Origin of the sequence: Mesorhizobium sp. (assembly GCF_017306585.1) — a bacterium.
Classification (GTDB): Bacteria; Pseudomonadota; Alphaproteobacteria; order Rhizobiales; family Rhizobiaceae; genus Mesorhizobium.
Genome location: NZ_JAFKIC010000121.1, coordinates 1 through 56,622, shown reverse-complemented (window position 1 = coordinate 56,622; position 56,622 = coordinate 1). Strand labels below are relative to the sequence as shown.

Here is a 56,622-nt window from a genome sequence, read left to right as displayed (position 1 = left end):
CCTCGTTCAGCCAGCAGCAGATCGTATCGGACCCCTTGTAAAGGTCGATGAAGGCGAAGGCATCCGGCTGCCATCCGCCTGCCGCCATCAACGCCTTGCGGTCGCCGAACATCCCGTTGATTGCGTCCAGGACGGCCGACATTTTCAGGCCATGGTCGGGCGCTGCGACAGGAAGCGACAGCGCGGTACGCAGCACGATCTCGGCAAGCGCCTTTATCCTGCCGCCCAGCGCATCTGCCCTTATCGCATCGAGCGGTTCGGTCGCTGCCGGGCGCGCAAAAAGCCTGATTGCCGCCCGGCCGCCCGGTCTCAGCACCCTGGCCATTTCCGCGAGGCAGCGAAGCCGCTGTGCCTCGCTCACCACGGCCGAAAGACAACCGTCGCCGACGATGGCGTCGACGCCCTTGTCCGGCAATGGAAGATCGAGCCAGTTTCCGAGAACAGCCTTGCGGGTTGCGCTATCGCCAATCCACAGCGCACCGATCATGTGCGGGTTGGCATCTACCGCCACCAGGGATTTGCCGAGCCGTGCGAATTCCGGCGTGACGCCGAGCAGCGCCATCTCGGCGCTGTTGGTGTCGATCAGCTGTTTCAGCACACCGACCACGTCGGCGGGCGGACGCAGAGGCGGCTTTATGAGATCCCATGTACGGAACAGATTGGCCCACAGGTCGGACATGCCCCTCGCCCCCAACTGTCGTGCTATGCACTTGCCCCGGCGGATTCCAGTATATTATCACTTGCTGAAGCGAAAGATGGCCGGGGGGCCGCATGGCGCACATCGTGGTGATAACGCACGAGTTCGACCGATTGATCGAACGAAAGTTTTTTCGCCGTTCCGAAAGCGGCTATATGATCCACGCAGTTCTCGAAGACCTGCGCATGCGCGGCCACTCCTGGACGATCGCGCGGGGGCCATCGAACAGGATAAGGGGAGATGCCGCTGTCCTTCACGTCGACGCCACGCGCGTCGACCCCGCCTATGTCGACTATGGGCGCGGCTTTCCGCTTTGCCTCAATCTTGCGGTGACCGACATCTCGAAGGGACGGATCAGCCAGGCAAGAGTCGCGCGCGGTGACGGCTGGACTGGACCGGTCATAGTCAAATCTGTCCTGAACAGCGGCGGCTTCCCGGAATGGCGCCTCAATCGCCGGGCCCGGAGCGCCGGTAGGCCGGCGCCCTTTCCCACAGCAAAAGCCATGAAAGACTACCGGCTGTTCGATCGGGCGTCGGACGTGCCCGAGGATTTTTTTGCCGACCCGGACTTCCTCGTCGAACGGTTCTTGCCCGAAGTCGAGAGCGATGGCTTCGCTCTGCGCTTCTGGGTCTTTTGCGGCGACTATGATTTCTGCGGGCGCTTTATTTCACGCGACTCCATGGTCAAGGGTCCCAGCGTGTTTCGCAGCGAGCCTTGTCCGGTCCCCGAAGACCTGCGCCGTCGCCGCGAAGAACTGGGATTTGACTACGGCAAGTTCGATTTCGCGGTTCACGATGGCAAATCCTACCTGATGGACGCCAACAAGACGCCGGGCAGAGTCCCCAGGTCCGCGGGCGAGGTCGCATCGATGACCGGTATGGCCACGGCGTTCGAAAAAATGATCCAGGCTGCGATGGCGGGGCAGTCGGCCATTGTTTGAAACGCCGGGACTGCCCAAGGCCCGGCGTCGACACGATCACGCGACGCGCTTCGACTTTCCGTCGCCCTTATGGAACGAAGCTCTCAGGCCACGCCATCAGTAGCCGCTGCAATAGCATTCGGCCGACGAGATCCGGTCGTTCCAGAAGCCGCCCAACTCGCGGGCCCTGCGCCTGATCTCGATCGATCGCCCTCCCATGTCCGTATCCTCATAGGCGACGAGCGTGCAGCCGCGGCGAACGAACACCGACGACACGCGGTCGTTCCAGAACTGGCCGCCACGAAAACTTACCGAATCGTCGGGCCCCATTTCGAGTGCTCGCCCGCGAAAATTCACGTGCTCGAACATGACGCAGGCGGGCTGGTCGTTGTATTGGGCGACGGCGCCATCGGCAAAAAGCACCGACGCGACAGCTGTCAGTATGGCAAGGCGTTTCATCTGATGTTTCCTCGGTTAAACCGCGGCCCCCGCCGGCTGGATAGCGCGGCTCAGACGATTTGCCAATGCTCCCGGGCCTGAGGTCGAGCCGGAATTTCTCTAACGGCTATCGGGCATCCAGCCGCGACTGCGCCACATTTTCTCGCCGATCCGGCAGTCGGTGGCGGGCTTGTCCTGCGCCAGCAGCACCGGCGGATGATCGGCCTCCTCGGCCGCCCATTGCGGCGAGGCCGGCCCGGCAAGCTCCAGCACCAGCTTGCGGCGGACGGCTTCGGGAAACTGTGTCCAGTCGTTGACCGGGATCATGAAAGCGCCCGGGCCGCCGATGACGCAGTCGCTGTAGTAGCGATCGAGATCGTTGACGTCGTAACCGCCGGAAAAACCGCTTCGGGTCATCAGCGGCAGGCCATTGATGATGATGCCCTGCCTGACCACCTCGTCGCGAATGAGATCGACCGGCGCGCCCTGGTTGTTGGGTCCGTCGCCGGAAATATCGATGACCCGCTTGGTGCCCTGATAGCCGCTTTCAGCGAAGAGATCCGCGCCGAACACGAGCGCACCGGAGATCGAGGTGCGCCTGGCGCTGTTCGGCGGCTGGGCGGACAGTTGCGCGACCACCTGCTCGGCATCATCCCGGCTTGCGATTACCGTCCACGGTACGATGACGCGTTGCCAGGTGGTGCCGGCCCATTCGACATAGGTGACGGCGATCTTGCCATGGGCGCCATCGGCGATCGCCCGCAGCACATTGTCATGCATCAATGCCGCCGCGTAGCCGTGACGCTGGATTTCGAGCTCCTCGTCCGACATCGACAGCGAAACATCCACCGCCAGCACCAGTTCGACGTCGACCGGCTCGTCGGCGCGGGATTCCGGCGCGGGCCACAGCATTAGCGCCAGCGCGGCACAGCCGGAAAGGAGATGTCCAGCATAGGCAGACATGGGGTGAAGCTAGGCCAAAATCGCCAGATACAAAAGCCTTGGTAACGGATGCCGCTGGCAGGCAGTCCAGGTCACTTCTTGATGGGCCATCCGCCCTTGCCTCGCCATTCAACTTCGGGGGCGGGATCGGCCGGCGGAAACTGCGAAAGAGCCTTTTTTCGGCTTGGCCCACGAAACGCGCGCCAATTCGGTTTGAAAGGCGGAGGGATCCACACCATGGTCCCGGCTATTGCCGCTGCCAGCATGACGACAAAACGCACTATTGAGAGGACGACACCGCAGAAGCCGACGATCCGCGCAGCATTACCCGCGCCAAAGCGCGGCGTAAGCAATCGCTTGGCGATCGCCCCGCCATCCAGCGGAAAGGCCGGCAGGAGATTGAGGATGGCCAAAGCCGTATTCACAAGCACTCCAAGCCAAAGCGCCCATTCCAGAATGGTGTCAGACCTTGGAGGCGGCGAATTGAAAAAGGCGTCCGTCTCGACCGGCAAGGGCCGGGCAACAAGATGGTACGCAGCAACGAACACCAGGGCCAGAATGATGTTTGCCAAAGGACCCGCGAATGCGATCCATGCCCAGCCATAGGGCGAAGTCTTGCCGGGTTTGAACCAGGCAATTCCGCCGAGCACGTAAAGGTCTATCCTTTCCGTACCGATGCCTCGCCGCCGCGCTGCCCAAACGTGGGCAAGTTCATGCAGTAGTATCGACAGGAACAGAAGTGCAGCGAGTATGACCGTATGGGTCAGGGCAGTTCCAGGTCGCTTCAACCACTCGGTCAGGAAAGGCAGGACGGCCGGAATGGCAAAAGTCCAGTTCACATAAACGGGAACCTCATCCATTCTGAACACGAACGCGTCGCTCTTTTTATCCCAGCCGAACCGTTGCAAGCTGTCCACTCCGCCCCGCGCGACGCTATGCGAGAATCTCATCATACAAAAGGAAAAAGCCCGGCCTGGGCCGGGCTTTCACACTCAAGAATTATACGTCCGAGCCTTAGCTGCGCGGCTTGAGGTTTTCCGGATCGTAGAGCGGCTTGTAGCCGACGCCCGCGACCTCGACCGGATAGGTCTCGCCGAAATATTCGACGTTGAGCTTGCGGCCTTCCTGCGCATAGGCATGCGGCAGATAGGCGAGCGCGATGTTCTTGCCGATGGTCGGGCCATAGGCGACCGATGTGGTGAAGGAGCGGCGGCCGAGTTCATCGACCAGCGTCTCGCCGGTCACCGGGTCGAGCACCGGCATGATGCCGACCGGGTAGCGCGCGACGCCCTTGGAGTCCGTATTCTCGGTCATCACCAGCGTGCACAGTGTCGCCGGCTGGTTTTTCCGCTCGCGATACTCGACATGCTTGGCCTTGCCGCAGAAATCGTTCTCCTTGACCTTCGGACGCGCGAGATCGGCTTCCAGCAGATTGTATTCGGTCAGAAGGTCCGCGTTCTGTAGCCGCAAGCTCTTTTCCATGCGACGCGTATTGGCATAGGTCTCGACGCCGAACGGCATCACCCCGGTGGAGCGCAGCGCGTCCCAGACGGCAAGCCCGTCCTCGTAGCGCATATGCAGTTCCCAGCCCTGCTCCCCGACATAGGAGATGCGGAAGGCGGTGACGTCCTTGCCGCCGATACGGATCGGCTTGATCGCGGCGAAGGGGAAGTTTTCCAGCGAGAGCCCATCGGGATTCTCGACCACCTTCTGCAGCGTAGTGCGCGCATTCGGGCCCCAGATGCCGACGGTGACGTATTTCTCGGTCACGTCCGTAACGGTGACGTCGAAGCCCTTGTCCTGCGCGGTTCGCTGCATGTAGCGGAAGTCACGCGGGCCAGCATCGGCGCCGTCGATCACCCGGCAGCGGTCGGCCATGCGGATGACGGTGAAGTCGGCGCGCACCATACCTTCCTCGTCGAGGAAGTGGGTGTAGATGCCCTTGCCGATGTTGTTGTCGCCGCCGATCTTGGCCGCGCACAGCCACTCCAGCAGCGCGACATGGTCGGGTCCTTCAACATCGTACATGGAGAAGTGCGAGAGGTTGACGATGCCGCAATCCTCGCTCATCGCCAGGTGCTCGGCATTGGAAACGCGCCAGAAATGGCGGTTGTCCCATTCGTTCTCGCGCACCGGCACGCGGTTGCCGTATTTTTCCAGAAGATGCTCGTTGGCGGCATAGCCATGGGCGCGCTCCCAGCCGCCCAGTTCCATGAAATAGCCGCCCAGTTCCTTCTCGCGCTCCCAGAACGGCGAACGCCTGATATTACGGCCCTTGGAGAAGGGTTCGCGCGGGTGCACGGCCGGATTGTAGACCTTCATCGCCGTTTCGGTGCAGCGGTCCCAGATGAACTGTTCCTTCGTCTGGTGCGGATAGAAACGCGCATAGTCGATGGCGTGGTGGTCGATCGAGGTACGGCCGTCGGTCATCCAGTCGGCGATGAGCTTGCCCATGCCCGGGCCGTCCTTGACCCAGATGGCGACGGCATACCACAGGCCCCTCACCTTCTGGCTTTCGCCCATGGACGGACCGCCATCGGCGGTCACCTGCAGCAGACCGTTGAAGGAATGGCTTTCGTTGTAGCCGAGTTCGCCCAGGATCGGCGTCAGTTCCATGGCGCGTTCCAGCGGGGCCAGGATCTGCTCCATGTCTAGGTCGCGCTGCGACGGCGACAGCCGCGCCTGATCTTTCTCCAGCAAATCGCGCGGGTGGCAGAGGCGCGGATTGGTCTCCTCGTAGTAACCCCATTCGATCTGCCCGCCCTCGGCTGTCTTGGGGTCGCCCGTATCGCGCATATAGGCCGAGTTGCCCTGGTCGCGCAGCAGCGGCCAGCCGATCTCCTTGCCGGTGCCGGCGAATTCCGTATACGGGCCGAAGAAAGTCAGCGGATGGTCGATCGGCATGACAGGCAGGTCCTCGCCGACCATTTCCGCGATCAGCCGGCCCCATATGCCAGCGCAAACGATGACATAGTCGGCCTCGATGGTGCCGCGGTCGGTCACCACGGCGCTGATGCGTCCATCCTTGACCACCAGCGACTTCGCCGGCGTGTTGGCGAAGGACTTCAGCTTGCCTGACGCTTCGGCCTGGTCGACGAGCTTGCCGGCAACTGTCTGCGAGCGCGGAATGACGAGGCCGGCATCCGGATCCCAAAGGCCGCCCTGCACCAGATGCTCCTCGATCAGCGGGAATTTTTCCTTGATCTCTGCCGGCTCGATCAGCCGCGCGCGGGTGCCGAAAGACTTGGCGGAGGCGATCTTGCGCTTGATCTCGTCCATGCGGCTGTCGTCGCCGACGCGAGCCACTTCGAGACCGCCGACGCGGGCGTAGTGGCCCATCTTCTCGTAGAAATCGATGGAATAGAGCGTCGTCCAGCAGGACAGGAAATCATGGCTGGTCGTGTAGCAGAAATCCGAGGCATGCGCCGTCGAGCCGATGTCGGTCGGGATTCCCGACTTGTCGATGCCGACAATGTCGGTCCAGCCGCGTTCGATCAGATGATGGGCGATCGATGCGCCGACAATACCGCCAAGGCCAACGATGACGACCTTCGCCTTTTTCGGAAACTCTGCCATTGCCCGCGACTCCAAAATGATAAAGCGCGCGGACTATAGGGCGGAGCGGTAGGCCAGATGAAGCCTGTTTGCGACATTGGGAAAGAGCCCAGCGACCCAGATAAACGAATGCCGACCGCGCGACGCCGCAGGATGACAATCGTCGGCCGAAGCCTCAATCCAGTCCGGTCTTGCCCGGCGCCCAATAGGCCTTGGTTTTCATCCGCGACGAGCCGACGCCTGCCGCCCTGAGCGCCCGATTGACATGCTGGATCGCCGGCGCCTTGCCGGTCAGCACGAAATGCGCGCCGGTGGAGGCGTGCGCTGCCACCTTGTCGGCGACCGCGCCAAGATGGGCGTCATTGGCCGCTCGCGCGGTCAGGTTGGCATCGCCCAGACCGATCTCCTCCAGCACGGGGCCGGATTCCGCAACGTCGCTCACTTCGAAAATGACGGTCGTACGCGGCGACTGGAGCGTGCGGAGCGCCGCCGCCAGGGCGAAGGAGGTTTCATCGCCAAATAGCACCAGCGGCGCCTCGATACCGGAGAGATCGAGCGAGCGGCGCGGACCGAAGAACTGGCACGTGTCGCCCTCGCGCAGGCCACCGGCCCATCGGCTGCCCGGAGCATCGCCGTGCATGAAGGCGAGCAGCCGCGTCCTGCCTCGCTCGGTGTCCCAAGATATCGGCGTGTATGTCCGCGCCATCAGCCCGGTCCCCATCGATATCTGGATCTTTTCGCCGACCGTCCAGGCAATGTTCTTGAGCGCATCGCCTTCAAGATCGACCAGCCGGAAATGCTCCGAAACAGCCGACACCGCCGCGACGCGAGCGGGGCGCATGAACCATCGCAAGAGGGTCCGCGTGACATAACCCGGTTGCGGTTCCTGGAGACGGTCAGCAGAATCGGTCAAGGCTTAAACTCCGTTGTGAGCAGCCCGGCGCCATTGGCCGGCAGGACATCAAGACACAGCGCTACCGGAGACGGTTGTCCCCGCCCTCCGTTTCCAGGCCCTTCCTCAAAAGTTCGCGGACACCGGGAACCGAGACGGCCGCACGCGCCAACGCGGCTCCTGAACTCCTGTCCTGATTGGACGTGATGTGCCGGGAAAACGTCCTCGCGACGCCGGTCACGCTGGACACCTTGCCGGACCGGCAATCCAGGCGCAGAAGCGCCACGCTCTCGCCGATTTCGGCAACCGCATCGTCAAGAACGGCGGCCAGCATGGACGTCTCGTCCTGGAAGACGAATTGCCCCTCTGCAGTTTGATCCGATATGCGCGCGCTGCCCGACACGCGGATGACCTGCCCCGCCCCCAGGACCAGAACCATCGCGGCGGCTCGCGGCAGCGGCAGGACCTCAAAGAGGCGGGCGGAATGGTTGACCGGCCGGCCGGAGACAACCCCACCGGCCTCGACCCGGGCCAACATGCCGGCCGGATCGTCCCTTGGGCTGAGTTCGACACGCCCCCTTGCATCCACGATCGCCAGCGCCATGAAGCGGCTGGTGGCCATGAAGGCACGGACATCGTCGGGCGCCAGCATCTCGAACATGGCCGCCCAGTATTGCGAGCGGATCAAGGCATTGCCGCTGTGGCCATAGCACTCCTCGACCGCGATGCGGATTTCACCGTCGCGAACTTCCCTCACGGTGCCGTTGACGCGCATCATCTCACCGACGCAAGGCAGCAGGAACAACGAGCCGAACCCCTGGCCGGGCACGGCAAGTGCCGGATCGTCAAGCCGCGCGATCGGCAGCCGCAATTCATAGGTATCGCCATTGGCAAAACCGGCCTCGCCGCCACCAGGGGTGATGCCCAGCCCGGAAGCATCGCCAAACGCGGCGAACATCAGCGGCGAGGCCGCCAGCCAGCGCAGTGCTACGCGATCGAGATGGCCAATCACACTGAAGTTCGCCGGCGGCGCGATCGCGCCCGCGGCGCTCAACAGGGCGGCGCTATCGATCGGCTTGTTCATGGCGGCACTCCGCGCTTTGGCGGAAGCATTGTGAGGCCTTCAGCGCGACCGTCGGTGCTTCTTCGCCATGATTACCTAGTGGGCCCCTTGCCGGCATTTCCCTTGGGTTCCAGCCATCCCTACAGCGCCAGGCGATTGGCGACATCGGGGAAATATGACAAAATGTTTGGAAATCCTGCCAACCTTGCAGACTAGTAGACCCACATGCCTGTCCTGCACACCCATCCGAAGCCCGCCGACTTTCCCAATCCGGACGATGTGCCGAGGCCGGTCATGGTCTATGGCATGACGCTGGAGACGGGCGTCATCGAACTCAGCCATCACGCGCACCGCAAGGCCCAGCTGCTGCTGACGCTGCGCGGCGTCTTCACCTGCGAGGTCGACAGCGGACTGTGGCTGGTACCCCCGCATTGCGCGATCTGGATGCCTGGCGGCGCAGTGCACGCCATCAAGGCGTCCGGGCCGATCGAGGGCTACAATGTGTTCGTCGACGCAGCCATGGCGACGCGCCTGCCGTCGACCTGCTGCACCCTGTCCGTATCGCCACTGCTGCGCGAATTGCTGATCCGCGCCGCCAGCTTCCCGCTCGATTACCCCGAGGGCGGCCGGGAATCGCGCCTGGCAACCTTGCTGCTCGACGAAATCGAAGCCGCTCCGGTCGAGCGGCTGCATTTGCCGATGCCCCGGGACGGTAGGCTGCGCCGCATCGTCGAGGCGATGATGGCCGATCCCTCCGATCGCGGCACCATGGAGACATGGGCGCGGCGGGCCGGACTCAGCGAACGGACCCTTGCGCGCAGCCTGGCTCGCGAGACGGGAATGAGCTTCGGCCGCTGGCGCCAGCAACTGACGATCATGCTCGCTTTGCAATGGATGGCGGCGGGTGCGTCGATCCAGAGCGTGGCGCTCGATCTCGGCTATGAAAGCGCCGGCAGCTTCGTGACGATGTTCAAGAAGGCGTTCGGCACGTCACCGGGCCGCTATATGGCTGAACGGCGCGGAGGCACCACTCCCGGCGGCGATTAGCCAAGGCCTCCTAGCCGTTGGGAAGCCTACGCGAAAGCCCAGATGTCCTCGGCCTGGAAGCCGACCTGGTATCCCGCCGTCTTCAGCTTGACCACGACCTGGCCGATTTCGGTTGCAGGCAGCGCGCCGACCTCGATCTTGATCATGCCGGGGCGGTAGCGCTGGAGGTCGAGCTGTTCGAACACCATCCAGTCGGCGCCCTCGCAGTCGACAAGGAAGGCGTCGATGTGGGTGATGCCGTTGCGGTCGAGCAGCGTCTGTAGGGTCTCCGAGGCAACCTCGATGTCCCTGAGGTGTGGCGCGAACTTGTTGAAATTGGCGTCGGTCTCGCCCCAGGCGTTCTTGCCCGACATCAGATTGGTGTCGGTGACCGACGAACAGCCGATAAACTCGATCGGTAGCGTGCCGGCCTCGAGTGCCGCCGCATCGAAGGTGTGCACGGTGATCGTTCCCTTCGTTTTGGTGACCGCGACCGGCTCGATGATGAAACGGCTTTTGTCGGGATAGTTGGCGCGCAGCCGCTTCTGATTGTACGGGATCGGCTCGACCAGCATGGCCCGGGCTCGTGGAATTTTATGCAGCCAAGGCGTCACATCGTCGAACAGCGCGCCGTCGCAGGCGCCGACATTGACCATCTGGAACGGCCGACTGGTTCCCCCGAAACGGGCCTTCAGCGCCGCCTTTGCCAGGAATTTCGTGCCGCGCAGCGCGGGTCCGCGATCGAGCAGGCCGGCAGGCAGGCCGAGTGACAGGGCGATGCGCGCCACGCTGGATAGCGAACTCATGATTTGTCTCCGGCAATGACATGCAGCGCTGGGCGATGCTGACCACGGGCAACAGCCGCCCATAGCGCCATGAACGGCGGCGCCAGCAGCAGGAAAGACGGCAGCAGATGCGGGAAATAGATGCGGGTATCGTGGATCGGGAAAACGGTGAACTTCGCCAGCGCGCCAAGCACGAGCGCGGCGAACAGGATTCCGCTACGGCGATCAAGGCGGAAGCCTGCGCGGTCAGCGGCGAACCAGCCGGCCAGCGCGAGCACGGAAACGCCGATCCAGCTGTTCATGTTGACGGCGCGCAGCAGCGACGTAGCAAAGGCCTTCAGATAGGCGGTGACCGAGAAAGCCGGCTCGAACCCATCCATGTTGTAATGCTGCTCGATGCTGGAGAACCACAGATGCGGCCACCAGCCAGGGTGATGAGCCCAATGCGAAATGGCGAAGTACGCGACCAGTGACGCGGCAAAGCCGGCCAGGGCGCCCCATGCCTTTTGCCAGAACACGACCAGCAGCACGGCGAAAACCGCAAGGAAAACAATATTGTCCGGCCGCACCATGAAAGCCAGGAAGAGCAGGATCGCCGTTGCCGCCTCACGGCCCCTGACATAGGCGAGAAGCCCGCCCAGCAGCAATGCCGAGGTCAGCAGATCGGGCGTCGAGGCGCGCGCCATATCGCCGAAATCGGCCATGATCAGCACCGCGCCTGCCACCGGGGCCAGTGCCAGTGCCTTTTGCGAACGCAGCCAAAGCAGCGTGAGGGCGCCAAACAGGAGCACGGAGAAAACCTGCACCAGGCGCATCGCCTCGACCGGCGACATCACCGTGCTCAGCGTCGACAGGATCTCCGCGTAGAGAAACTTGATCCGGTACATGCCGAGCAGCGAATGGAAATCGGCGGCATTGTCGGCCATGTGGCTGCGGAAGCCGCCGCCATCGTCGGTCAGCACCTTGTAGTCACCCGCCGACACTCCGGCCTTAACGGTGCTATAGGCGTAATCATGCAGGGCCTGAGGGTCGGGATGGGAGCCCTCTTCGGCAATGGCGAGATAGGGCAGCATGTCCCAGTTGGCGTCGGGCATCACCCAGGCTGTGAACGCCGTCACAAGGATGTACAGCGCGAAAGCGGCGGCCCCGATCGGCGCCGCAAGCCGCGCATAAGTCCCCTCGCCCCACGCCAGGCCGGCTTCGGTGAGCCGGTCGAGCGGGTTTTCCGGAGCGGGTGACTTGGTCAGCATCGCTAGCGAACCTGGCTTTTCACGAAATCCTTCACGATCGCCACGATGCCGCGCGACAGCAGGCTGTCGAAGGCGTCGACGAAGCGGTCGACATGCTCGCGCTGCCAGATCAGCGGCGGCTCGAGCCGGATGACGTTGCGGTTGTATTCGGTGAAAGCGACGAGCACGTCGTAGTCGCGCAAAAGCAGCGCGCCGACGAAGCCGGACAGCGACCCCTTGAGCTTGTCGTCAAGCACGCTGACCACGGGACGCAGCACCATCGGCAAGGTCTGCGAGAAGTCGTGGAACTCCAGCCCGACCATGAGGCCCTTGCCGCGTACATCCTTGATGATCTTCGGATACTTCTCCTTCAGCGCCTGCAGGCGGGTCAGCAAATAATCGCCGGTGACCGCGGCATTGTCGATCAGGCCTTCGTCATAGAGCACGTTGAGCGCCTCGATCGAGGTGACGCAGGCCTCGCCCATGCCGCCGAAGGTCGCCATCGCGTGGATCATCGCCGTCTTCGGCGTGCCGTAGGCTTTCATGTAGACGTCGCGCTTGGCGATCATGGCGCCGACCGCCGCCTTGCCGCCGCCCAGCGACTTGGCGAGCGCTGTCACGTCGGGCACGACGCCATAGTGCTCGAAGGCGTAGAAACGGCCCGAACGGCCATAGCCGCACTGCACCTCATCGGCCACCCACAAGACGCCATAGCGGTCGCAGAGCGCGCGCAGGTTCTGCCAGTATTCCGCCGGCGCCTGGATGATGCCGCCACCGCCCTGGATGGTTTCCAGCACGATGACGCCCACCTCCGGGTCGGTGCGGAACAGGCGCTCGACTGCGCCGATATCGCCGAAGGGAATGCGGACCGTGTTGTCGGCCATCTTGAAGTCGGCGCGGTAGAGCTGGCCATCGGTGATGCCAAGCACGCCCTTGGTTTTGCCGTGGAAGGAATTCTCGGCATAGACGATCTTCGGCCGCTTCGGACCGGCCGCGCGTTCGGCGAGCTTCACCGCCGCTTCCATCGCTTCCGAGCCGGACGAGCCCAGGAAAACCATGTCGAGCTCGCCGGGTGAGCATTTGGCGATGTTGTGCGCGAGCGCCGCCGCATATTGCGACATGAAGGCGATGGCGATTTCCTGGCGCTTTTCCTCCTGGAATTTTCGGCGTGCTTCGAGGATGCGCGGATGATTATGGCCGAACGCCAGCGAACCGAACCCGCCGAAGAAATCGAGGATCTTACGGCCGGCCTGGTCGATGTAGAACATGCCTTCGGCACGCTCGATCTTGATCTTGTGGAAGCCGAGCAGCTTCATGAAATGCAGCTGCCCGGGGTTGAGATGCGCCTTGAACAGGTCGGTCATGCGGGCGACATCCATCGCCTTGGCCTGCTCGACGCTGATCAGGTCGGGCTTGGCTGTTGTGGCGGGCGACAGCGCCGGCGCACTGACCATGGTGCGTGCGGTCGTCTGTTCCGGTTTGGCCATGACGGTCATCTCGAAATCTCCCCTCGTCGCCTTATTCGGCTGGAACGTGTTTGGTGGCGACGGCGTGGCCGTCCTTCTTGGCGCGGTATTCGCTATAGGCGGCGATCAGCATGTCCTCGTCGCGATATTGCGGCACCCAGCCGAGCTGACGCTCGGCCTTGGACACGTCGAGCACGCATTCCTCGTCGGCGATCAGATACTGTTCCGGATCCATGATCGGCATGTTCATGAGGTCGAGCAGGTCGAGCGTGCGCTTGACGGCCCAGCCAGGGGTCGGAATCAGGACCGATTTCGATCCGGCATGCCGAATGAGATCGCCGAGCAGCTTTTTGACCGGCGGTGGATTGAGCGAGCCGAGATTGTAGGCCTCGTTGGGCACGCCGGCCTTGAATGCGGCACGCGCGGCCTCTGCGCAGTCGAACACCGAGATGAACTGGTAGGGGTTCCTGCCCGAACCGATCATCGGCACCGGCAGGTTCCAGTCGATCAGCTTGAACAGTTTCTCCAGGATGCCGAGGCGGCCCGGTCCGATGATCAGGCGCGGCCGGAATAGCGAGATCGACATGCCGCGCTTGCGCCATTCGACGGCCAGTTCCTCGGTCCTCTGCTTCGACCAGCCATATTCGCCAAGCGGCGCCACCGGGTGCTCCTCCGTCATCGGGAAGGTCACCGTGTGGCCATAGATCATGTCGGTCGTGTAGTGGACGAGCCTGGGCGCGCCGGCCTTGTCCATGGCCTGCAGGATGTGTTCGGTGCCGTGGAAATTCACCGGAAAGAAGAAGTCATGCCGCTTGGCGCGCACCTGGATCGGCGACAGCATCTTGGCCGACAGGTTGTAGACCATGTCGTCGCCCTTGAGGCCCACCGACGCGACCGAGGCCGGATCGGTTACATCGCACTGGATGAACCGGACGGCGCGGTAGTGCGCAAGATCGCTCTTGACGATGTCGGCAACAACGACCTCATCACCATCGGCCAGAAGCTTAGGCGCCAGATGGCGGCCAACGAAGCCGTCGCCTCCGAAAATGACGTGTCTCATCGAACAATCTCGTTTGCAGGGATCTTGTCGGGCGCGATGGAAGCGGTCTGGTCCTCATGTCCCTGCCCACCCAGGTCCCGACCACTTTGCGCGATCAGCACCGTGCCGACGCAGATGAAAGCGATGCCGGCGATGCGCCAGCCATTGAGGTCTTCGCGGAAAACGAAATAGGCGAAGACCGCGACGGCCACATAGGCGAGGCTGAGGAAGGGATAGGCGAAGGAAAGCTCGACCTTGGACAGCACATAGAGATGGGAGGCCATCGAAATCACGAAGGTGCACAGGCCAAGGAATACCCAGGGGCTGAAGACGATCTGCATGAGCTTGATGAGCGGATTGACGCCTTCGAACGAAATCGGCCCAAGCGACATCATGCCCTGCTTCAGCATCAGCTGCGCCGCGGCATTGGTCATGACCGTAAAAAGTATGAAGACGATATATTTCATATCTGCTCACCCGCCCCGTGATGTCCAGTAATACAAATCTGAAAAGATTTCGTGAACTCACAACAATGTTTTGAGTAAACCTCAGGATTAATCACTGGTTAATCACGATTCATTCCAATTTTATCTATTCAGCCGCCTCGGCGCCGCGCCGGCGCAGGTCGATGCTCGCGGCTGTCCGCGCCCAGAAGTCGGACATGAAGGCCGGGTCGCGCAACGCTTCCAGCCTCGGCCAGTCCGGGAATGATGAAGCAAAGGTCGCGGCACCCATGCGCGCATCCTTGTAGGGATTGACCGCCCCGCCGGCCGTCACAGTGATGCGGTCGAGTTCCGCCAGCAGCGCAAGCGTCGCGGCTCCCCTGCTGGGGAAGTCCAGCGTCAGCGTGTAGCCGGGCCGTGGGAAGGACAGCAGCCCGGGCGAGCGGACCGTGCCGAAGCGCTTCAGCACGGTGAGAAACGATCCCTGACCGGCCCGCCTGGCCGCTGCCAGAAGTTCAGGCACCACAATGCGCGCAGCGTCTTCAGGTACCACGCTTTGGTGCTGGAGGAGCCCCTTGGGGCCATAGAGCCGGTTCCAGTCGCGCACGCCGTCGAGCGGGAAGAAGAAGCCCTGATAGCCGGTCTGGCGAGGTGTCGTCGAGCGACCTTTCCTCCAGCGGTAGACGCTGTTGAAAGCGGTCAGGAACGACCGGTTGAGGACGTTGAAAGGCGGCTGAAACGGCACCGACAGATTGCCGCCCCCGCGCGATGCCGTATGCGAGCCGTGTTCGGCATGGTTGCCCGTGAACAGCAACCCCCGGCCGCTTTTGCGTCCGCCGGCGAGTTGATCGATCCAGGCCACCGCGTATTCATTGGCCAGATCCGCCGCCTCGGCCAGGTCGAAATAGTCGCCGAGGCCGCCAAACGGCGTCGCCCTTTCAACGATGTCGAGCGAATGCACCCGCATCAGCCTGATCGAAGCGGACAGGATCAGGCCGGTCAGCCCCATGCCGCCGATCGTGGCCCGGAACAGACGCGGATTGTCCGTCGCCGAACAGCGATAGGTCTTTCCATCCGACCGCAGCAGGGTAAACCCCTCGACATGGCAGCCGAACGTGCCGCGACGGTGATGGTTCTTGCCGTGGACATCATTGGCGATGGCGCCGCCCAGCGTGACGAATTGCGTGCCCGGAACGACCGCCGGAAAGAAGCCGTAGGGCGCGGCATGCGCGATGATGTCGGACAGCAGCACGCCGGCATCCGCTTCGAACACACCGGTCTCGGCGTTGAAGGCGCGGATGCCGTTCAAGCCCCGCATGTCGACGATCGCTCCGGCGCTGTTCTGGCAGGAATCGCCATAGGAGCGTCCATTGCCATACGCCAGCAGAGACGATGGTGTCGCCTGGCCATTCCTGAGCAGCGCGATGGCGTCGTTGGCGCGAATTGCCTTCTCTGCGGGAGGCGTGGCCAGGCCAAAGCTGTGGAAGCGCTCGGCCATGCCTACCAGCCTCCGATGATCAGCAACACCGCGCCGATTGCCACCACGATCTGGCTGCGCCAGTCGCGGATGATGAAGACCACCGGATCGTCGTTCATCTCGTCCCGCCGCGCCAGGATCCAGACGCGCATGGTGAGGTAGAGCACGATCGGAGACAGAGGCCAGATCAGCCAGGGATGCGGATAGAGCTCTCGCACTGCAACGCTGTCCATGTAGAGCGCCAGCACCAGCGCCGATGAGAAGGCCGAAGCCATGCCGGCCTGCGCGACGATCTCCTGATCCTCGGTGCGATAGCCACGTCCGGCGATGCGCTCGCCGGGAGGGATGGCGGTGGTGCGCAATTCGACGAAACGCTTCACGAGTGCCAGCGACAGGAAGAAGAAGATCGAGAAGGCGAGCAGCCAGAACGAGACGTTGACACCGGTCGCGGCCGCGCCCGCCAGCACCCGGATCGTGTAGAGGCCGGCGAGCGTCAGCACGTCGACCAGCAGCATGCGCTTGAACGACAGCGAATAGGCTGTCGTGACGACCATGTAGCCGCCAAGCACTGCCAGGAATTCGGGCGACAGGAAGAGGCCCGTGCCGAGACCGACCGCCAGCAGCACGGCGATCGCACCGAGACCGAACGGAATCGATAGCGCGCCGCTGGCGAATGGCCTGTTGCGTTTGGTGACGTGCTTGCGGTCGAGCGCGAGGTCGAAGAAATCGTTGAGAATGTAGATCGCCGACGCCACCGCACTGAACGAGATGAACGCCAGCAGGCATTGCCAGATCATGTTGACGTTGAAGTACTCGTGCGACAGCACCATCGGCACGGCGATCAGCGAGTTCTTCAGCCATTGATGCACGCGCAGCATCTTGACAATGGTGCGCAAGGTCGGCTTTGGCGCCGGCATCGTCTCGGCGCCATGCGCGGCCTGCCAGCGGGCGGCATGACGGTCGGGCGCGACGACGATCGCTTTGCGCGCCGCGTCGAACACCTGGAGGTCATGGCGGCTATTGCCGGCATAGTCGAAACCGCCATCACCATAGGCCGCGACCAACGACGCGCGTTTCTTGCCCGATGTCAGGTTATCGAGCCCATCGGTCGCCAGCACCCGATCGAAAATGCCGAGATGGCAGGCAATGGCGTCGGCGAATTTGCGCGGCGTGCCGGTCGCCAGCACGATCCGGCGGCCATCGGCATGTTCGGCGCGAATACGGCTGAGCAAGGGCTCGCGATAGGGAAGCGATGCCGGATCGATGTCGATGCGCTGGGCAATCGCCTGCTTGAGCCGCGCCGGCCCGCCGGCCACCCAGAAAGGCACGAGGAAAATATAAAGCGGGTTCTTCTTGAGGAGGATGAACAGCTCTTCCCAAAGCAGGTCGGTCGCGATCAGCGTGCCGTCGAGATCGACAGCAAGCGGTATTGCGTTCCTGTCCGACCGCGCGTCCATGTCGTCCTGCCCTGCCTGAACCCGTCGCACCGTATTTCGGCGTCTTGGGCCCGGTATAGCGGGCAACAGCGTAGCGAACGTTAAAACGCATGGTTGCAAGCGCTTGCCGGCGGCGTATTTCCCCTGTCGTTGTTAAGCGAATGCTACCGAAAACGATAAAAGGCCGAGCAAATGCCCGGCCTTTCCAAGTATGCCGCCAGGATTACTTGATACGGGCCACGCCGCCGGAGATTTCGACGGTTTCCGAGCCGGTCAGGGCTTCCAGGTCACCGTTCGGCAAGGTGACGAAGCAGCCGTTCTGGCAGAACTCGACGGTTTCACCTCCAGCCAGCGCAAGGTCGGTCTTGCTGCCGCCCTCCGTCACGACCAGCGTGCGGGTCTCGGCGTCCTTGTTGACCGCGCTGGCGGCATGGGCCGAGCCGCTCACGGCAAGCAAGGCCACGGCAGCGACGAGAGACTTCCACATGGTGCAATATCGGTGTTCCCACCGCCTCTGTTGCATTTCGCAAGGCATTCTCGCCTTTGCATGTCAGCTTATATGAGATGAAAGCTGAACCGCAACTGAATGCCGCATTCATGCCGCAATTGGTTATGGAGCGTATGCGACGAGCGAATTGGCTGGTCAACCCGGATCGGGTTTCTTCGACTTGCGCAACCTCGGCAGCTTTTTCGCTTCGGCTTCCGCCTGCGCCTTGGCCTGCTCCTGCTCTGCGAAATCGGCTTCGATCTTGTCATCGTCGGTCGGCCAAGCCACATGCTTCTTGACCTCGACGACCGCCCGCGGCGTCGACGGAATTTCGATATGCTGGTCGTCGAACCTTTCCATCACCGCGAAGCGGATGTCGTTCTGCACCGAGCTGCCGTTCATGATATCGGCCAGGAAGACGCGGATTTCGAATTCCAGCGCGGCGGCGCCGAAATTGGCGAACAGCACGAAAGGCTCGGGGTTCTTCAGCACCAGCGGATGACTGCGCGCGATCTCCACCAGGATGGCGTGCACCTGCTTGACGTCGCTGCCATAGGCGACGCCGACCTTGACCTCGACACGGCCAAGCTTGTTGCGGTGCGTCCAGTTGCCAACGGCGTTGTTGATCAGGTTCGAATTGGGCAGGATCACCGACTGCCGCTGGAAAGTCTCTATCTCGGTGGCGCGCACGCTGATCTTCTTGACCGTGCCGCTGACGTCGCCGGCCACGATCCAGTCACCGACCTTGAACGGCCGTTCGGCGAGCAGGATCAGGCCCGAGACGAAATTCGACACCACATTCTGCAGGCCAAAACCGATACCGAGGGAAAGCGCGCCGGCGACCAGCGCCAGGCTGGAAAGGTCGATGCCGGCGGCCGAGATGCCGACCAGTGCGGCCAGCGCCACGCCGGCATAGCCGACAGCGAGGCGGATCGAGTTGCGCACTCCGGTGTCGACCTTGCCGCGCGCCATGACCGAGCCGTCGAGCCAGCCCTGGAACCAGCGCGTCAGGAAATAGCCGATGATGAAGACGACGATACCGGAAAGGATGCCGGTGACCGAGATCGTCACCGAACCGATGGTGATCCCGGTGGCGAGCCTGTAGGCCCAGGCCTGGATGTCGCCAGGCTGGAACCCCCACATCAGCAGGATCAGCGGCAGGAACACCAGCACGATCATCAGGTTGATGGCGACGCTGACGACAAGACCGAGCTGGTCCAGCGCCGTGTCCTCATAGCTGGAATTGGCCGACAGCCAGCGCCCGACGGACGTGTTGGCGAAAGCGCCCTCTTCGCCGATCGCCTGCGCCGAGAGGAAGCCGATATAGGCCGTGATCAGCGCCGTGCCGGTGACGACGACCTGAAGCGAGACGAACAGCGCGAGGCCGATATAGCCGAGCAGCGCGGCGATGATGGTGAACAGGCCAAGCGCCAGCGACAGGTAGCGCAGCCATGCCGGCCAAGGCCGCCAGCTCCCGTCGCGCGCCTTGAACGGCCGCAGCATCGCCATCAGGATCAGGATCACGCCGACGATGATGGTCGCGACGAAACTGCGCGCGATGGTCAGCGACAGCGGCGAACCCATCTTGTCGTTGATGACGGACAGGAACGTGTTGAAGGAGATGACCACGGCCATGGCGGTGGCCAGTCGCACCAGCCACCGGGCCGGCCCGGTCTCGACCGGAATAAGGCGCCAGTTCGGCAGTCTTGGCGACAAGGCCGCGTTGGTCAGCCGGTTGACGCAGAAAACCACGCCGATGACGGTCGCCAGCGAATTGAGAAAAAGACCAATGTCGCCGCGCAACACATTGTAATAGTTGAAGAAGAAAATGGTCGAGCCGAGAAAGGCGCCGACCGCCAGCGTCGGCAGCAATGTCGACCAGAAGGCGACGGTCAGGCGGCTGAGATAGGACGGATCCTCATTGGTGGGATCCGCCTCGAACATCCGCCCGAACAGGCGCCGGCCACCGACCAGCAGCACCAGCGCCAGGCCCAGCGCCACGAAGGTCGCGGCCAGCATGGCCTGGAACTTGAACTTGAGGGCGAAGGTCAACCAGGACGACACAGCCTTGTAGAAATTGCCGAATTCGTCGCTGGCGTCGGAAAAGACCTGCGGGCTCAAGGCGTCGGACAAGACATAGCGCTTGGTCAGGAGATTGCGGAAAAGCTCGCTGCGCATGTTGCCGATCTTGTCGATCATCCCGCTTATGCGGATAGACAGCGCCTGCGCCTGCGAGATCACAGCGTTGATCTCCGCCTTCTCGGATGTCAGGGCCTGGCGTTCGCCGGCGACGATATCGGGCTCTTCCGGCTGGCCGGCCGCCGGTGCAGGGCCAAGCTGTTCGAGCCGTGCGTTGATTTCGCCGAGGCGGGACCGGAATGCCAGGGCGCTGTTCAGCGCCTGCCGCGACAGCTCCTCGAGCTGCAGGCGGATATCGACAAGGCTGCCGTCATCCTCACCGTCCTGTTGAATCTTCTTGTCCAGAGCGTCGGTCTTGCCGGTCAGATCCTGCATGATCTTCTGCTGGTCGGCGACCAGTCCGGCGGGCGCCTGGCCGACGCCCTGCGCAGCCGCCTCGAACGAGAGCGGCGCCGAGACGACGAGAAGCAGGACCAGAATGAGGCGAAGCAATCGAAAGAGCATGGATGTAGGCGACTCACGGACGGCAAAGGCGTTCAACAAGCCTGTCCTTGATAAAGACGGCCATATCATGGGGCAAGCCGTCGCATCCGAGCGTCGGCCAGTCGAAAGGCGATGGCGCAATATTGGCTTTGCGGTTGCGGCCTGCTCTATAGTCTGCCGCATCGCCCGAAACGGACAACATGACCATGGCAGAGTACTCGGCCCTTTCGCTGCTCGCGAACGCGCTCAAGGGAAACAAGGACTGGAAGCCGGCCTGGCGCAAGCCCGACCCCAAGGCTTCTTACGACGTCATCATAATCGGCGGCGGCGGTCATGGCCTCTCGACGGCCTATTACCTGGCCAAGGAACACGGCATCACCAACGTGGCGGTGCTGGAAAAGGGCTGGCTCGGCTCCGGCAATGTCGGCCGCAACACCACCGCTGTGCGCTCGAACTACCTGCTGCCGGCCAACACCCGCTTCTACGAACATTCGATGAAGCTGTGGGAGAACCTGTCGCACGAACTGAACTACAACGTCATGTTCTCGCAGCGCGGCTGCCTGAACCTGGCGCACACACCGGCCCAGTTCGACGACTATGCAAGGCGCGGCAACGCCATGCGCCATCTCGGCGTCGATGCGGAATTGATGACGCCGGCTGAGATCAAGCGCCTGATCCCGGCGCTCGATATCTCCGGCGACGCCCGTTTCCCCGTCATTGGCGGCCTGATGCAGCGGCGCGCCGGGACGGCCCGCCACGATGCCGTGGCCTGGGGCTATGCGCGCGGCGCCGACCGGCGCGGCGTCGATATCATCGAGAACTGCGAAGTCACCGGTTTCCTGCGCGATGGCGACCGTATATCAGGCGTCACCACATCGCGCGGCGACATCAGGGCCAGGAAGGTCGCGGTGGCCGTGGCCGGCAGCACCGGACGCGTCATGCAAATGGCCGGCGTCGAGACGATGCCGATCGAAAGCCATGTGCTGCAGGCCTTCGTCACGGAATCGCTGAAGCCCTTCATCGACACCGTCGTCACCTTCGGCATGGGCCATTTCTACATGTCGCAGTCCGACAAGGGCGGCCTTGTCTATGGCGGCGACATCGATGGCTACAACAGCTATGCCCAGCGCGGCAACCTGCCCATCGTCGACGAGGTGATGAGCGAGATGCTGGCGCTGTTTCCCGGCCTCGGGCGCGTGCGCATGCTGCGTTCCTGGGGCGGGGTATGCGACATGTCGATGGATGGCTCGCCCATCATCACCACCGGTCCCCTGCCCGGCATGTATCTCAACTGCGGCTGGTGCTATGGCGGCTTCAAGGCGACGCCGGCCTCCGGCTGGTGCTTCGCCTGGACCATCGCCAAGGACCAGCCGCACGAGTTCAACGCGCCGTTCACGCTGGACCGCTTCCATCGCGGCCTGGTGATCGACGACAAGGGCCAGGGCGCCAACCCCCGACTTCACTAAGCAAGGCTTCATCAGGAATATCCCGTGCTGATCACCTGTCCCTATTGCGGCCCGCGCGACGTCATCGAGTACACCTATCAGGGTGACGGCAACCGCGAGCGCCCCGATCCCGCCTCGCAGAATTTCGAGGCGTGGAATGCCTATGTGTACGACCGGCTGAACCCGGCCGGCGATCACAACGAGATCTGGCAGCATTCGGGAGGTTGCCGCGCGCATCTCAGGGTCGTGCGCAACACGCTGACCCATGAGATTTCGAGCGTCGCCTTCGCGAGCGGCGATCATCATGCCCCGGCCGCTCGCCGCAAGGCGGAGGACAAGCCATGAGCCCGCGCCGCACCGACATCGGCGGCCGCATCGACCGGCTGAAGACGATCCGCTTCACCTTCGACGGCGTCGCCTATACCGGCCATGCCGGCGATACGCTGGCCTCGGCCTTGCTGGCAAAGGGCGTCACGCTCTTTGGCCGCTCTTTCAAATACCACCGCCCGCGCGGCGTGCTGACGGCGGGCGTCGAGGAGCCCAACGCGCTGGTGACGGTGCTGAAGGGCGAGGTCCGCGAGCCCAACCTCCCCGCGACCATGGTCGAGATCCATGACGGGCTGGTCGCCGTCAGCCAGAACCGGTTCCCCTCGCTTGCCTGGGACGTCAATGCGATCAACCAGCTCGGCGGCAAGATCCTGTCGGCCGGCTTCTACTACAAGACCTTCATGGGGCCCGTTTTCGGTCCTTTGAAGGGAACGCGTTTCTGGATGTTCTGCGAGCATTTCATCCGCCGCGCCGCGGGCCTCGGCCGCGCCGGATCGGCGAAGGACCCGGCCCGCTACGAGCGCATGAACGCCTTTTGCGATGTGCTGGTGGTCGGTTCCGGCCCCGCCGGGATGATGGCCGCCAAGGCCGCCGCCGATCAGGGAGCGCGCGTCATCCTGGCCGATCTCGAACCGCGTTTCGGCGGCTCGGCAAACTGGTCAGGCGAAACCATCGACGGCGCTGCGGCCACCGATTGGGTGCGGCGCACCGTCGTCCAGCTCGAAGCCCGCGACAATGTCCGGCTTCTGCCGCGCACCACCGTGTGGGGCTACTACGACAACAACACGCTTGCCGCGCTCGAAAGGGTGAGCGACCACAAGGAACAGCCCGCCAAGGGCGAGCCGCGCCATCGCTATTGGGCGATCCGCGCAAAATCCGTGGTGATCGCGGCCGGCGCCTTCGAGCGCCCACTGGTCTTCCCCGGCAATGACAGGCCGGGCGTCATGCTGGCCCATGCCGCCGAGCGCTACGCCAACGAGTTCGGCGTGCTGCCGGGAGAGCGCATCGCGCTCTTCACCAACAATGACAGCGCCTATCGCGCGGCCCTGGCTTTGAAGAAGGCCGGCGCGGCAATCGTCGCCATCGCCGATGTCCGTCCCGAAATCTCCGGCGAAATGCACAAGCTGGCCATGGAGGCCGAAGCCGAGGTTCTCGCCGGCCATGCCGTCGTCGCCACGGAGGGCGGCAAGGCTCTCTCCGGGCTGAAAGTTCAGCGTTTCGACATGGTCACCGGTGCGCTGAGCGGCGACGCGCGCAGCATCCACGCCGACTGCCTGCTGATGTCGGGCGGCTGGTCGCCGACCATCCATCTGGCCAGCCAGGCCGGCGCCAGGGCGGAATGGAACGCCGCCCGGCAGGCTTTCCTGCCACCCAAGCCAACGCCGAACTCGGCTCTGCAGCGCTGGATTGGCGCAGGCGCTTTCAACGGCAGTTTTTCGACCATTGAGGCGATCGCCGAAGGCCGCGCCGCCGGCCTCGCGGCCGCTGGCGGAACAGCCGCACCGGCAGCGCTGCCCACCGTCGAGCCAGCGCCCGGCAACCCTGACCCCGCGCCGGTGTTCGAGATCAAGGCGAAGGGCAAAGCCTTCGTCGACTTCCAGCACGACGTGACATCAGAGGATGTCCGCCTGGCGCATCGTGAAGGCTTCGTCTCGGTCGAGCACCTGAAGCGCTACACCACGCTCGGCATGGCGACGGACCAGGGCAAGAGCTCCAATGTTCCCGGTCTTTCGATCATGGCCGAGGCGCTGGGCAAACCGATCCCCGAAGTCGGCACGACGCGCTTCCGGCCGCCTTTCGCGCCGGTCTCGATCGGCTCGCTGGCGGCGGAACGCTTCGGTGACCTCAAGCCCGAACGGCTGACGCCGATGCATGACTGGCACACGGCCAACGGCGCCACCATGTATTCCGCCGGCCTGTGGTACCGGCCGATGATCTACGGGCTTTCCGGAGAAACGATCGAGCAGGCCTATGTCCGCGAAGCCAGGGCCACGCGTGAAAGCGCCGGCATCGTCGATGTCTCGACGCTGGGCAAGATCGCCGTGCAGGGCCCGGACGCCGCGCAGTTCCTCGACCGCGTCTACACCAACATGTTCTCCACCCTTGCCGTCGGCAAGGCGCGCTACGGTCTGATGCTGCGCGAGGACGGCTTCGCCTTCGACGACGGCACCACCTGGCGGCTTGGCGAACAGGATTTCCTGATGACCACCACCACGGCCAATGCCGGCAAGGTGATGCAGCATCTGGAATATTTCCTCGACGTGATCTGGCCGGATCTCAGGGTACACGTCACCTCGGTGACGGATGAATGGGCGGGCGCCGCCATCGGCGGTCCGAAGGCCAGGGCAATTCTTGCCTCTTGCGTCACCGGCACCGCCGTCGACAATGCGGCGCTGCCTTTCATGGGCATCGTGCATGGCGAAATAGCGGGCGCGTCAGTGATGATTTGCCGGCTATCTTTCTCCGGCGAAATGGCTTTCGAGGTCTATTCCGGCGCCGGCCACGGCACACATGTCTGGGAAGCGTTGATCGAGGCCGGCAAGCCGTTCGGGCTGGTCACCTACGGGCTGGAGGCGCTGGGCACGATGCGCATCGAAAAGGGCCACGTTACCGGCGCCGAGATCGACGGCCGCACCACCGCGCGCGACTTGCATCTGGACTGGATGCTGTCGAAGAAGAAGCCTTTTATCGGCTCGGCCATGATGGACCGGGAAGGCCTGGTCGCGTCCGACCGGCTGGAACTGGTCGGCCTCATCGCGCTGGACAACCGGCCGCTCAATGGCGGCGCGCACATCGTCGAGGAACTGGACGAGGCCAATCCACACGGCTCGATCGGCCATATCACCGCCTGCTGTTATTCGCCCGCGCTCGGCAAGCACATCGCGCTGGCTTTGGTCAAGGGCGGCAAGGCAAGGCACGGCAGCCGCGCCCATGTCTCCGATCCCCTGCGCAACCGCTTCGGCCCGGTGGAAATCGTCTCCAACCACTTCTACGATCCGGAAGGGACCCGCATGCATGGTTGAGCGCCAATCCCCCCTCGAGCCTGAGTTTCATGTCGGCTCGCACGGCAATTTCGAACATGGCGTCGAGATCCTGCTCACCGAAACCCGGCCGGGCTCGATCGTGCAGCTTGCGGCTTGGCCCGGCGAGGAGAAGAAACTCATCGCCGCCATCCGCACAGTCACCGGGCTGGCGCTGCCTGATGGCGCCGGCGGCGGCCTGAGCAACGGCGTGAAGTCGGTGTTCGGTTTCGCGCCGGGAAAATTCACCGTGGCCGACGAAACCGAAGGGCTTGCCGAGGCGTTCGCCAAGGCGGTGACGCCGGCAATCGGCACGGTCACGGACCTGTCGCATGGCCGCACCGCCATCCGCATCGCCGGGCCGAAAGCCGAGTGGGTGCTGGCGAAGTTCTTCGCCATCGACTTCGCGCTGCCGGCCTTTCCAGTCGGCGCCGGCCGCTCGACCGTGCATCACGACGTCTTCGCCCAGATCCAGCGCACGGGCAGCGACCAGTTCGATCTCTATGTCTTCCGCTCCTTCGCACGCTCGTTCTGGAAGGCGCTCTGCCATGCCAGCGAGGAAGTCGGCTACGAAGTGCAATAGGGCAAGGCCGCGAAAGCTGGCTTCTGGCCTCAATGCCGGCCGCTTCTGCCGCTAGAGAATCACGCCTTGGGCGCCCATGATGGAAAAACATGGCCGCCCAATCGGTCCAAGGGGCATAAAAATCCCGTCTCAGAGTCGGCATAGTTGGTTCGAACATCTCCATGACTGCTGAACTATCCGCCGGCGCCACCGATCGCGCCGATGTGTCGGCCAGAGCCTTGCTCCTGCTGCCGCTGACCGTCGCCTGCGGCGTGTTCATGACCAGCTTGGACCAGAATGTCGTGGTGACGGCGCTTCCGGGCATCAGCCACAGCCTTGGCCGCCCGCCCAGCCAGCTTGGCCTGCTGATTACCGTCTACGTCGCCAGCCTGATCATCTCGATGCCGCTTGGCGGCTGGGCCGCAGATCGCTTCGGCCTGCGCAATGTCTACTGCTTTGCGCTACTGGTGTTCGCCGTCTCATCGGCGCTGTGCGGGCTGTCGAACGATATCTGGATGCTGGTCGGCGCCCGCGCGCTGCAAGGCTTTGGCGGTGCGCTGATGGGCACGCTCGGTCAGGTCGTCATCCTGTCGACCTTTCCGCGCAGCCGCACGCTCAAGATCAACATGTATATTTCGCTGGCCGGACAGTCCGGCCCGCTGGTCGGTCCGCTCGTCGGCGGCGCGCTGACCACCTACATTTCCTGGCGCTGGATCTTCTTCATCAACGTGCCTTTCGCGCTGACCGCCGCCCTGCTGGCCGCGTCGCTGTTTCCCACGGTGACCAAGCCCGTGCGCACGCCGTTCGACTTCCCGGGCTTCCTGCTGGTCGGCAGCGGCATGGTCCTGCTGGTCTTCGGCATGGACTCGCTCGCGGCAAAGGACGCGGCCCCAAGCATGATCGCGGCCGAGCTTGCGCTGGCTCTCGTCATTTTGACCGTCGCCTCATTCTATTGCCTTCGGGTGCGCAATCCCCTGCTCGATCTGAAGCTGCTGCGCATCCGCACCTTCCGCATCTCCTTCCTCACCGGCGGCGGGCTGGACACGATCGGCCTCAGCTCCGTTGTCTTCCTGCTACCGCTCATGTTCCAGCTCGGTTTCGGCATGAGCGCGGTGCAGGCAGGCTCATTGACCTTCGTCGCCGCCGTCGGCTCCGTGGGCATGCGTGTCTTCATGCCGCGCCTGCTCAACCGCTTCGGCTTTCGCCGCGTGCTGGTGTTCAACACGCCCATCGTTGCCGCGATGGTCGCCGGCTTTGCCCTGATGCAGGCGACGACGCCGGTCTGGATCACGCTGAGCTATATCTTCATCTTCGGTGTCTTCCGCTCGGTGCAGTGGGCCTCGACCGGCAACCTCGCCTATTCCGACATCGCGCCCGAGCAGCTCGCCCGCTTCAGCGCGCTCTATTACATATTGTGGCAGCTGGCGGTCGCCATCAGCGTCGGCCTGGCAGCGGCGATGCTGTCCTTCCTGGCCGGTGGAGGCCAGGCGGTTGCCAGCGACTTCCGCATCCTGTTCCTGATCGAGGGCGCCATCACGCTCTGCGCGCTATTGGCCTATCTCAAGCTGACGCCGCAGGACGGCGCCCATGTCAGCGGTCACGGCGCGACGCTGAATACCGAATAGCGGCTCTCGTCCAACCTGCGTCGTAGCCGGCCTATTCGCTGAACGTCACCCATTCCTCAAGCGGAACGCGGTCGGTGCGGAAGGCATTTTCCGGCTTGGATGTATCCTCATAACCGAGCGCCATGCCGCACACGACGATCTCCTCGTCGGGAATGTTGAGCACCGGGCGGATCTGCCGGTGATAGGGCGCGAAGGCCGCCTGCGGACAGGTATGCAGGCCCCGGCCCCGCGCCGCGACCATGATGTTCTGCAGGAACATGCCGTAGTCGATCCACGAGCCCTGGTTGAGGCGGCGGTCGATGGTGAAGATCATCCCGACCGGGGCATCGAAGAAGACGAAGTTGCGATCGTGTTGCGCGCGCATCTTGTCGACCTCGCGGCGGCCAATGCCAAGCGCGCCGTAAAGGCCGAAACCATTGGCGCGGCGACGGGTGAGATAGGGCTCGAAGAACTGGGTGGGATAGTAACGGTACTCGTCCCAGTCGGCCTTTTCGGCGCGGATGCCGGAATTCAGGATGGCATCCGATATTAGTTGCTTGGTCTCGCCCTTGGTGACGTAGACCCGCCATGGCTGCATGTTGGTGCCGGACGGCGCGCGCGCCGCGACCGCCAGAATGGAGCGGATCGTCTCGTCATCGATCATATCGGGCAGAAACGCGCGCACGGAACGACGCGACATGATCGCGTCGTCGACGATCTCGGCATCGTCAGCGATTCGAGCCTTCTTTTCCAGCATGGGCCGTCCCTTAGCCTTTGTGTCGATCGGACGTCCCCACTCGCCGCTCGCGGCGGAGCCTTTGCATGAACCGTCAAAATCCTGCAAGCAAATCTTGAGCATCAGTGAAAATCTACTTGATTTTTTCATGAGCTTGATCTCTCATGAAATTCAGCTAGAAATTTTCATGAGTTAAGCATTTTGCCCTCCCCTACAGCACGAACATTGCAGGGACCTGACGAACGCGTGCTGGCCAGCGATATCAGGGCCTTGCGCCGGGCGCGTGGACTGACCCTGGCCGAGATCGCGCTGAAACTCGGCCGTTCCGTAGGCTGGGTCAGCCAGGTGGAACGCGGCCTGTCGACCCCTTCGCTCAGCGATCTCAGGGCCTTCGCCGAACTGTTCGGCGTGCCGATCAGCTTGTTCTTCAGCCATGACGTGCCCCAGGAAAGCGAACGCGGCGTGGTGGTTCGCGCCGGCAGGCGCCGCACCCTTGGCACAAGTGAATCCGGCCTGGTGGAAGAACTTCTTTCACCCGATCTCGGTGGCAGTTTCGAGATGGTGCGTTCGATCTTCGCGGCCGGCGCGGAAATGAAGGCCGAACAACTGCGACCGACCGAGGAGGCCGGCTATATCGCCTCGGGTATTTTCGAGATCGAGATAGCGGGCGTCTGGCACCGGCTCAGCGAAGGCGACTCGTTCCGCTTCGAAGGCAAGCCTTACCGCTGGCGTAATCCAGGCACGGAGCCGGCAGTCGTCATCTGGGTGGTTTCACCACCGGTCTATTGAGTAAAGCTGGGAGAAAGACATGGCGGGTTTGCCGAGCACGGCGCGCGTGGTGATCATCGGAGGCGGCGTTGTCGGCACCTCCTCGCTCTATCATCTGGCCAAGGCAGGCTGGACCGATTGCGTGCTTCTGGAAAAGAACGAGCTGACATCGGGCTCGACCTGGCATGCCGCCGGCAACGTCCCGACCTTCTCGTCGTCCTGGTCGCTGATGAACATGCAGCGCTATTCGACCGAGCTCTACCGCGGCCTTGCAGACGCGGTCGACTATCCCATGAACTACCATGTCACCGGTTCGCTGCGGCTTGCCCATTCCGACGAGCGCATGCAGGAATTCCAGCGCGCCAAGGGCATGGGCCGCTACCAGGGCATGGACATCGATGTGGTCGGTGTCGATGAGATCAAGCGCCGCTACCCCTTCATCGAGACGCATGACCTGAAAGGCGCGCTCTATGATCCCAATGACGGCGACATCGATCCGGCGCAGCTGACGCAGGCGCTGGCCAAGGGCGCGCGCGATCTTGGCGCGAAAATCATCCGCTTCTGCCCGGTATCAGGTGTGCGCCGGGAGAAGGAGGAATGGGTGGTTACGACGCCGCAAGGCGAGATCCGCTGCGAGATTGTCGTCAACGCCGCCGGCTACCGGGCCGCCGAAGTCGGCAAGATGTTCGGCCGCGACGTGCCGATGATGGTGATGAGCCACCAATACATCCTGTTCGAGGAAATCCCCGAACTGGCGGCCTGGTCGAAGGAACAGGGCAAGAAATTGCCGCTGCTGCGCGACGTCGACACTTCCTACTACCTGCGCCAGGAAAAGTCCGGCATGAACCTCGGCCCCTATGAGCGCAATTGCCGTGCGCATTGGGCCACCCATAATGATCCGATGCCGGAGGATTTTTCCTTCCAGCTGTTCCCCGACGATCTCGACCGGCTTGAACATTACCTGGCTGACGCCGTCGCCCGCGTGCCGATCCTGGGCACCGCCGGCCTGTCGAAGGTCATCAACGGGCCCATCCCCTATGCGCCGGATGGCAATCCGCTGATCGGACCGATGCCCGGCGTTCCCAATGCCTTCGAGGCCTGCGTCTTCACCTTCGGCATCGCCCAAGGCGGCGGCGCCGGCAAGGTGCTGGCCGAATGGATCACGCAAGGCCAGACCGAATGGGACATGTGGTCCTGCGATCCGCGCCGCTTCACCTCCTTTGCCTCGGCGCCGGACTATTGCGTCGCCAAGGGCCTGGAAATCTATGGCAACGAATATGCCATCCAGTTCCCGCGCCACGCCTGGCCGGAGGGGCGCGACCGGAAACTGTCGCCGCTCCACGACCGCACCAAGGCGCTCGGCGGCCGCTTCGATGCCTATAATGGCTGGGAGCGCGCCACCTGGTATGCACAACCCGGCGATGATATTTCGGAAGAAGCGACGCTGACCTTCCGCCGCGACGGGCCATGGCAGCATCGCGTCCGCGAAGAGTGCCTGGCGGTGCGCGACGCCGCCGGCATCCTCGATTTGCCGGGCTTCTCGCGCTTCAACCTCGAAGGCCCGGGTGCCGCCGAATGGCTGAGCCTGCAGGTAACCGGGCTGGTGCCGAAACCGGGCCGCATCGGCCTCGTCTATTTCTCCGACGACAAGGGCCGCATCGTCACCGAAATGTCTGTGGTTCGCCATGGCGAAGACCAGATGACGCTGATCACCGCGGCGGTGGCGCAGTGGCATGACTTCGAGTGGCTGAAGTCCCGCATGCCGAAAGACGCTGCTTTCACGCTGACAGACCGCACCGAGGAGTATTCGACCCAGATCCTCGCTGGTCCCAACTCGCGCCAAATCCTGGCCGAAGTCTGCGACGCCGACCTCGCCTTGCCTTGGTTGACGCATCAGGAAACCAGGATCGCGGGCCGCTGGGCCAAGCTGGTGCGCGTCTCCTTCGCCGGCGAACTCGGCTGGGAGATCCACACGAAGATCGAAGACACCGCCGCTGTTTTCGATGCAGTGTGGGCGGCGGGGCAGAAGCACGGTCTCAGGCCCTTCGGCATGTATGCGCTGGATTCGCTCCGGCTCGAAAAAGGCTATCGTACGTGGAAGGGCGACCTTTCGACCGACTACACGATCCTGCAGGGCGGGCTTGAGCGCTTCGTCAAATGGGAAAAGCCGGACTTCCGTGGCAAGGCGGCACTGCAGAGCGAGAAGCAGCAAGGCGTGAAGAAGCGCTTCGTCACGCTGGTGGTCGAGAACCCCGGCGATTGCGACGCGCCCTACATGTCGACCCTGTGGCATGGCGGCCAGATCGTCGGCGAGACGACATCGGGCGGCTGGGGCCATCGCATCGACAAGTCGATCGCGCTCGGCATGCTGCGTGTGGATTTGACCGAGCCGGGAACCAGCGTCGAGGTCGAAATCTTCGGTGACCGTTTCAAAGCCGTCGTGCAGAAGGACGAACCGCTCTGGGATCCGAAGAACGAGAGGCTGCGCGCGTGAGAAAGGTCGTCCTCACCGACGGCGGCATGGGCCAGGAGCTGGTTCGGCGCAGCAAGTCCGAGCCGACGCCGCTGTGGTCGGCCAGGGTGCTGATCGACGAGCCCGACCTGGTGCGCGGCCTGCACGCCGAGTTCATCCGGGCCGGCGCCCGTGTCATCACGATAAATACCTATTCGGCGACCCCCGAGCGGCTGGCGCGCGAGGGGGCGGAAGACCTGTTCAAGCCGCTGCAGAAACGCGGCATCGACCTGGCCAGGCAGGCACGCGATGAGTCCGGCGATGCGGCAATCGCCGGCTGCCTGTCGCCGCTGTTCGGCAGCTACGCGCCGGCGCTGACCATTTCCTATGAGGACACGCTGGACATCTATCGCCGCATCGTTGCCGAACAGGCCGATGGCGTCGACCTGTTCCTGTGCGAAACCATGGCCTCGGCCGACGAAGCGCGCGCCGCCGTCACCGCGGCTGGAGAGAGCGGCAAGCCCGTCTGGGTGTCGTGGACATTGGCCGATCACGGCGAACCACGCCTGCGCAGCGGCGAGACGATAGCAGACGCCGCGCGTGCGCTGGACAGCTTGCCGGTGGCGGCGCGGCTGCTCAATTGCTGCCGGCCGGAAGCGATCACCGCTGCCTTGCCGGAACTGATAGAGCTCGGCGGCCCGGTCGGCGCCTATGCCAACGGCTTCACCTCGACCGAGGCGCTCAAGCATGGCGGCACGGTGGATGTGCTGCATGCCCGTCACGATCTCGGCCCGGACGCCTATGCCGACCAGGCGATGGGCTGGGTCGGGGCCGGCGCCAAGATTGTGGGCGGCTGCTGCGAGGTCGGGCCGCCGCATATCGCTGCCCTGCGCGACCGGCTCGAACGGGCCGGCTACGAAATTTCGGGAGGGATACATGCCTAGGCCATCATCGCGCATTTCCGGCATCGTGCCATCCGGCAAGGACGGCTGGGAGGTTCATTCGGCCGCGTGGGCCCGCAAGGAGGCCGGCGAGGACATCATCATGCTGTCCGTCGGCGACCATGATTTCGACACGCCTTCCGAAACGATCGAGGCTTGCGTGACGGCGGTTCGCGCCAGCAACCACCATTACACCCCGCTGCCCGGCGTTCCGCGCTTGCGCAAGGCGATGGCGGCCGCGTCCAGCGCCTGCACCGGCGTCGAGACGACACCGGAGCAGGTCATTGCGACCCAAGGCGGCCAGGCAGCGCTTTACGCGGCCGTGCAGGCTGTGCTCGACCAGGGCGACCATGCCATCGTCGTCGCTCCCTACTATGCCACCTACCCCAACACGTTCAGCGCCGCCGGCGCCATTTTCACGGTCGTCGAGACGCCGGCCGAGGGCGGATTTCAGCCCGACGCCGAGATGATCCGGGCCGCGCTCAAGCCCAACACGCGTGCCATCCTGATCAATACGCCCAACAATCCGACCGGCGCTGTCTATTCGCGCGAGCGGCTGGAGCAACTGGCCGACATCTGCAAGGAGCATGACCTCTGGCTGCTGTCGGACGAGGTCTACTGGACCTTGGGCGGCGGGGAGCACATCTCGCCGCGCTCGCTGCCCGGCATGGCCGAGCGGACGCTTGTCATCAATTCCATGTCGAAGAGCCACGGCATGACCGGCTGGCGCATGGGCTGGCTGACCGGTCCCGAAGACATGATCAGCCTGCTGATCAATCTCAACCTCGTGACGACCTATGGCCTGCCGGCCTTCATCTCGATCGCTTGCGCCGAGGCGCTGGAGAACCGTTACGGCGTCAAGGACATCGCCGAACGCTACGCGGCGCGCCGCACCGTGCTGCTCGACGCCGTGCGCGGCATGAACAATGTCAGCGTGCGCGGCTCCGAGGGCGGCATGTATGTCATGCTCGACATATCCGACGTCGAGCCCGACGACGAGAAATTCGCCTTCGCCTTCCTCGACAAGGAGAATGTCGGCGTGATGCCCGGCTCCAGCTTCGGCGAAGCCGCCGCCGGCCACATCCGCATCAGCCTCTGCCAGCCAGAGCCCGTTCTGCGGGAGGCAGCCGCCCGGCTGCGCCGTTTTGTTTCCAGCTATCGTCGCGAGGCCGCATGACCGCCAAAACCATCCCCACAAAAGCGCGCGCGGTCATCATCGGCGGCGGTGTCTCCGGCTGCTCGGTCGCCTATCACCTGGCCAAGCTTGGCTGGACCGACATCGTGCTTCTGGAGCGCAAGCAACTGACATCGGGCACGACGTGGCACGCCGCCGGCCTGATCGGCCAGCTGCGCGGCTCGCAGAACATGACACGGCTGGCGAAATACTCGGCCGACCTCTACGTCAAACTTGAGGCCGAGACCGAGGTCGGCACCGGCATGCGCCAGGTCGGCTCGATCACCGTTGCGCTGACCGAGGAGCGCAAGCACGAGATCTACCGGCAGGCATCGCTGGCGCGCGCCTTCGATGTCGATGTACGCGAGATTTCTCCGAACGAAGTCAAGCAGATGTACCCGCATCTCAATGTCTCCGACGTCGTCGGCGCCGTGCACCTGCCGCTGGACGGCCAGTGTGATCCCGCCAACATCGCGATGGCACTCGCCAAGGGCGCGCGCCAGCGCGGCGCGACCATCGTCGAGAATGTGAAGGTCACCAAGGTCCACGCGAAAGACGGCCGCGTCACCGGCGTATCCTGGGCGCAGGGCGAGGACCAAGGCACGATCGAGGCCGACATCGTCGTCAACTGCGCCGGCATGTGGGCGCGCGAACTCGGCCGCCAGAACGGCGTCACCATCCCGCTGCACGCCTGCGAGCATTTCTATCTCGTCACCGAGCCCATCCCCGGCCTTTCCCGTCTGCCGGTGCTGCGCGTACCGGACGAATGCGCCTACTACAAGGAAGATGCCGGCAAGATGATGCTCGGCGCTTTCGAGCCGGTGGCCAAGCCCTGGGGCATGGACGGCATCCGCGAGGATTTCTGCTTCGACCAGTTGCCCGAGGATATGGATCATTTCGAGCCGATCCTCGAAATGGGCGTCAACCGCATGCCGATGCTGGCGACAGCCGGCATCCACACCTTCTTCAACGGCCCCGAAAGCTTCACGCCCGACGACCGCTACTATCTCGGCGAGGCGCCGGAACTCTCCGGCTACTGGATGGCGACCGGCTACAACTCGATCGGCATCGTCTCCTCGGGCGGCGCCGGCATGGCGCTGGCGCAGTGGATCAATGACGGCGAGGCGCCCTTCGACCTCTGGGAAGTCGATATCCGCCGCGCCCAGCCCTTCCAGAAGAACCGTCGCTACCTCAAGGAGCGTGTCTCCGAGACGCTCGGCCTGCTTTATGCCGACCATTTCCCCTATCGCCAGATGGCCACATCGCGCGGCGTACGCCGCTCGCCATTGCACGAGCACCTGAAGGCGCGCGGCGCCGTCTTCGGCGAGGTCGCCGGCTGGGAGCGCGCCAACTGGTTCGCCCGCGAAGGCCAGGAGCGCGAATACCGCTATTCCTGGAAGCGGCAGAACTGGTTCGACAACCAGCGCGAGGAGCACCTTGCCGTGCGCAACGGCGTCGGCCTTTTCGACATGACCTCGTTCGGCAAGATCCGTGTCGAGGGCCGTGACGCCTGCGCGTTCCTGCAAAGGCTTTGCGCCAACGACATGGACGTGGCGCCCGGGAAGATCGTCTACACACAGATGCTCAACAAACGCGGCGGCATCGAGAGCGACCTCACCGTATCCCGCCTTTCGGAGACGGCCTATTTCCTCGTCGTCCCCGGCGCCACGCTACAGCGCGACCTCGCCTGGCTGCGCCGGCATGTCGGCGAGGCGTTCGTCGTCATCACCGACGTCACGGCAGCCGAAAGCGTGCTCTGCCTGATGGGACCGGACGCGCGTAAGCTGATCCAGAAGGTTAGCCCGAACGATTTCTCCAACGAGAACAATCCGTTCGGCACCTTCCAGGAGATCGAGATCGGCATGGGCCTCGCCCGGGCGCACCGCGTCACCTATGTCGGCGAACTCGGCTGGGAACTCTATGTCTCGACCGAACAGGCTGCCCATGTCTTCGAGGCTATCGATGAGGCCGGCAAGGATGTCGGATTGAAGCTCTGCGGCCTGCACACGCTCGATTCCTGCCGCATCGAAAAGGCCTTCCGCCATTTCGGCCACGACATCACGGATGAGGACAATGTGCTGGAAGCCGGCCTCGGCTTCGCGGTGAAGACGGCCAAGGGCGACTTCATCGGCCGCGACGCGGTGCTGAAGAAGAAGGAAGCCGGGTTGAGCCGCCGCCTAGTGCAGTTCCGGCTCAGGGATCCGCAACCCCTGCTCTTCCACAATGAAGCGATCCTGCGCGACGGCAAGATCGTCGGCCCGGTCACCTCAGGCAATTACGGCCACCATCTCGGCGGCGCGATCGGGCTGGGCTATGTGCCTTGCCAGGGCGAGAGCGAGGCGGATGTCCTGGCCTCGACCTATGAGATCGAAATCGCCGGCGAGCGGTTCGCCGCCGAGGCATCGCTGAAGCCGATGTATGATCCGAAGTCGGAGCGGACGAAGATGTAGCGCTTCTTCCTTCTCCCCTTGCGGGAGAAGGTGGATCGGCGCGTAGCGACGAGACGAATGAGGGATGTTCCAACGGAGTGAGACGCTGGCTTTCCCTGGAACACCCCCTCATCCGTCGCCTGCGGCGACACCTTCTCCCACAAGGGGAGAAGGGAAGTTGGCGCTTAAAACCTTTCCAGTTTCGCCCTCACCTTCACCAGGAACGCCGCACGGCTTTTGGGTGTCGAAGCGTCCATCAGGTAGTGCGCGAGGAAGAACGTCTTGCACCTTGTCGCGCACAGCGCGCGCATGCCGCGCAGCAGCGTCTTGCGTCCGGGCTGTCCGACGACGACGCTCCACCAGGTCGGCGCGCCGCATGTGGTGATGACGCCGACCTTGGTGACATGCGTCATCAGCGATTTGATGCCGCCCTTGCCCACCGGCAGCTTGAAGGCGATGTCGGTCGCCCAGACACGATCGAGCCAGCCCTTCAGCATCGCCGGCAGGCCGTACCACCAGGTCGGATAGACGAACAGGATCGCCTCGGCCCAGTTGAGCAGTTCGAAATGCGGCTTCAGCGCCGGGTCCTGCGGCGCCTGGTCATTGTAGGTGCGCCGCTCTTCGCAGCTCATCACCGGATTGAAATTCTCGGCATAGAGGTCGAGCAGCCGCACCTCCCAGCCCCGGCGCGTCAGCACCTCCACGGCCGTATCGCGAATCCCGGCGCAAAAACTCTCCGGCACCGGATGGCAGTAGACGACCAGCGCGCGCATCAGAAGCCGTCCATGCTGGCAGCGACCTTGTCCGTGAAAGCCTTGCGCGTCTGGTCGGTCGAAAGGTTCATCGAATAGTGGGCAAGGTAGGAGACGCGGGCGCCGGGCCTGATCGTCGCCCTCAGCATGCGCTTCACCACCTTGCGCGGCGGATCGCCCATCAGCATCGCGCGGAACCGGCTGCCGCCATAGGTCGTGACGGCGGTCATCTTGCGGATGTTGTGCAACGTCGGCCGCACCTTGCCGTCAACCAGCTTGAACGACACGCCAGGCAGGAAGACACGGTCGAAAAACCCCTTCAGGATCGCGGGATAGCCATAGTTCCAGACCGGAAACGACAGCACCAGCCCCTCCGCCGCCTGCAACCGTTCGATATAGCCGGCAACCGCATCGCCTGGTCCGCGCTGGTCGTGATAGGCGAGCCGCTCGGCCCGCGTCAGCCGCGGGTCGAAATCCTCCGCGTAGAGATCGCAGTCATCGACACTGTGGCCCGCCGCCGTCAGCCGCTCCACGATCGTCCGGTGCAGGCCGGCGTTGAAGCTGGTCTCGACCGGATGCGCATAGAGGACCAGGATGTTCATCGGAAAAGATTGCTCATGTCAGCGCGAGGCGCCCCCCTCTGCCCTGCCGGGCATCTCCCCCTCAAGGGGGGAGATTGGACTGCGGCACCGCTTTCGCCAATTGTCGACGCCGAAAGACGAGCGAGGCGCCGAAACTGCTGATCTCCCCCCTTGAGGGGGAGATGGCCGGCAGGCCAGAGAGGGGGGCTTATGCGCAAGCCTCTCCTCATCCCGCCCTCTGCAGTCCCTTGAACAAAAAGGTCCTTCCCGAACGATAGTCATAGTCCGGGTTTTCCCAGGCGACCATCTTGCCGGGATTGAGCAGGCCTTGCGGGTCGGTCTCGCGCTTGAAGGCAAGCTGCACGGCATCCGTCTGCTTCATACCGCCCTCTTCCAGCGTATAGCGGTGCGGATTGAAGATCGGGCAGCCATTCTCCTCATGCAGCCGGATGATCTCGTCCAGTCGCGCCTCGGTGGTGAACTTCACCAGCGGCAGGCCGAAGCAGGTGATGTTGCCGTCGAGCCGCACGAATTCCAGATGCGAGAACACCTCGCCCGGAAACATCGCATCCATCTTCTCTACCAGCGCCAATTGGTTGGGAAACGGATAAAGCGACTGCAGATAGGTGATCGAAGGGTCGACCCGCAGCGCCCGGAGCGTCGTGTGGTTCCACGCCAGCTCATAAGCCGGCGGCAGGCCCTTTTTTTCCTCGGTCGTAGCCGTGGCGGCGTTGAAGATCACTTCGCCGCCCGCGCGCCGGGTAAACGCCAGGAAGGCGTCCAGCCCATGCTGCGCCACCATGACCACGCAGATGCTTTGCCCCTCGCGCAGGAACTTCTGGTGCCGCCTGAAATAAAGCTGCGGCACGGGAGCAGCGATCGGCGTGATCAGCTTGGTCAGGATGCCGTCCTGGCAGGCCAGCGCATTGCCGTAGCGTGCGGCATCCATGAAAGCGCCGAAGCCGACGATCACGTCGACCCACTCATAGGCTGCCGTCAGCGGCATCTCGACTTCCGAGATGATGCCGTTGGTGCCATAGGCGTGAGTCACCTTGTGCAGGTCCTCCCCCGTCAGTTCAAGCACCTTGGGTTCGGCCTCCATGGTCACCACGCGCAGGCGCAACACATTGCCGAAATCGCGCAGGCCGCCGAAATTGATCGACCCGACGCCGCCGGATCCACCGGCGATGAAACCGCCGATCGAGGCCGTGTTGTAGGTCGAAGGCGACAGCCTGAGTTCCTGCCCGGAATGCGCCCGCGTCGCTTTGTCGATGTCCGCGAGAATCGCGCCCGGACCTGTCACCACGCGCCCCGGCGCGATCGACTTGATCTCGTTCATCTCAGCAAGATTGAGCACCACACCGCCCGACAGCGGCATCGCCTGACCGTAATTGCCGGTGCCGCTGCCACGCGGCGTCACCGGGACGCTGTGCCGATGGCAGGCCGCCAGCACGCGGATCAGCTCGGCCTCATCCTTCGGTGTCACGATCAGGTCGCCAGTGACGTGGTCGAGCTGCTCTTTCAGCACCGGACTGTACCAGTAGAAGTCGCGGCTCTTCTGCTGGACGATGGCCTCGTTGTCGTCGAGCTTCAGCCCGTCGAGATCGCGCTTGAGCGCCGAAACATCCATCATCCCACCATCAACTCGTCGAGTTCGGCATAGTCTGGCAATTGCCGGTCGATCGCGCGCCCGCCGCGCACCACGATGCGATCCGATTCGGGCCGCGACAGCAATTCCGTCCAGCTTCGACCTTTGAACAGGATGAAGTCGGCATCGCCGCCGGCAGCCAGTGTACCGATGCCGTCAAGCCTCATCACTTTCGCCGGCGTCGCCGTGACCGCCCGAGGCCAATCGGCGACAGGATGATCCAGATGCAGAATGCGGGTCGCCATCCTGTAGACTTCCAGCATGTCGAGGTCGCCATAGGCATAGAACGGGTCACGCGTATTGTCGGAAGCGACGGCAACCGGAATGCCCCTCGCCTTCATCTCATGCAGCAATGTCACGCCGCGCCAGCGTGGCGTGGTACCGTTGCCGCGCCGGTCCTGCAGGTAGAGATTGCACATCGGCAGCGACACGACAGCCAGCCCGGCCTTCGCCACCTTGTCCAGCGTGTCCAGCACCTCGAGGTCGGGCTGGCGCGCCAGCGAGCAGCAATGGCCGACCAGTATGTTGCCCTCGAAGCCGTTCCAGAGTGCTGCCTCGGCGATCTTCTTCAGCGAGACGGCGGCGATGTCGTCGGTCTCGTCGGCATGGAAATCGAGATCGAGCCCGTGCTTGATCGCCTGCGCGAAGACCTGGTCGAGCAATTCTTCAAGGTCCGGCACCATATAGGTGACGACGCCGAGCACGCCCTTGGCGGCGGCGACCCGTTTCGCCAACCGGTCGAACCAGTTCTTATCGCGCACACCCTCGATACCGAGCAGGCAGGCGCCCTGCAAGTCTATGCGGCCGCACCAGGTCTCGCGCATCGCTTCGAACACCGGCCAGGAGATTTCTTCCTGGGGCGCGACACTGTCGAGATGGGTGCGCAACGCCCTGGTGCCATGGGCGTAAGCCGAGCGTAAGGAAAAATCCATGCGCCTGGCCAGATCCTCGGCGCTCCAGCGCGCGACGCGGTCGGCGCCGGCGGCATTGAGCGCACCCATGAAGGTGCCGTCGGGGTTGGGTTTTCGCGGCCAGATATGGCCCTTGTCGATATGGGTGTGGCAATCGACGAAGCATGGCAGGACGATGCGGCCGCCGAGGTCCACGGCATCGGCGGCCGCCCCCGTTCTGGCATGCGCGGTAATGCCGGAAATCCTGCCATCGGCAACGGCAATGTCGGCCAGCGCAAAGCCGTCCGCGTCGAATACGGCGGCAAGCCCAGGTGCCACCGATGCATGAAGCCGGACGTTGGTGAGCCGGTATGAAACCGCGTTCGGTATCAAGGGCTTATCGCTCCTGCTTGAGCGCGCTTTCATGCCAGCGCCGCAAAATGAGATGCGAAATCAGCGACAGCACCAGAAAGATCAGAATGCCGGTCAGCGAGATCAGGAACAGCGCGGCGAACAGCCGGGGCGCGTTGAGCCGGTAGCCGGCCTCGATGATGCGCGAGGCAAGCCCCGACGACTGCCCGGTGGTGCCGGCAACGAATTCAGCCACCACCGCGCCGATCAGCGACAGTCCACCGGCTATCTTCAACCCGCCGAGGAAATACGGCATCGCCGCCGGCAATCTGAGATAGCGTAGTTGCTGCCAGCGCGTCGCGCCATTGAGCTTGAACAGGTCGCGTAGATTGCGGTCGACCGAGTTCAGGCCAAGCGTGGTGTTGGACAGGATCGGAAAGAAGGCGACGATCCAGGCGCATAGCAGAAGCTTGGTCGTCTGGTTGTTCACATAGATGTTGATCAGCGGAAAGATCGCCACGATCGGCGTCACCTGCAGCACGATGGCGAAGGGGAAGAACGACATCTCCACCCATTTCGACTGCGCAAACAGCACCGCCAGCCCGACACCGCCGATGACGGCCAGGGCCAGGCTGAGAAAGGTGATGCGCAAGGTGACCAGCAGCGCCGAAAACAACAGGCCGGCATCGTTGTAGAGCGTCCATAGAACCACGCCGGGCCGCGGCAGGATGTATTGCGGTATCGCGTTCCAGACGCAGATACGGTCCCACAGCACGATCGCCAGGATCATGATTGCCAGCGGTAGCCCCCAGCGGCCGATCCGCTCGAACCGTTCCTGGCGCACCCGGCGCGCTTCCTCCGGGTCGAGCTTGAGCGCGCGCTCGTCAATGACCGTCATGATGGGGACCTGTCGTGGAATTGATGGCGTTGACCAGCACATCCGAGGCCTGACGGCAAAGGGCGGCATAGTCGGGCGAGGTACGGAACGCCTCGTCGCGCGGATAGGCGGCCTCGATGGCGAGTTCGTCGAACACCCTGCCCGGCCGCGCCGCCATGACGACGACGCGGTTGGACAGGAACACGCTTTCGAAGACGCTATGGGTGACGAAGACCACGGTGAAGCGCTCATCCTGCCAGAGCTCGAGAAGGTCGTTGTTGAGCTTGAAGCGGGTGATCTCGTCGAGTGCCGCGAACGGCTCGTCCATCAACAGCACGCGCGGCTTGGTCACCATGGCGCGTGCGATGGAGACGCGCATTTTCATGCCGCCCGACAGTTCGCGCGGCACCGCGTCCTCGAAACCGGTGAGGTGAACCCGTGCCAGCATCTCCTTCACCGCCGGCGCGGCCCTGGCGCGGGAAATGCCCTTCAGCCTGAGCGGCAGCCAGACATTGTCGAAGACGCTGGCCCAGGGCAGCAGCGTCGGCTCCTGGAAGACGAAGCCGATATTGGCCCGGTCGAGCGAGCCGCCGCCGCGCCAGTCGAGCACGCCGGACGTCGGTGTCGACAGGCCGGCGATCAGCCGAAGCGCCGTCGACTTGCCGCAGCCGGACGGCCCAAGCAGGCTGAGGAAATCGCCTTCCCGGATCGTCAGGTCGACATCGCTCAGTGCCGTCACGCCATTGGAAAAGACCTTGCCGACGCCGCGCAGCGAAAGCAGCGCCGGCGCGGCTGTCGGCGCTTGCGCCACCTGTTCCCGCATCATCCCGGGGCGGCCTATTTCTTCAGCTCGAGCCCGACGCCCTTGTTGACGAAAGCCAGCGTGTAGCCCTTGGTGATATCGATGCCTGCGGGCGTAACCTTGGCCTTGACCATCTTGTCGTAGAAACTCTTGATCCGCGCGTCGGTCATGGCGCCGATGCCGAGCTTCTCGGTGTCGCCGGAATCGGCGAGGCCGAACTTCTTCATCTGCTCGATCGAGAAGGCGATCTGCTCATCCGTCATGTCAGGATTGTCTTTCTTGATCATGTCGTTGGCGGCCTTGTTGTCACCGTAGAGATATTTGTACCAGCCCTTTGCCGAGCCATCGACGAAGCACTGGACCACCTCCGGCTTCTTGTCGATCGTGTCCTGCATCACCTCGATCGTCGTCGAATAGGTATCCCAGCCATAGTCGGCGAGCAGGAACTGGTTGGGCACGAAGCCGCCTTCCTTCTTCACCGCGAACGGCTCCGAGGTGACGTAGCCCTGCTGGATCGACTTCTTGTTGGCGATGAAGGGAGCGGTGTTGTAGGTGTAAGGCGCGCGCTTGGCCGCATCGAAGCCGAGCGCCGTGACCATCCACTGGAAGAAGGTCTGCACGCCTTCGTCACCAAGAATATACTGGTCAGCGTTCTTCAGATCCTCCCATTTGTCGAGCCCCTCGCCAGGGTGGGACATGATGACCTGCGGATCCTTCTGGAAATCGGCGGCCACCACGCGCATCGGAATGCCTTGCTGGACGGCATCGAAGGCCGACAGCAGATTGCCGCCCATGTAGAAATCGAGCTTGCCGGCTAACAGCATCGGCCGGCCGGCAACCTGTGGCCCGCCCTGCATGATGGTGACGTCGAGGCCGCAGGCGGCATAGGTGCCGTCCGCCACGGCCTGATAGTAGCCGCCATGTTCAGGCTCAGCCAGCCAGTTGGTGCCGAAGGTCACTTTTTCATTCGCGGCCGCGCCCAGCGTGCTGGCGGCAAGCAGGGCCACCGTCGCCGCCGAAATCTTCTGTTTTGCGTACATCACACCACCCTTTGTTTGCTCCGGCGCTCCACGCGCCAGGCTCGACACCAGAGAATCAAGAAGCAAGACACATGCCACCGGCGTCTCGCGCCGGGACCCGCCCGCCTGCACCACAGCCATCTGCGAAAGCCGGAAAGGTCGTGCTGCACCGAAGGCATCGTGCCTATTTTTTGAACGGCTGTCCACAATCGCGCAGCCAGCATGCACCGCCATCTTGAAGGTGTGATGCATCAGGCCCTAGGCTGGCGCAAACCGGAGACTGCCATGTTCAAATTCCTCACCCCCAAGTCGATCAAACCGCCCTTTGCCCGCTACAGCCATGGCGTCGAGGTGCCGGCCGGCAAGCGGCTGGTGCTGTGTTCGGGCCAGGTCGCGATCACCCTGGACGATCAGATACCGGAAGATGCCGGCGCACAGGCCGAGCTCTGCTTTCGCAACATAGCGGCCGTGCTCGGCGAGGCAGGATTGGGGCTCGGCGATATCGTACGCATCAACGCCTATGTCACCGACCGCGCCCATCTGCGGCCCTATATGGACGTCCGCGACAGGCTGTTTTCGAGCCCGGCCCCGGCCTCGACGCTGATGATCGTCTCAGGCTTTGCCCGGCCGGAATTCAAGGTCGAGGTCGAGGCTATCGCCGCCGGGTGATCGACAGGCCGCCCACGCCGCGCTACGTCTGCCGGGCAATCTGAAGAGGCAGGACATGACAGCAGCCAAGAGACGCGTCTGGTGGGGCGACTACCGGACCACAGAATACGCCTCGATCGATCCCGAAGCGACAATCGCGGTGCTGCCGGTGGCCGCGATCGAGCAGCACGGCCCGCATCTGCCCGTTTCGACCGACACCTCGATCATGAACGGCATGCTCGACACGGTGATCGCTCGCCTGTCCGATGATCTCGACATCCGCATCCTGCCGGTCCAGGCGGTGGGCAAGTCGAACGAGCATCTGCATGCGCCGGGCACGCTCACCTTGCCGGCAACCACGCTGGTCGAAACCTGGACCGAGCTCGGCCTCTCCATCGCGCGCGCCGGCGTGCGCAAGCTCGTCGTCGTCAACTCGCATGGCGGCAATGAGGAGATCATGGGCATCATCACGCGCGAATTGCGCGTGCGCGAAAAGATGCTGGCGGTGAAGACGAGCTGGCAGCGCTTCGGCCGCCCGGCCGGCATGTACACCGAACTCGAGGATCGACACGGCATCCATGGCGGCGATGTCGAGACCTCGCTGATGCTGCATTTCCGCCCCGATCTCGTCGACATGGGCAAGGCCGACAATTTCATTTCCAACGTGGCCAAGGCCGAGAAGGGATTCTCGCTGCTGCGCCAGACCGGCACGCATGCCTTCGCCTGGATCGCCAGCGACTTGAACCCCAACGGCGTGGTCGGCGACGCCAGCATCGCGACGGCCGAAAAAGGCCGATTGACCGCGGAGCATCAAGCCAATGGCTTCATCGGCCTGCTCAGGGACGTGAGGAAGGCGAAGCTCACCGAGTGGCTGAAGTAGGATGGTTGCCTGACACAGATGTTCTGACCGTCCGCTGGCAGCGCGCCTCTCCGAGATTGGCCGAAGCCTTTCCCCTTCGTCATCCTGGGGCGAAGCAAGGAGCGCAGCGACGCGGCGCAGACCCCAGGATCCATGCCGGGACTCGGAAGCGCGCGCCACGGTACAGAATTCTGCTCCGCTGCACCTGTCAGCTAAGGTCGCGGCATGGATCCTCGGGTCTCCGCGACGGAGCTTCGCTCCTGCTCCGCCCGTGGATGACGACGCTGAGTATGCTTCTGCCAATTTCCGAGGTTACGGTGGTCAGCTAGCTATCGATCTTCAGCTCAAATGGCGTGCCTTCAAACGCATCGGCGCCGCGTCCGATCGACTTGATCGCTTCGATCATGCGGCCCTCGCGGCCGAGCAGCGTGTCGGCCACGGCTATCAGGCGCGGATTGGGCGTCGCCGAGGGCGAGAGTGCGCGCAACGTCCGCGCCAGTTCCATCTCGTCACGTTTCGGCGCCAGGGCCGCCGTGATGATATAAGCCGAGGCCGTCGAGCGGCTGATCCCGGCATAGCAATGCACCACCATCGGTTTCATCAGGTCCCAGCGGCGCGCGAAATCGAGCAGGTTGCGCACATGCTCCTCGCCCGGCATGGTCATGCCGTCCTGCGCCACCGCGATATCGTGCATCACCAGATGCAGATGGTTTTCCCTGGTGATCGAGGCGGGACGGACCACATCCGTCCCGGCGGCCAGCAAGGACAGCAGCCGTTCGGCGCCGGTCCTGGCCACCGTTTCCTCGACCTTCGACAGCGAGCAGACATGGATCATCGTTTCGAACCTTTTGGCTGATCCTCGCGCCGCGACGCCCAGACCGCAAGGGCACTCTCAAGCCGCTGCCATTCCTCCTCGCTCCCCGGCAGGCCTGCCCGCAGGACATGCGGCCGGTCGGCAAAATGCCGAAGCAGGATGCCGGCCTCGCCGAGCGCCGAGAACAGACCGGCTGCATCCAGCGAGCTGAGATAGCGGAACAAAGTGGTGCCACCCGCAACGGGAACGCCGAAGCGGCCGAACAGCGCGTCCAGCCGCGCCGACGCATCCGCCAGCGAACCGCGCATCGCGTCCTGCCAGGCGATATCGGCAAGCGCGCGGATGCCGTATTCCAAGGCCGGTCCAGCGACGGCCCAGGGCCCGAACTGCGTATCGAGCCGTCTGACGGTCTCGGCATCGGAAAGCGCGAACCCGAGCCGCAGGCCGGCGAGGCCGAAGAACTTGCCGAACGAACGCAGCACCACGATACCGCCCCGGTCGGCGTCGCCGGCGAGACTGTGCTCGCGCGGGCCGACATCCATGAATGCTTCATCAACGACCAGCAGACCGCCTTTGGCGCGCAGGCCGGCCGCTAGCGCAAGCAACCTGTCCCGCTCGATGACGCGCCCATCCGGGTTGTTCGGATTGACGACGATGGCAAGGTCGGCGCCCGCCAGCGCGGCGAAATCGCTGACCTCGGCCACCTCGTGCCCGGCGATGTCGGCGGCGCGGGCATGTTCGGCATAGGTCGGCCCCAGGACAAGCGCCCTGCCGGGCGCGATCAGCGATGCCACCCGCGGCAGCAGGATCTGCGTGCCCGGCGCCGCGACGACATTGGCTGGCGAGGGTGCGCCATAGGTTGTTGTCGCGATCCCGATCAGCTCGCGTCCGCGCGCGGCTTCCGGCAAGCGCCACAGCGAGGTGGCGGGCAGGTCGAAAAGCGGGTAGGAGTGCGGATTGATACCGGTCGAGAGGTCGACGAAAGGCAGCACGGCATTGGGGAAAAGCGCCCTCGCCCGGCCGAGACTTCCACCATGGTCCACCGCTCCTTCAAGAAGCTTCATGTCAGTCCTGATCGCTTTCCTGTCACTGGTTATCGAATTCCCGCTCGGTTACCCGGACCGGCTGTTCCGCGCCATCGGCCATCCGGTAACCTGGTTCGGCAGGCTGATATCCTTTCTCGATCTGAGGCTCAACCGCCCCGCTGATCCCGACGCGCTGCGTCGCCAACGCGGCGTCCAGGCGCTGCTGGTGATCGTGCTGGTGCCGGCGCTGATCGGCCTCACCATCCAGCTCGTGCTGATCTGGTTCGTTCCCATGGGCCTGATCGTTGCCGCGCTTATGGCGACATCGCTTCTGTCGCAGAAGAGCCTCCATGAGCATGTCGAGGCCGTCGCCGACGCGCTCGATTCGGGCGGCCTGACAATGGGCCGCGCCGCCGTCTCGCGGATCGTCGGGCGCGACCCCGAGACGCTCGACAGGGCCGCCGTCTGCCGCGCGGCGATCGAGAGCCTGGCCGAGAACTTTTCAGACGGTATCGTCGCTCCCGCCTTCTGGACCGGTGTCGGCGGCCTTGCCGGCGGCGCCGCCTACAAGGCGGCCAACACCGCGGATTCGATGATCGGCCACCGCACCCCGCGCCACGAGGCGTTCGGCTGGGCGGCGGCGCGCTTCGACGATTGGATCAACCTGCCGGCATCCCGCCTGACCGCGCTGCTCATCGTGCTCGCCGCCGTCCTGGTCAAAGGAGCCAATCCGCGCAACGCCTGGCAAGCGGTGCTGCGCGACGCCAGGAAACACCGCTCGCCCAATGCCGGCTGGCCGGAAGCGGCGATGGCCGGTGCGCTTGGTCTCGCGCTCGCCGGGCCGCGCAGCTATGGCGGCGTGGTGGTTGACGACGTCTTCATGGGCGAAGGCGGCCGCCGCGATGTCGACAGCGCCGACATCAGGCATGCGCTGACGCTTTACCGCGTCGCCGACTATCTGCTGATCGCGCTGTTCGGCCTGGTCTCGGTGATCGTCGTTCTGGCGTTCTAGAACTCGATCCCCTGCTGCGCCTTCACGCCCGCCGAGAAATGGTGCTTGGTCAGCCCCATCTCGGTGACGAGATCCGCCGCCTCGACCAGCGCCGGCTTTGCATTGCGGCCTGTGACGATGACATGCAGGTCCTGACGGCGGTCCTTCAGAGCGGCAACCACCTTGTCCAGGTCGAGATAGTCGTAGCGCAGCGCGATGTTGAGTTCGTCGAGCACGACGAGGCTGATCGACGGATCGGCGATCAGTTCCAGGGCCTTGGCCCAGGCGGCCTCGGCGGCGGCGATGTCGCGCTTCAGATCCTGCGTCTCCCAGGTAAAACCCTCACCCATCGCATGCCAGACGACACGGTCGCCGAAGGCGGCGAAAGCATCCTTCTCGCCGGTGTGCCACTTGCCTTTGATGAACTGCACGACACCGACGCGCTTGCCATAGCCAAGCATCCGCAGCGCCAGGCCGAAGGCGGCGGTGGTTTTGCCCTTGCCGGGGCCGGTGTTGACGATGAGCAGCCCCTTCTCGATCGTCTTGGCCGCCACTTCGGCGTCCTGCACCGCCTTGCGCTTGGCCATTTTGGCGCGATGGCGTTCTTCGTCCTGGTCGTCGATGGTCTTGGCGTCGGTCATCTCACTTCACCTTCAGCGGCAGCCCCGCCACCATCAGCAGCACCGTATCGGCAATCGCCGCGACCTGCTGGTTGAGCCGTCCGGCGTCGTCGCGAAAACGCCGCGCCAGCGCATTGTCCGGCACAATGCCCTGGCCGACCTCGTTGGAAACCACGAACCACGGCCCGCGCGGCCGCGACAGCACGTCGGCCAGCCGCCGGCACTCGGCCGCCACATCGTGATCGGCAAGCATGTGATTGGTCAGCCACAGCGTCAGGCAGTCAACAAGCGCCGGCTGGCCGTCCGGCAGGGCCTCGAGCGCTTCGCAAAGATCGAGCGGCGCGTCGATGGTCGTCCAGCCCGCGCCGCGCCGCGAGCGGTGCAGCGCGATGCGCTCACGCATCTCGTCATCATAGGCTTGCGCGGTGGCGATATAGGCCCATGGCGCGGGCAAGGCGGTTAAAAGTGTTTCGGCGTGCGCGCTCTTTCCGGAACGCGCACCGCCGATGAGGAAGGTCAGCTTGCCGCGATCAGGCAAAGCTGTCGCGCAGGCTGGTGGCGGTGCCGGTGAAGCGGCCGCGTACGATACCGACCACAGCGCCGAGAACCAGCCAGAACACCAGATTGGTCAGCGTCACCGCGACCACGAACTGGTGGTGCAGCCCCTCCGGGATCGGTGTCTCGAAGCTGTCGGGCTGCGGCGCGCCGACAATATGCGGAGCAACGATCAGCAGGACGGCAAGGATGGTCAGCGGCAGCGATTTGCGGAAAGCGATCAGGCCGAGCCCGATGGCAGTCGCAACCACGGTCGCCAGCCACCAGATCTGGCGCTGCGTCAGGTCGGCCGCGGGCATGGCCGGAAGTTCCGGCGGCAGGCCGAGACCGGGTGCCAGCGTGAATATGGCAAAACCAGCCAGGCCCCAGAACACGCCCTGGCGCCAGTTGCCGATGCCGCCGGCGAATTCCGAAACGGCGACCAGGACCAGCGCGAAGCCGATGCCGGTAACGACATTGGACACCACGTTGTAGGCAAACCGTTCGAAGCCGTCGGCGGGCGCCCAACCCTCGTCTTCCTCGGGCGCGGCTTGCGCGGCGGGAGCCGGAGTCATGGCATTCGAGGCGGCAGGCGCCGAGGAGCTCATTGCGTTGCCGGTGGCCGCATCGGCCGGCGCCGGTGCGGCGGCATTTTCATGGCTGTGGCCGCCTTCGGCCTGTTCGTGGACCTCCGCCTTGAGGATCAGCGGCACGGTGGCGTAGGCCTGCATGCAGGCGAGGGCGACGCCGGCCACGAGCCCGGCGATCGCCGCGATGAACACGACGTTGCGAAACAGATTCATGATGTCAGATCCCTAATCAGTGGCAGGGAAACGCCATCGAGTGGCGGTTGTCATGGCCAGCGTTATGCACCGCATCGATGTGCGAGAAGCCAACGAAGCCGATGATGAAAGTGCCGAGCAGCGCCGCGAGCGCCAGCTGCATGAAACGCGACTGCGAGGAAACGGAAGCGCCGAGGGAAACGGAAGCGGTGTTCATCTATGTCCTTTCGCCCTCCTCCCGAGGGCCTGTAAGTCAGTTTTACCGTCGCCGGCAGGTCTCCTGGCTCGCGGATCAGCGCCCTTCCCCACCTTCCCGAAGAAAAACCTTCAGTGGCATATGGAGAGGACTACCACACACAGTTGCGGGGGCAGCGACGGCATTGGGCAAGTATTTCGCCCGCACCGCATTCCCTCTTGGCTCCAAAACGGAACCGACGACGGGCGGACTATAGGGAAAATCAAGACATGCGGCAAACCAAATTCCGCCGGCAATCAGCGCGATTGCGCCATGGAAGTGGACGGTATCAGAGCGAGAATTGACAATTCTCATGGGCCGGTGTCGGCTGGCTGTGTCACAGGAAGCCAGCCATGCAACCGATTGCCAGCGAGCGTGCCCCCTATAACGGCTTGACCGAGGCCAAGCCCACTTTGCCCTCCTCCGCTTACTGGGACGGCGAGAGTTACCAGCGCGATCTCGATGCCATCTGGTATAGAAGCTGGCTGCTGGTCTGCCGCGAGGCCGACCTGGCTCAACCCCTGGCCTTCCGCACCTTCCGGGTCGGCACGCAGGAAATCGTCGTCCTGCGCGACGAGACCGGCGAACTGCGCGCCTTCCACAACACCTGCCGCCATCGCGGCTCGCAGCTTTGCCAGGAGAGCGAGGGCCGGCTGAAGGCGCGTCTGATCACCTGCCCGTACCATGCCTGGTCCTATTCCTTGCGCGGCGATCTGGTGCGCGTGCCGTCGAAATCACTGCCGGAAGGCTTCGACAAATCAGACCATCCGCTCTACCGCGTCGCGCTCTCGGTGTGGCGCGGTTTCGTGTTCGTCAACCTGCAGGAGGATGCGGCGGGTTCCGCGCAGTCCTCCTTCGATCCGGGTTCGGGCAATCTCGGCAACTGGCCGCTGGAAACGCTGGTGACAGGCCACGTCCTGCGCAAGGTCATGAATTGCAACTGGAAGATCTTCTGGGAAAACTTCAACGAGTGCCTGCACTGCCCGGGCGTCCACAAGGACCTGTCGCGGCTGGTGCCGATCTATGGGCGCGGCCTGATGAGCCGGCATGACGATCCCGAATGGGCACGCCACGCCGACAATGACGCGCCGGAGTTTTCCGGCGGCCTGCGGCCGGGCGCCGAAACCTGGTCGCGTGACGGCAAGGCGCACGGACCTGTCTTCCCAGGTCTGACGCCAACCGAACGGGCCGCTGGCCAGACCTACGCCACCAGCCTGCCCTCGATGTTCGTCGTTGGCCATGTCGATTATGTCAGGACAGTGCGCCTCGTGCCGCTTGGCCCGGAGCAGACCGGGCTGGTCGCCGAATGGCTGTTCGCGCCCGAGATGCTCGCATCGACCGACATCGACAACATCGTCGCCTTCGGCCGCCAAGTGCTTGAGGAGGACGCCGCGATCTGCGAGGTCAACCAGAAGGGTCTGCGCTCGATGCGCCACGCGGCCGGCGTGCTGATGCCGGAGGAATACGAACTGCACCGCTTCCACAACTGGGTGCGCGACCGCCACGCAGCGCTTTCACGCTGATTTCACAAGGATTTCGGCAGATAGCGCCAGGTCATGAAGCCGCAAAAGGCCGCCAGCAGGCTGAGCGTGACGAACACCGAACCCAGCCCGAAGAACGCCAGCACGATGGAATAGACCAGCGGCGGCGTCAGCTCGGAAAAGTCGAGATAGGTGCGGTAGACCGCCGCCATCTGCGCCCGCTCATAGGAGCGTACCGAGCGCATGAAGGCGGTCGAGCCAAGCGCATCGAGGGCAATGGTGAAGAAGGCGCCACCCAGCAGGAAGCCGCCGGTGACCAGCGGTGCTGCGGCGCCTACCGTACCAGCCGCCAGAAGCATTGCCGACATGGCGAAATAAGCGAACGTCATGGTGCGCCGGCCGCCGAAGCGCTTGCCCGCCTTGCCCCAGAAGATGGCCATGAACAAAAGCGCGTTGCCGGCCGAGACCAGCAGGCCGCCGGCCAGGTCGCCTTCCCCGGTGATGACCATGAACAGCGGGCCGTAGACGAAGAACGTCGTCCAGAAGCACGAGCGGCCGAAAGCGATCAGCCAGGCGAGTCTCAACCTCGGCTGCGCGACGAAGCGGCCGATATTGGCCAGCGGATTGGCCGGACGCGTCTTGCCCGGCTGGATCGATTGATTGTCGCTGAGCCGGTAGAACCAGAACAGTGCCAGCAAGGCCATGGCGAACACCGCCACGGCGCCATGCGCGGCATAGATGCCGAAATGCGCATAGAGGAAGATGCCGAGCGTCGGCCCGCCGGTCCATGCGAACATCGACCATGCCATGCGCAGCGATTCGGCCTGCATGAAGTCGGTCTTGCGGATATGGTCCATAATGTAGAGGTTGAGCGTGACCGCCAGCGCGCTGGCGCCCATGACGCGACACAGCATGCCAGCCAGTTGGCCGGGCAGCGTGTGGGTGACGAAGAAGAGCGAGCCGATCGCAAGCAGGCAGGCCCCGGCCGTGTAGACCCAGCGCCGGGCGAAACGGCGGATCAGCATCGGCATGAACAGGGTTACCGACAGGCCCATCAACGCCACGACCGTGTAGAGGATCGATACGATCTGTTCGTTGTGCAGGATTTCGTAGGCCTGGATCGGGATGACGCTCGACACCGTGGCGCGGGCGAAGGATTCCACCGCGTAGAGCGAGGCGAAGGTGCGCGCGTCCGCGGCCTTGAGGGCCGGGAGCCAGATCGGGTGGCGCACATGGGTGGACATTGCTTCCCCAAAGCAGAATCGCGGTTCCAATCTGCCGAGGTCGTTCGCGGCCCAATAAGAGGAAACCGACGCCTACCCGGCAAAAAGCGAAATCGGTCAAAGGCTTCCCGGTTCTGGCCTAAAGCGGCGCCGGATCCGTCAGCCGCCGCGATACGCGCGGCCTTCTTCTGGCCGGTGCAACCGTGATAGTGCTCAGGCGGGGCTGAATCAGATCGCGAGACCATGAGCATCCACACGCCGAGCGCCACCGTTTCCGAACCGTCAAAGCGCATCGTCGCCATCGATGTCGTGCGCGGCATCGCGCTGCTGGCCATGGCGAGCTATCACTTCACCTGGGATCTCGAATTTTTCGGCTACACCGATCCCGGCCTCACCGCCTTTGGCTGGTGGAAGATCTACGCGCGCTGCATCGCCTCCACCTTCCTGTTCCTGGTCGGCGTCAGCCTGTATCTCGCCCATGGCCGCCAGATCCGCTGGAACGGCTTCTGGAAGCGGTTCGCCATGGTTGCCGGCGCGGCGATCGCGATTTCGGTGGTCACCCGTATCGCGACGCCTGACGGATTCATCTTCTTCGGCATCCTGCATCAGATCGCGCTCGCCAGCCTGCTCGGCCTCGCTTTCCTGCGGCTGCCAGCGCTGCTCACGCTTGTCGCCGCAGCGCTCGTCATCGCGGCACCGGTCTATCTGCGCTTCGAAGCGCTGGATCACCCGTGGCTGTGGTGGATAGGCCTGTCTGCGATCAATCCGCGTTCCAACGATTACGTGCCGCTGTTCCCCTGGTTCGGCGCTGTCCTTGTCGGCATCGGGGTGGCGAAACTCGCTTCCGCCTCCGGCATAAAGGCACGCCTGGCCAACCTTGCGCCCGGCCGCTGGTCGAACCCGCTGGTCTTCATCGGCCGCCACAGCCTTGCCTTCTACCTGATCCACCAGCCGCTGCTGATCGGCTGCGTCTGGTTGTTCTCGCAAGTAATGCCGGCACAGGTGGAAACGCCGCAGGTCAATTTCCTGAAAACCTGCCAGCGCTCCTGCGAACAGACGCGCAACGCAACCTTCTGTTCCAGCTATTGCGGCTGCATGCTGGAAACAATCGAAGGCGAAGGCTCTCTTGATCGGCTCTTTAACAACGACCAGACTGCCGACTTCAGATCGCATCTGTCCGACCTTGCCGGCACGTGCACCGCCAGCACCGAGGACAAGATGAGCGAGGGAGGGACACAATGACCGAGCCCAAGCCAGGCGTGATACCGTGGCCGCCGGTGATCTATGCCGCGGCGATCGCCATCAGCGTCATTCTCGGCATTCTCTATCCCCTGCCCTGGATCGGCGACCTCCTCGGCGACATCCTGTTCGCCGCCGGCTGGGTAGCGCTGTTCGCCGCCGCCGCTCTCTGGGTCACCGCCATCCGCACCATGATGCGGGCAAAGACCACGCTCAGTCCCACCGCCCTGCCTGACCATCTCGTGACATCAGGCCCGTTCGGCATCACCCGCAATCCGATCTATCTCGCGCTGACGCTGATGCTGATCGGCGTTGCCTTGGTCTCTGGGATAGCCTGGTTCTTCCTGTTCGCCTTCATCGCCGCCTTCGCCACGCAGAAGGCCGCCATCGAGGGCGAGGAAAAGATATTGGCGGCGAAGTTCGGCAAGAAATATCGCGACTATGCAAAGCGGGTGCGCCGCTGGATTTGAGCGGCGCTACGTATTGACGCCAAGCTCCACCAGCCGCTCCACGCAGGACTCTTCGGCCTGGTCGAGTTCGGCCAGCGTCTCCTCGAGATCGCGCCGCTTCTGCCTGAGATCCTCGCGCTTTTCCTCGATGCGCTTGATCATCAGCTTGAGCTGCCCGACCTCGCCCGGCGGCTCCTTGTACATCTGGATGATCTCGCGAATCTCGTTGATCGAGAAGCCGAGCCGCTTGCCGCGCATGATCTGTCGGATGAGATGGCGGTCGGACGGACGAAACAGCCTCGTGCGGCCGCGCCGCACCGGTTGCACCAACCCCTCGTCCTCATAAAAACGCAGCGTTCGCGTCGAGACGTCGAATTCGCGGGTCAGTTCGGTGATCGAATAATATTCCCGCATTGTCACTCCATGCCGGAATCCTGGACGGCCGCCATGCGGCTTCGCCTCCTGTCCCGAACCAACCCCTTGCGCCCGTCGGAATCGACCCGGCAACCCGCGTAAGCCTCGCACGGCATTTACGTAAAAGTCAATTAAGGCAACTACCTCACCCCGAACCACCAGCTTGCGAGGCCGAGGAAAGCGAAAAAGCCGACGCAATCGGTGACGGTGGTGACGAAAACCGCTGACGCCACCGCCGGATCGATCTTGAACCGGTCGAGCAGCAGCGGGATCAGGATGCCGGCGAGCGCGGCCGCGAACATGTTGATGATCATCGCCGCTCCGATAATCCCACCCAGATTGGGATCGCCGAACCAGATTGCGGCAACGATGCCGATCAGGACGGCGAAGACCATGCCGTTGATGAAGCCCACCCCCATCTCGCGGCGGATGATGCGGGCGGCGTTGTAGATGTCGAGATCCCTGGTCGCCAGCGCCCGCACCGTGACGGTCATGGTCTGCGAGCCTGCATTGCCGCCCATGCCGGCCACGATCGGCATCAGCACGGCGAGCGCCACGATCCGTTCGATCGTGTGGTCGAACAGGCCGATCACGGATGCCGCCAGAAATGCCGTCACGAGGTTGACCAGCAGCCAGGGAACGCGCGAGCGCGAGGTTGCGAGCACCGTGTCGGACAGCTCTTCGTCGCCGACACCGCCCATGCGCAGGAGATCTTCCTCCGCCTCCTGCTGGATGACGTCGACGACATCGTCGATGGTCAGCACGCCGACCAGCCGCTCGTTCTCGTCGACGACGGCGGCCGAGAGAAGGTCGTATTGCTCGAATTCCCGCGCCGCTTCTTCCTGGTCCATGGTGGCCGGGATGGCGTGGCGTGTCTCATGCATGATGTCCTCGACCTTGACCGCGCGCTTGGTGCGCAGGATCTGGTCGAGATCGATGGCCCCGAGCAGCTTGAAGGTTGGATCGATGACGAAGATCTGGCTGAAGCGGTCAGGAAGGTTCTTGTCCTCGCGCATGTAGTCGATGGTCTGGCCGATGGTCCAGAACGGCGGCACCGCGACGAACTCGGTCTGCATGCGACGGCCGGCCGTCTCTTCCGGATAGTCGAGCGAACGCCGCAGCCTGATCCGCTCGGTGAACGGCAGTTGCGACAGGATCTCGTCCTGATCTTCCTTTTCGAGATCTTCGAGAATGTAGACTGCATCGTCGGAATCGAGTTCCTGCACCGCCTGCGCGATCTGCGCATTGGGCATGTGGTCGACGATCTCCATGCGGATCGCCTCGTCGACCTCCGTCAGCGCCGAAAAGTCGAAGTCGGCGCCCAGCAGTTCGACCAAGGCGCGCCGCTGGTCGGGATGCAGCGCCTCGATCAGGTCGCCGAGCTCCGACTGGTGCAGGTGATCGACTTCATGCTTGAGGGTCAGCGTATCGCGGTCGGCGATCGCCGCCCCGATCTGGGCAAGGAAGGACGAAAGGACCGCGCCGTCATCGCCATAGATGTCGGCGTGCGCGTCGTCGGCCGCTTTGGCGGGGGTCGTCTGCCTGTCCTCCACCAGCGCCTCCCGCCATGCCGGAAAAACCCTGTCTCAGGCCTGGAGCGCCGGACCTTGAAACGGAATCCGGATTCTGGCGCTGACACGATTCGATTTGAGAACTTATCGCCCTAACACGCGGAATATCAAACCAAACACGTGCTTTCCCTGCCGTCCCCATTCCTTCGAAGAAGGTATCGCGCATGCCCGGCGTGGCAATGTCTGTCGGTCGCAAATCACGAAAATCCCGCTTCAATCAGCGCGACAGCTGATGTCGCTAGGGAAAGAGCACCCCCGCGCGGTTGGGGCAGAATTGCCGTGATGAGGTCCAGGATTGAAGCCTGACCTCCGCGTTGCGGCACAATCAGCCATGGATAAAACCACCCCTTGAACAGCAGGCCCGCGAAAACGAGCAAGGCAGTTGGCGACCGGCGCATGCGCATCGTCGTCGCCGAGCGCAACCCGTTCGTCATATCGGCGCTGCGCGAAATGCTGGAAAACGACGGCCGCTTCGAATTGCTGGGCAGCGTGCAAAGCGGCAGGCAATTCCTCGACCTGGCAGTCAATGGCGGCTTCGACGTCGCCGTCATCGGCTGGAAACTGGCCGACATGGACGGCGCTGAAGTCCTGGCGGAGGTCCAAGGCCGCAAGCTCGATGTGCGCATCACCGTCTTTTCCAACGACCACGATATCGGCATCCTGAAGCAGTGCGTGCGGCTGGGCGCTCAGGGCTACTGCTTTCAGTTCGACGATCCCGCGATCATCTTCGACACTATACTGGCGGTCGGCCACGGCCGTATCTGCATCCCTTATATCGACATCAACAAGGTCAACGACACGCCGCTCGCACAGCTCACGGTGCGCGAGCGCGAGTTGCTCGC

At 63.7% G+C, this 56,622-nt stretch carries 52 protein-coding genes and 1 riboswitch (1 of these 53 only partly in view); of the genes, 19 read left to right on the top strand and 33 right to left on the bottom strand.

The window, feature by feature from the left end:
* A protein-coding gene (locus J0I79_RS10210; RefSeq protein WP_292857099.1) for a methyltransferase domain-containing protein crosses the window boundary here: on the bottom strand, positions 1-679 show its 5' portion. It extends 116 nt beyond the left edge of the window; 679 of the gene's 795 nt are visible here — the first part of the coding sequence; it begins with the start codon at positions 677-679; its stop codon lies beyond the left edge, outside the window.
* Between the two features lie 92 nt (positions 680-771).
* On the opposite strand from J0I79_RS10210, the gene J0I79_RS10205 reads away from it, so the two are divergent.
* The gene (locus J0I79_RS10205) at positions 772-1,638 is read left to right on the top strand and encodes a hypothetical protein (RefSeq protein ID WP_292857096.1); all 867 of its coding nucleotides are present in this window, start codon (positions 772-774) and stop codon (positions 1,636-1,638) included.
* A 96-nt stretch (positions 1,639-1,734) separates the two neighbouring features.
* Here the strand turns inward: J0I79_RS10205 and J0I79_RS10200 are convergent, their stop codons facing one another.
* The 6 genes from J0I79_RS10200 to J0I79_RS10175 form a co-directional block, all read right to left on the bottom strand.
* Positions 1,735-2,076: a peptidase inhibitor family I36 protein gene (locus J0I79_RS10200; protein WP_292857092.1), complete on the bottom strand. Its 342-nt coding sequence runs from the start codon at positions 2,074-2,076 to the stop codon at positions 1,735-1,737.
* A gap of 99 nt (positions 2,077-2,175) precedes the next feature.
* Positions 2,176-3,018: a DUF1194 domain-containing protein gene (locus tag J0I79_RS10195; RefSeq protein ID WP_292857088.1), complete on the bottom strand. Its 843-nt coding sequence runs from the start codon at positions 3,016-3,018 to the stop codon at positions 2,176-2,178.
* A gap of 71 nt (positions 3,019-3,089) precedes the next feature.
* The gene (locus J0I79_RS10190) at positions 3,090-3,905 is read right to left on the bottom strand and encodes a site-2 protease family protein (RefSeq protein WP_292857086.1); all 816 of its coding nucleotides are present in this window, start codon (positions 3,903-3,905) and stop codon (positions 3,090-3,092) included.
* A gap of 106 nt (positions 3,906-4,011) precedes the next feature.
* A complete protein-coding gene (locus tag J0I79_RS10185; protein WP_292857084.1) occupies positions 4,012-6,573 on the bottom strand; it encodes an FAD-dependent oxidoreductase in 2,562 nt (853 codons plus the stop codon).
* A gap of 154 nt (positions 6,574-6,727) precedes the next feature.
* Positions 6,728-7,393, bottom strand: a complete 666-nt coding sequence (locus J0I79_RS10180; protein ID WP_292857081.1) for a siderophore-interacting protein — start codon at positions 7,391-7,393, stop codon at positions 6,728-6,730.
* A 133-nt stretch (positions 7,394-7,526) separates the two neighbouring features.
* Positions 7,527-8,528, bottom strand: a complete 1,002-nt coding sequence (locus J0I79_RS10175) for a hypothetical protein (protein ID WP_292857078.1) — start codon at positions 8,526-8,528, stop codon at positions 7,527-7,529.
* A gap of 204 nt (positions 8,529-8,732) precedes the next feature.
* Here J0I79_RS10175 and J0I79_RS10170 point away from each other — a divergent pair, with 204 nt between their 5' ends.
* Positions 8,733-9,554 (top strand): helix-turn-helix transcriptional regulator, encoded by an 822-nt coding sequence (locus tag J0I79_RS10170; protein WP_292857075.1) that lies wholly within the window; start codon positions 8,733-8,735, stop codon positions 9,552-9,554.
* A 26-nt stretch (positions 9,555-9,580) separates the two neighbouring features.
* Here J0I79_RS10170 and J0I79_RS10165 read toward each other — a convergent pair whose 3' ends face one another.
* The 9 genes from J0I79_RS10165 to J0I79_RS10125 form a co-directional block, all read right to left on the bottom strand.
* Entirely contained in the window at positions 9,581-10,339 is a 759-nt protein-coding gene (locus J0I79_RS10165; protein ID WP_292857072.1) for an FkbM family methyltransferase, read from the bottom strand.
* Positions 10,336-11,568 (bottom strand): hypothetical protein, encoded by a 1,233-nt coding sequence (locus J0I79_RS10160; protein WP_292857069.1) that lies wholly within the window; start codon positions 11,566-11,568, stop codon positions 10,336-10,338. The genes J0I79_RS10165 and J0I79_RS10160 overlap by 4 nt, the downstream gene beginning before the upstream one ends.
* Positions 11,569-11,570: 2 nt before the next feature.
* Positions 11,571-13,043: an aspartate aminotransferase family protein gene (locus J0I79_RS10155; RefSeq protein ID WP_292857067.1), complete on the bottom strand. Its 1,473-nt coding sequence runs from the start codon at positions 13,041-13,043 to the stop codon at positions 11,571-11,573.
* Between the two features lie 22 nt (positions 13,044-13,065).
* Positions 13,066-14,073: an NAD(P)-dependent oxidoreductase gene (locus J0I79_RS10150; RefSeq protein WP_292857065.1), complete on the bottom strand. Its 1,008-nt coding sequence runs from the start codon at positions 14,071-14,073 to the stop codon at positions 13,066-13,068.
* Positions 14,070-14,519 (bottom strand): EamA family transporter, encoded by a 450-nt coding sequence (locus J0I79_RS10145; RefSeq protein WP_292857063.1) that lies wholly within the window; start codon positions 14,517-14,519, stop codon positions 14,070-14,072. The genes J0I79_RS10150 and J0I79_RS10145 overlap by 4 nt, the downstream gene beginning before the upstream one ends.
* Before the next feature lie 124 nt (positions 14,520-14,643).
* Complete coding sequence (locus J0I79_RS10140) at positions 14,644-15,993, bottom strand: FAD-binding oxidoreductase (RefSeq protein ID WP_292857061.1); 1,350 nt, start codon at positions 15,991-15,993, stop codon at positions 14,644-14,646.
* 2 nt (positions 15,994-15,995) lie between these two features.
* On the bottom strand, positions 15,996-17,429 hold the full coding sequence (locus J0I79_RS10135; protein ID WP_292857059.1) for a UbiA family prenyltransferase: 1,434 nt from the start codon (positions 17,427-17,429) through the stop codon (positions 15,996-15,998).
* A 202-nt stretch (positions 17,430-17,631) separates the two neighbouring features.
* Complete coding sequence (locus J0I79_RS10130) at positions 17,632-17,895, bottom strand: hypothetical protein (RefSeq protein WP_032930670.1); 264 nt, start codon at positions 17,893-17,895, stop codon at positions 17,632-17,634.
* 156 nt (positions 17,896-18,051) lie between these two features.
* Positions 18,052-20,538, bottom strand: a complete 2,487-nt coding sequence (locus tag J0I79_RS10125) for a mechanosensitive ion channel family protein (protein WP_292857056.1) — start codon at positions 20,536-20,538, stop codon at positions 18,052-18,054.
* 185 nt (positions 20,539-20,723) lie between these two features.
* Here J0I79_RS10125 and J0I79_RS10120 point away from each other — a divergent pair, with 185 nt between their 5' ends.
* The 5 genes from J0I79_RS10120 to J0I79_RS10100 all read left to right on the top strand — a co-directional run bounded on the left by J0I79_RS10120 (position 20,724) and on the right by J0I79_RS10100 (position 27,496).
* Entirely contained in the window at positions 20,724-21,983 is a 1,260-nt protein-coding gene (locus tag J0I79_RS10120; protein ID WP_292857054.1) for a sarcosine oxidase subunit beta, read from the top strand.
* A gap of 24 nt (positions 21,984-22,007) precedes the next feature.
* Positions 22,008-22,307: a sarcosine oxidase subunit delta gene (locus J0I79_RS10115; protein ID WP_292857052.1), complete on the top strand. Its 300-nt coding sequence runs from the start codon at positions 22,008-22,010 to the stop codon at positions 22,305-22,307.
* Complete coding sequence (locus tag J0I79_RS10110; protein WP_292857050.1) at positions 22,304-25,312, top strand: sarcosine oxidase subunit alpha; 3,009 nt, start codon at positions 22,304-22,306, stop codon at positions 25,310-25,312. The genes J0I79_RS10115 and J0I79_RS10110 overlap by 4 nt, the downstream gene beginning before the upstream one ends.
* Entirely contained in the window at positions 25,305-25,892 is a 588-nt protein-coding gene (locus J0I79_RS10105) for a sarcosine oxidase subunit gamma (RefSeq protein ID WP_292857048.1), read from the top strand. The genes J0I79_RS10110 and J0I79_RS10105 overlap by 8 nt, the downstream gene beginning before the upstream one ends.
* A gap of 161 nt (positions 25,893-26,053) precedes the next feature.
* Complete coding sequence (locus J0I79_RS10100) at positions 26,054-27,496, top strand: MFS transporter (RefSeq protein ID WP_292857046.1); 1,443 nt, start codon at positions 26,054-26,056, stop codon at positions 27,494-27,496.
* A 31-nt stretch (positions 27,497-27,527) separates the two neighbouring features.
* Here the strand turns inward: J0I79_RS10100 and J0I79_RS10095 are convergent, their stop codons facing one another.
* Positions 27,528-28,232 carry a nitroreductase gene (locus tag J0I79_RS10095; protein ID WP_292857044.1) on the bottom strand — a complete coding sequence of 235 codons (705 nt, stop codon included), beginning with the start codon at positions 28,230-28,232 and terminating at the stop codon, positions 27,528-27,530.
* A 225-nt stretch (positions 28,233-28,457) separates the two neighbouring features.
* Between J0I79_RS10095 and J0I79_RS10090 the strand changes: the two genes are divergently transcribed.
* Genes J0I79_RS10090 through J0I79_RS10070 form a run of 5 tightly spaced genes read left to right on the top strand, consistent with a single transcriptional unit; the run spans position 28,458 to position 35,996 of the window.
* Complete coding sequence (locus J0I79_RS10090; RefSeq protein ID WP_292857140.1) at positions 28,458-29,000, top strand: XRE family transcriptional regulator; 543 nt, start codon at positions 28,458-28,460, stop codon at positions 28,998-29,000.
* A gap of 19 nt (positions 29,001-29,019) precedes the next feature.
* Positions 29,020-31,473: an FAD-dependent oxidoreductase gene (locus tag J0I79_RS10085; protein WP_292857042.1), complete on the top strand. Its 2,454-nt coding sequence runs from the start codon at positions 29,020-29,022 to the stop codon at positions 31,471-31,473.
* Positions 31,470-32,375, top strand: coding sequence for a homocysteine S-methyltransferase family protein (locus tag J0I79_RS10080; RefSeq protein ID WP_292857040.1), 906 nt, complete (start codon positions 31,470-31,472; stop codon positions 32,373-32,375). Before J0I79_RS10085 ends, J0I79_RS10080 begins: the two co-directional genes overlap by 4 nt.
* Positions 32,368-33,549 carry a pyridoxal phosphate-dependent aminotransferase gene (locus tag J0I79_RS10075; protein WP_292857038.1) on the top strand — a complete coding sequence of 394 codons (1,182 nt, stop codon included), beginning with the start codon at positions 32,368-32,370 and terminating at the stop codon, positions 33,547-33,549. The genes J0I79_RS10080 and J0I79_RS10075 overlap by 8 nt, the downstream gene beginning before the upstream one ends.
* Entirely contained in the window at positions 33,546-35,996 is a 2,451-nt protein-coding gene (locus tag J0I79_RS10070) for an FAD-dependent oxidoreductase (protein ID WP_292857036.1), read from the top strand. The genes J0I79_RS10075 and J0I79_RS10070 overlap by 4 nt, the downstream gene beginning before the upstream one ends.
* A gap of 164 nt (positions 35,997-36,160) precedes the next feature.
* Here J0I79_RS10070 and J0I79_RS10065 read toward each other — a convergent pair whose 3' ends face one another.
* The 7 genes from J0I79_RS10065 to J0I79_RS10035 all read right to left on the bottom strand — a co-directional run bounded on the left by J0I79_RS10065 (position 36,161) and on the right by J0I79_RS10035 (position 42,916).
* Positions 36,161-36,748 (bottom strand): NAD(P)H-dependent oxidoreductase, encoded by a 588-nt coding sequence (locus tag J0I79_RS10065; RefSeq protein ID WP_292857034.1) that lies wholly within the window; start codon positions 36,746-36,748, stop codon positions 36,161-36,163.
* Positions 36,748-37,329, bottom strand: a complete 582-nt coding sequence (locus J0I79_RS10060) for an NAD(P)H-dependent oxidoreductase (RefSeq protein ID WP_292857032.1) — start codon at positions 37,327-37,329, stop codon at positions 36,748-36,750. The genes J0I79_RS10065 and J0I79_RS10060 overlap by 1 nt, the downstream gene beginning before the upstream one ends.
* Positions 37,330-37,534: 205 nt before the next feature.
* Positions 37,535-38,938: an FAD-binding oxidoreductase gene (locus tag J0I79_RS10055; RefSeq protein ID WP_292857137.1), complete on the bottom strand. Its 1,404-nt coding sequence runs from the start codon at positions 38,936-38,938 to the stop codon at positions 37,535-37,537.
* Positions 38,938-40,239, bottom strand: coding sequence for a cytosine deaminase (locus J0I79_RS10050; protein ID WP_292857030.1), 1,302 nt, complete (start codon positions 40,237-40,239; stop codon positions 38,938-38,940). Before J0I79_RS10050 ends, J0I79_RS10055 begins: the two co-directional genes overlap by 1 nt.
* 4 nt (positions 40,240-40,243) lie before the next feature.
* On the bottom strand, positions 40,244-41,095 hold the full coding sequence (locus J0I79_RS10045; RefSeq protein WP_292857028.1) for an ABC transporter permease: 852 nt from the start codon (positions 41,093-41,095) through the stop codon (positions 40,244-40,246).
* A complete protein-coding gene (locus tag J0I79_RS10040) occupies positions 41,082-41,900 on the bottom strand; it encodes an ABC transporter ATP-binding protein (RefSeq protein ID WP_292857026.1) in 819 nt (272 codons plus the stop codon). Before J0I79_RS10040 ends, J0I79_RS10045 begins: the two co-directional genes overlap by 14 nt.
* 11 nt (positions 41,901-41,911) lie before the next feature.
* A complete protein-coding gene (locus tag J0I79_RS10035; RefSeq protein WP_292857024.1) occupies positions 41,912-42,916 on the bottom strand; it encodes an ABC transporter substrate-binding protein in 1,005 nt (334 codons plus the stop codon).
* Between the two features lie 264 nt (positions 42,917-43,180).
* On the opposite strand from J0I79_RS10035, the gene J0I79_RS10030 reads away from it, so the two are divergent.
* Together J0I79_RS10030 and J0I79_RS10025 are read left to right on the top strand one after the other, a co-directional pair.
* Positions 43,181-43,564 carry a RidA family protein gene (locus J0I79_RS10030; RefSeq protein WP_292857022.1) on the top strand — a complete coding sequence of 128 codons (384 nt, stop codon included), beginning with the start codon at positions 43,181-43,183 and terminating at the stop codon, positions 43,562-43,564.
* Between the two features lie 55 nt (positions 43,565-43,619).
* Positions 43,620-44,423 (top strand): creatininase family protein, encoded by an 804-nt coding sequence (locus J0I79_RS10025; RefSeq protein ID WP_292857020.1) that lies wholly within the window; start codon positions 43,620-43,622, stop codon positions 44,421-44,423.
* Positions 44,424-44,727: 304 nt separating this feature from the next.
* On the opposite strand, the gene J0I79_RS10020 is transcribed toward J0I79_RS10025, so the two are convergent.
* On the bottom strand, positions 44,728-45,237 hold the full coding sequence (locus J0I79_RS10020; protein WP_292857018.1) for a tyrosine phosphatase family protein: 510 nt from the start codon (positions 45,235-45,237) through the stop codon (positions 44,728-44,730).
* Positions 45,234-46,280: a threonine-phosphate decarboxylase CobD gene (cobD, locus tag J0I79_RS10015; RefSeq protein ID WP_292857016.1), complete on the bottom strand. Its 1,047-nt coding sequence runs from the start codon at positions 46,278-46,280 to the stop codon at positions 45,234-45,236. The genes J0I79_RS10020 and cobD overlap by 4 nt, the downstream gene beginning before the upstream one ends.
* On the opposite strand from cobD, the gene cbiB reads away from it, so the two are divergent.
* Entirely contained in the window at positions 46,279-47,253 is a 975-nt protein-coding gene (cbiB, locus tag J0I79_RS10010) for an adenosylcobinamide-phosphate synthase CbiB (RefSeq protein ID WP_292857014.1), read from the top strand. The genes cobD and cbiB overlap by 2 nt on opposite strands.
* On the opposite strand, the gene cobO is transcribed toward cbiB, so the two are convergent.
* From cobO to J0I79_RS09990, 4 genes are read right to left on the bottom strand one after another with little or no spacing between them, the layout of a single operon-like run.
* Complete coding sequence (gene cobO, locus J0I79_RS10005; protein WP_292857012.1) at positions 47,250-47,873, bottom strand: cob(I)yrinic acid a,c-diamide adenosyltransferase; 624 nt, start codon at positions 47,871-47,873, stop codon at positions 47,250-47,252. The two genes, cbiB and cobO, sit on opposite strands and share 4 nt — an antisense overlap.
* A 1-nt stretch (position 47,874) precedes the next feature.
* Positions 47,875-48,390: a bifunctional adenosylcobinamide kinase/adenosylcobinamide-phosphate guanylyltransferase gene (gene cobU, locus J0I79_RS10000; protein ID WP_292857010.1), complete on the bottom strand. Its 516-nt coding sequence runs from the start codon at positions 48,388-48,390 to the stop codon at positions 47,875-47,877.
* A complete protein-coding gene (locus J0I79_RS09995) occupies positions 48,383-49,189 on the bottom strand; it encodes a CbtA family protein (protein WP_292857008.1) in 807 nt (268 codons plus the stop codon). Before J0I79_RS09995 ends, cobU begins: the two co-directional genes overlap by 8 nt.
* Before the next feature lie 16 nt (positions 49,190-49,205).
* On the bottom strand, positions 49,206-49,385 hold the full coding sequence (locus J0I79_RS09990) for a CbtB domain-containing protein (RefSeq protein WP_027051280.1): 180 nt from the start codon (positions 49,383-49,385) through the stop codon (positions 49,206-49,208).
* Between the two features lie 35 nt (positions 49,386-49,420).
* Positions 49,421-49,619: riboswitch (cobalamin riboswitch) on the bottom strand.
* Positions 49,620-49,756: 137 nt separating this feature from the next.
* Here J0I79_RS09990 and J0I79_RS09985 point away from each other — a divergent pair.
* Entirely contained in the window at positions 49,757-50,926 is a 1,170-nt protein-coding gene (locus tag J0I79_RS09985; protein WP_292857006.1) for an aromatic ring-hydroxylating dioxygenase subunit alpha, read from the top strand.
* A 2-nt stretch (positions 50,927-50,928) separates the two neighbouring features.
* Here J0I79_RS09985 and J0I79_RS09980 read toward each other — a convergent pair whose 3' ends face one another.
* Entirely contained in the window at positions 50,929-52,128 is a 1,200-nt protein-coding gene (locus tag J0I79_RS09980; RefSeq protein WP_292857004.1) for an MFS transporter, read from the bottom strand.
* A 222-nt stretch (positions 52,129-52,350) separates the two neighbouring features.
* Here J0I79_RS09980 and J0I79_RS09975 point away from each other — a divergent pair, with 222 nt between their 5' ends.
* Both J0I79_RS09975 and J0I79_RS09970 read left to right on the top strand, forming a co-directional pair.
* Entirely contained in the window at positions 52,351-53,349 is a 999-nt protein-coding gene (locus J0I79_RS09975; RefSeq protein WP_292857002.1) for a DUF1624 domain-containing protein, read from the top strand.
* On the top strand, positions 53,346-53,816 hold the full coding sequence (locus J0I79_RS09970) for an isoprenylcysteine carboxylmethyltransferase family protein (protein ID WP_292857000.1): 471 nt from the start codon (positions 53,346-53,348) through the stop codon (positions 53,814-53,816). Before J0I79_RS09975 ends, J0I79_RS09970 begins: the two co-directional genes overlap by 4 nt.
* 6 nt (positions 53,817-53,822) lie before the next feature.
* On the opposite strand, the gene J0I79_RS09965 is transcribed toward J0I79_RS09970, so the two are convergent.
* Both J0I79_RS09965 and mgtE read right to left on the bottom strand, forming a co-directional pair.
* Positions 53,823-54,209, bottom strand: coding sequence for a MerR family DNA-binding transcriptional regulator (locus J0I79_RS09965; RefSeq protein WP_006203215.1), 387 nt, complete (start codon positions 54,207-54,209; stop codon positions 53,823-53,825).
* A gap of 140 nt (positions 54,210-54,349) precedes the next feature.
* Complete coding sequence (gene mgtE, locus J0I79_RS09960; RefSeq protein ID WP_292856997.1) at positions 54,350-55,762, bottom strand: magnesium transporter; 1,413 nt, start codon at positions 55,760-55,762, stop codon at positions 54,350-54,352.
* 414 nt (positions 55,763-56,176) lie between these two features.
* Here mgtE and J0I79_RS09955 point away from each other — a divergent pair.
* A partial coding sequence (locus J0I79_RS09955) for a response regulator transcription factor (RefSeq protein ID WP_292856995.1) occupies positions 56,177-56,622 on the top strand: 446 nt, incomplete at its 3' end.

What these genes read in the sequence shown, in the direction of transcription:
- J0I79_RS10075 (WP_292857038.1), top strand. Translation starts at nt 32,368, where the DNA reads ATGCCTAGGCCATCATCGCGCATTTCCGGCATCGTGCCATCCGGCAAG.
- J0I79_RS10160 (WP_292857069.1), bottom strand. Translation starts at nt 11,568, where the DNA reads ATGCTGACCAAGTCACCCGCTCCGGAAAACCCGCTCGACCGGCTCACC.
- J0I79_RS10180 (WP_292857081.1), bottom strand. Translation starts at nt 7,393, where the DNA reads ATGCGCCCCGCTCGCGTCGCGGCGGTGTCGGCTGTTTCGGAGCATTTC.
- J0I79_RS09970 (WP_292857000.1), top strand. Translation starts at nt 53,346, where the DNA reads ATGACCGAGCCCAAGCCAGGCGTGATACCGTGGCCGCCGGTGATCTAT.
- J0I79_RS10120 (WP_292857054.1), top strand. Translation starts at nt 20,724, where the DNA reads ATGGCAGAGTACTCGGCCCTTTCGCTGCTCGCGAACGCGCTCAAGGGA.
- J0I79_RS10195 (WP_292857088.1), bottom strand. Translation starts at nt 3,018, where the DNA reads ATGTCTGCCTATGCTGGACATCTCCTTTCCGGCTGTGCCGCGCTGGCG.
- J0I79_RS10070 (WP_292857036.1), top strand. Translation starts at nt 33,546, where the DNA reads ATGACCGCCAAAACCATCCCCACAAAAGCGCGCGCGGTCATCATCGGC.
- J0I79_RS09990 (WP_027051280.1), bottom strand. Translation starts at nt 49,385, where the DNA reads ATGAACACCGCTTCCGTTTCCCTCGGCGCTTCCGTTTCCTCGCAGTCG.
- J0I79_RS10095 (WP_292857044.1), bottom strand. Translation starts at nt 28,232, where the DNA reads ATGCTGGAAAAGAAGGCTCGAATCGCTGACGATGCCGAGATCGTCGAC.
- J0I79_RS10170 (WP_292857075.1), top strand. Translation starts at nt 8,733, where the DNA reads ATGCCTGTCCTGCACACCCATCCGAAGCCCGCCGACTTTCCCAATCCG.
- J0I79_RS09980 (WP_292857004.1), bottom strand. Translation starts at nt 52,128, where the DNA reads ATGTCCACCCATGTGCGCCACCCGATCTGGCTCCCGGCCCTCAAGGCC.
- J0I79_RS10200 (WP_292857092.1), bottom strand. Translation starts at nt 2,076, where the DNA reads ATGAAACGCCTTGCCATACTGACAGCTGTCGCGTCGGTGCTTTTTGCC.
- J0I79_RS10140 (WP_292857061.1), bottom strand. Translation starts at nt 15,993, where the DNA reads ATGGCCGAGCGCTTCCACAGCTTTGGCCTGGCCACGCCTCCCGCAGAG.
- J0I79_RS10035 (WP_292857024.1), bottom strand. Translation starts at nt 42,916, where the DNA reads ATGTACGCAAAACAGAAGATTTCGGCGGCGACGGTGGCCCTGCTTGCC.
- J0I79_RS09975 (WP_292857002.1), top strand. Translation starts at nt 52,351, where the DNA reads ATGAGCATCCACACGCCGAGCGCCACCGTTTCCGAACCGTCAAAGCGC.
- J0I79_RS09965 (WP_006203215.1), bottom strand. Translation starts at nt 54,209, where the DNA reads ATGCGGGAATATTATTCGATCACCGAACTGACCCGCGAATTCGACGTC.
- J0I79_RS10060 (WP_292857032.1), bottom strand. Translation starts at nt 37,329, where the DNA reads ATGAACATCCTGGTCCTCTATGCGCATCCGGTCGAGACCAGCTTCAAC.
- J0I79_RS10025 (WP_292857020.1), top strand. Translation starts at nt 43,620, where the DNA reads ATGACAGCAGCCAAGAGACGCGTCTGGTGGGGCGACTACCGGACCACA.
- J0I79_RS10055 (WP_292857137.1), bottom strand. Translation starts at nt 38,938, where the DNA reads ATGGATGTTTCGGCGCTCAAGCGCGATCTCGACGGGCTGAAGCTCGAC.
- J0I79_RS10065 (WP_292857034.1), bottom strand. Translation starts at nt 36,748, where the DNA reads ATGCGCGCGCTGGTCGTCTACTGCCATCCGGTGCCGGAGAGTTTTTGC.
- J0I79_RS10105 (WP_292857048.1), top strand. Translation starts at nt 25,305, where the DNA reads ATGGTTGAGCGCCAATCCCCCCTCGAGCCTGAGTTTCATGTCGGCTCG.
- J0I79_RS10125 (WP_292857056.1), bottom strand. Translation starts at nt 20,538, where the DNA reads ATGCTCTTTCGATTGCTTCGCCTCATTCTGGTCCTGCTTCTCGTCGTC.
- J0I79_RS10150 (WP_292857065.1), bottom strand. Translation starts at nt 14,073, where the DNA reads ATGAGACACGTCATTTTCGGAGGCGACGGCTTCGTTGGCCGCCATCTG.
- J0I79_RS10165 (WP_292857072.1), bottom strand. Translation starts at nt 10,339, where the DNA reads ATGAGTTCGCTATCCAGCGTGGCGCGCATCGCCCTGTCACTCGGCCTG.
- J0I79_RS10175 (WP_292857078.1), bottom strand. Translation starts at nt 8,528, where the DNA reads ATGAACAAGCCGATCGATAGCGCCGCCCTGTTGAGCGCCGCGGGCGCG.
- J0I79_RS10145 (WP_292857063.1), bottom strand. Translation starts at nt 14,519, where the DNA reads ATGAAATATATCGTCTTCATACTTTTTACGGTCATGACCAATGCCGCG.
- J0I79_RS09985 (WP_292857006.1), top strand. Translation starts at nt 49,757, where the DNA reads ATGCAACCGATTGCCAGCGAGCGTGCCCCCTATAACGGCTTGACCGAG.
- J0I79_RS10085 (WP_292857042.1), top strand. Translation starts at nt 29,020, where the DNA reads ATGGCGGGTTTGCCGAGCACGGCGCGCGTGGTGATCATCGGAGGCGGC.
- cobO (WP_292857012.1), bottom strand. Translation starts at nt 47,873, where the DNA reads ATGACCGACGCCAAGACCATCGACGACCAGGACGAAGAACGCCATCGC.
- J0I79_RS10100 (WP_292857046.1), top strand. Translation starts at nt 26,054, where the DNA reads ATGACTGCTGAACTATCCGCCGGCGCCACCGATCGCGCCGATGTGTCG.
- J0I79_RS10045 (WP_292857028.1), bottom strand. Translation starts at nt 41,095, where the DNA reads ATGACGGTCATTGACGAGCGCGCGCTCAAGCTCGACCCGGAGGAAGCG.
- J0I79_RS09995 (WP_292857008.1), bottom strand. Translation starts at nt 49,189, where the DNA reads ATGAATCTGTTTCGCAACGTCGTGTTCATCGCGGCGATCGCCGGGCTC.
- J0I79_RS10135 (WP_292857059.1), bottom strand. Translation starts at nt 17,429, where the DNA reads ATGGACGCGCGGTCGGACAGGAACGCAATACCGCTTGCTGTCGATCTC.
- J0I79_RS10205 (WP_292857096.1), top strand. Translation starts at nt 772, where the DNA reads ATGGCGCACATCGTGGTGATAACGCACGAGTTCGACCGATTGATCGAA.
- J0I79_RS10030 (WP_292857022.1), top strand. Translation starts at nt 43,181, where the DNA reads ATGTTCAAATTCCTCACCCCCAAGTCGATCAAACCGCCCTTTGCCCGC.
- cbiB (WP_292857014.1), top strand. Translation starts at nt 46,279, where the DNA reads ATGTCAGTCCTGATCGCTTTCCTGTCACTGGTTATCGAATTCCCGCTC.
- J0I79_RS10020 (WP_292857018.1), bottom strand. Translation starts at nt 45,237, where the DNA reads ATGATCCATGTCTGCTCGCTGTCGAAGGTCGAGGAAACGGTGGCCAGG.
- J0I79_RS10110 (WP_292857050.1), top strand. Translation starts at nt 22,304, where the DNA reads ATGAGCCCGCGCCGCACCGACATCGGCGGCCGCATCGACCGGCTGAAG.
- J0I79_RS10185 (WP_292857084.1), bottom strand. Translation starts at nt 6,573, where the DNA reads ATGGCAGAGTTTCCGAAAAAGGCGAAGGTCGTCATCGTTGGCCTTGGC.
- cobD (WP_292857016.1), bottom strand. Translation starts at nt 46,280, where the DNA reads ATGAAGCTTCTTGAAGGAGCGGTGGACCATGGTGGAAGTCTCGGCCGG.
- J0I79_RS10155 (WP_292857067.1), bottom strand. Translation starts at nt 13,043, where the DNA reads ATGACCGTCATGGCCAAACCGGAACAGACGACCGCACGCACCATGGTC.
- J0I79_RS10040 (WP_292857026.1), bottom strand. Translation starts at nt 41,900, where the DNA reads ATGATGCGGGAACAGGTGGCGCAAGCGCCGACAGCCGCGCCGGCGCTG.
- J0I79_RS10130 (WP_032930670.1), bottom strand. Translation starts at nt 17,895, where the DNA reads ATGTGGAAGTCTCTCGTCGCTGCCGTGGCCTTGCTTGCCGTGAGCGGC.